We start from the raw sequence: 56,603 nt of genomic DNA on the forward strand, positions 1-56,603 counted from the left end.
GTTCAAGTCGATGGATGATTTTACGCCCGACGCACTCGTGCAACAGGTGGAACCGCTGCGCCGCTTGCTTGAGGCACGTACTAAGCTGGCCGATCTGCGCAACAAGATTGCAGGGAACGAGAAGCTAGAAGACCTACTGAATGATGTCCTCAATAACACCGAGCAGCTTAAGCAGCTTGGCGCAGAGCAGGAGGCTTGAGCATGTCAGCAGAAGCATTAGCCGTTGCTGCTCCGGTAGCTGAAAACGAAGGGTTTGACCTGCTTGATTCGATTGTTGAAAAAAGCAAGGTCGCCGGGTCGAAATCCGAGCATGCGCGTGCAAAGGATATTATTTCGGCGCTTGCACAAGAGGTTCTTCAGGGCAGTGTCGTTGTCTCAGAAAACCTTGGTCTAACGCTGGATACGCGCATTGCTGAAATCGATCGGATGCTCTCGGAGCAGCTGAGCGCCATCATGCATGCGAAAGAGTTTCAGCAGCTAGAGGGCAGTTGGCGCGGGTTGCAGTACCTGTGTCAGCAAACGTCCACCGGCGTAAATATGAAGATCAAGCTCTTCAATGCGCCGAAAAAAGACTTGGTGAAAGACTTCAAGTCTGCGATCGACTTTGACCAAAGTGCATTGTTCAAGAAGGTGTATGAAGAGGAATTCGGCACATTTGGTGGCGCGCCCTTCGGTGCTCTGATTGGCGATTTTCAAGTGGGCCGCCAGCCTGAAGATATGTACTTCATTGAGCAGATGTCGCATGTGGCGGCAGCAGCGCATGCGCCGTTTATTGCGGCGGCAAATGAAAGCATGTTCGGATTGGAGAGCTTTACCGACTTAGGTAAGCCGCGTGATCTCGCCAAGGTGTTTGACACCGTTGAGTACGCAAAATGGAAGTCGTTCCGCGATAGCGAAGACAGTCGTTATGTTGGGCTCACCATGCCACGCTTCTTGGGCCGTCTTCCTTACAACCCGATCGAAGGCATTACCGCAGAAACGTTCAATTTCGTTGAGGACGTAGAGGCGGCTGACCACAGCAAATTCCTGTGGTGCAACAGTGCTTACGCAATGGGCGCGCGGTTAACCCAGGCCTTCGAAAATTTTGGCTGGTGTGCGGCTATTCGGGGCGTTGAAGGTGGCGGTTTGGTGGAAGATCTGCCGACGCATACCTTCCGCACCGACGATGGTGAGGTGGCGCTGAAGTGCCCAACTGAGATTGCCATTACCGACCGCCGTGAAAAAGAGTTGAGCGATCTTGGCTTTATTCCGTTGGTGCACTGCAAGAACACCGACTATGCGGCCTTCTTTGGTGCGCAGTCTGCGCAGAAAGCGAAGAAGTACAACACCGATTCGGCCAATGCCAATGCGTTGTTATCGGCACAGCTGCAATACATGTTTGCAGTGTCGCGTATTGCGCACTACCTCAAAGCCATGATGCGGGAAAAGATCGGCAGCTTTGCATCGGCGGGCAATGTTGAAGAATTTTTGAATCGTTGGATTGCGCAATACGTTCTGTTGGATGACAACGCCACACAGGAGGCAAAAGCGCAATTTCCGCTGCGTGAGGCCTCTGTTCAAGTAGCCGAGGTTCCCGGTAAGCCAGGTGTATACCGCGCTGTAGCCTTTATTCGTCCACATTTTCAGTTGGATGAGCTCTCTGTATCGCTGCGCTTAGTTGCAGAGCTTCCAGCGGGAACGAAGAAGTAATCAGGGGATGTTGTAGCTGTCGAAGTAGTTGTTGAAGTTGAAGTACCTGTAGTTGCAATTGTGTTGTTCGTGGATCTTCCCCGGTAGCCCAAAGTGCTTCCGGATGGAGGGTCTTGCCCATCGCTGGGAACCCCCAGCACTCAATCTCACGGAAGAACGGAACTTAGGAGACCAGATATGCAGCACGCTTTTCTTACTATCGACACCATCAAGGGCGAATCGCACGACGATAAGCACCCAGAGTGGATTGAAATCCAAACTTTTTCGCAAGACCTTCTGCAGCCGCGCTCGGCAACGGCTTCCACCTCTGGTGGTGCAACCGCTGCACGCGTAAACCTGTCGCCGATCGAAATCACCAAGAATATTGATATTGCTTCCACCGCACTGAATCAGGCGGCTGCAAATGGCACCACCTTCCCGAAAGCCCGCATTGAATTCATGCGCGCTGATAAAGATGGTAATGCCATTAACTACTACCTTGTTGAGCTGATGAATGTGCTCGTTCATCGCGTCACCACCACGGTAGACAAGGAAGGCATGCCGATGGAAACGGTGCAGTTGAGCTTTGGTGCCATCAAGTGGACCTATCAGCAGCAGAAGCCGGAAGGCGGTGCTGGTGGTATGACGGTTGCGCAGTGGAGCGCCACCAAGAATATCCCGAACTACGTGGTCTAAGTGCAGTACGGCTGCGGCGGCACGGTACCGGTCATGCCGCCGCGGTTTTTATCCTGCGCGCCAGTGCTGCGATGTGGGCGGATCAACGTTAATGACTAATCGAAGTGGCCGCGATGATAAAAGGGTTCGAGCCTAGCTTGTTTGAAAAGCTATTTGACGATGCGCCTAAAAGCGCGACGCTAGGCCCTGTGTATAAAACGCTGTCGCTCGAGCATTACAAAGAATCCATCGCGCGTGACTTAGAGGGGTTATTAAATTCACGTGCAGCATTTCAAGAAGAAGACGTGCAGCAGTTTCCGAACTGCAAGCAGTCGCTTATGACCTACGGGCTAGCAGATTTTTCAGCGATGAGTCTTGCTAATGCGCAAGACCGCGCAGCCATTTGTCGGTCGCTTGAGCACGCTGTTTCGCGCCATGAGCGCCGCCTCAAGGAGGTCAGTGTGCAGTTGGATGCGGGAAATCAATTTGCAGGCGGGCTGCACTTCACCATTCGTGCTTTGCTTAATCTTGAGCCTGCGCAGGAGCCTGTCAGCTTTGATGCAATGCTGCAGCCTACGACGCTGCAGTATCAAGTAAGCCGCGCGCGGCGGATGTTGACCAGCTAATGCAAGACTTGCTTCCTTACTATGAGCGCGAGCTGGCCTATTTGCGCCGTTATGGGCAAGAGTTTGCTGAGCGCTATCCAAAAATCGCAGGGCGCTTGCAGCTGTCTTCCGAGGGGAGCCAAGACCCACACGTTGAGCGCCTAATTGAAGCGTTTTCGCTGCTGAGTGCACGTGTTTCCAAGCGTATCGAAGACGACTTCCCCGAGTTCACAGATACGTTACTTGATGTGCTCTACCCGCACTATTTGCGCCCGTTTCCGTCGTGTTCCATCGCATGTTTTGATATGGAAGGTGTTGCGGCAAGGCTCAGCGCGCCGGTGACTGTGCCGCGCGGAAGTCTTCTGCAAACGCGCCCTGTGCGCGGCGTTCCTTGTGAGTTTCGTACGGCCTATGATGTCGATTTGGCACCGATTCGTGTGCAATCGGCTGGCTATCAAGCAATTGCACAAACGCCGATGGCGGTATCTCTTCCGGCAGGCAGTGGTGGGCAGATTTCCATTGGGTTTGAACTTCTCTCCGACCAAGCCCATTTTTCCCAGTTGGAGCAAAAACCGTTACGGGTGTTTTTAGATGGTGAGCCATCCATTCGTGCCACGCTTCGCGATGCAATGTTGTTGGGGGTGAAGGCCGCTTACGTCGAGGTAGATGGAAGTGGCCGCTGGCGCAAGCTCAATGCCCTACCCATTGCACCGGTGGGCTTTAGTGATGCAGAGGCATTGATCGATTTCCCCGAGCGTTCGCATTCGGCGTATCGCCTGCTGACAGAGCTATTCGCATTTCCAGAAAAGTTTGGTTTTGTGGATTTTGATCTAAAGGAGCTTACGGCAGGTGCGCTCCGCTGCTTCACGGTGCATCTTATTTTGCGCTCAACGGGTGCGGAGCGCGGCAGCCTGCAGGTACTTGAAGAAATGGGGCCGCAGCATTTGCGGCTTGGTTGCACTCCAGTGGTCAACTTATTCAAGCTCAATGCTGACCCGATTCGCTTAACCCAGCGAACGGTGAATTATCCGGTGGTGGCAGACTCAAGGCGTGCGTATGCCTATGAAGTGCATTCCATAGATTCTGTGCATCGAATCCGCAAGACGCCTAATGGCGATGAGATTCATGCGTTTCAGCCGTTCCACTCATTGCATCACGGGGAAGATCCGGAGCGGTCTGGGCATTATTGGGTTGCGCGCCGCGATGACGACGTGGCACGGCAAAGCCCAGGGTTTGAAATGGAAATCAGCTTCGTTGACCTTGCATTTAACCCAGTCCAACCACAAACCGATGTGGTGAGCCTGGAAGTGACGTGCAGTAACCGTGATCTTCCGCATCAGTTACCGTTTGGTGCGCAATCGGGTGACCTCAGTATGGAGGGCGGCAGTCCTGCACGGCTTATCTCACTGTTACGTAAACCCACGCGGTCACAGCGTTTTCGGCGTGGCCGAGGCTCGCAGTGGCGGTTGATATCACACCTTTCATTGAATCAGCTCTCACTCACCGCAAGTGGGCTTCCTGCGCTGAAGGAAATGCTGCGTTTGTATGATCTATCGGGGAGCAGTGTTTCTGCGCGTCAAATCGACGGCATCGTGGCACTAGAGCAATGCCCAAGCACCGTCTGGATGCAGGGCGCGCACTTCTCATCTTTGGTGCGAGGAATTGAAATTCGCATCACGATCGATGTGGCTCATTTTGTCGGTACGGGTGTTGCGGTGTTTGCGCAAGTGCTGGACCATTTTTTTGCACTGTATGTGCATGCCAATAGCTTTACGCAGCTGGTGCTTCTATCCAGTGATAACGGTGAGGAGATTGTCCGATGCCAAGCGCGCAGCGGCGAATCGATCCTAGCGTAGCGCAGCAGCTGCTGACGCAGCCGCATCGTTTTCAGTTTTTCCAGGCCATGCGCATTCTGGAGCAGATCTTTCATCGTCAAGAATCATCGGTAGGGCAGGCGATTCCACAGCGCGTGCGGTTTCGTAACACGCTATCGCTTGGTTTTCCAGCCAGCGAGCTTGCTCCGGAAACCGAGGTCTATGCCGAAGGTGGGCAGCGTCTGCGCGAAGAACATGCAATCGATGCCGCACTGCAGGCGCGTGCAGTGCAGGCGGTTCATCTGACGCCTCAGTTTATGGGGTTCTTAGGGGTGTCTGGTGCGCTCCCTTTGCACTATACGGAAACACTGCAGCAACGTGAGCAGTACCAGCGTGATCGCACGGCGCGTGCATTTTTAGACATTTTTTCTACGCGCATGGTGTCGCTGCACTATGCCGCATGGAAGAAACATCGCTTAGCGCTGCAGTACGAGTTAGACCGACGGGAGCGGTTTTTGCCGCTGCTGCTAGCGCTTTCTGGCCTTGGGATGGAAGAGCTGCGTGATCGCTTGCAAGATGGGCATGGCGATGTATTTGATCAGGCGGTTGCCTATTACGCAGGTGCTGTTCGGCAGCGGCCTGTGTCGGCGGTTCTCATGCAGCGCATCCTGTCCGATTACTTTCAGGCCAAGATGCAGATCGAGCAGTTTGTGGGCGCGTGGTATCGCGTTCCAAAAACGCAAACAACACGGCTTGGTCAGGCCAATGCGGTACTAGGCGCAAGTGCGTTATCCGGTGAGCGCGTATGGCAACGCGATTTACGCCTGCGCATTCGTATTGGTCCGTTGAAACGAAGCCAGTTCGCACAATTTCTGCCGGGCGCAAGCGCCGCGTTGGCACTGGCCAAGTGGCTAACCCTGCTTACTGGGGTAACTTTAGAGTACGAGGTTCGGCTTTTGCTGCGTGCCGAAGACGTGCAGGGATGTTCGCTCAGTGAGGCGCAGGGTGTTCGGCTGGGGTGGGATAGCTACCTGTGCACAACGCCGCAGGAAACGCCGCGTGAAGATACGGTTTATGGCATTCACACATTGCATTGATTGCATACGCAAGGAGCAGTTGTTTTTTGTATGAGCATCAACTTGAAAACATTGATCAGCAAGTTAGACGATACCTGCCGTAAAGCGGCCGAGCGCGCGGCGAATCTGTGCATGACGCGTGGCAATTATGAGGTGGATCTCGAACACCTGTTTCTTGCACTTTTAGAGCAGCCGCAGTCTGATTTTGTGCTTATCGCGCGCCGTAGTGGTATTGATCCAGAAGCCCTTGCGCATGACCTGAGTCATGAGATCAATCAATTCAAAACAGGCAATACCCGCACACCGGTATTTTCCGTACACCTGCCAAAATTATTTGAGCATGCGTGGTTGATTGCTTCACTAGATTCTGAAACTACGCGCATTCGCAGCGGTCACTTGCTGCTCGCACTTTTAACTGAGCAGGACTTAGCGCAGCTGGCGTATCGGGGTTCTAAACTGTTTGCGCGCTTCAAGCGTGAAGCACTCAAGCACGATTTTGTGAAATTGACCGAAGGCTCGCAGGAGGCTGCCCAGTCTCTACGGTTTGCCGATGCGGGCGCTGCGCAAGAAGCGCAAGAAGACGGCGGGGTGCTATCTCCCGGTCTTTCTAAAACACCTGCCTTAGATCAGTTTACGAGCAACTTAACCCAGCGTGCGCGCGAAGGGAACATTGACCCTGTGATAGGGCGTGATACCGAGATCCGCCAGCTGATCGACATCCTACTGCGGCGCCGGCAGAACAACCCCATTCTTACGGGGGAAGCCGGTGTAGGTAAAACGGCGGTAGTTGAAGGCTTGGCGCAAATGATCGCCGCGCAAGACGTACCCGAAGTGCTGCAAGGCGTTGAGCTGCACGTACTGGATATGGGACTGCTGCAGGCCGGTGCTAGCGTGAAGGGTGAGTTTGAAAACCGCCTGAAGAACGTCATTGATGAGGTGAAAAAAAGCCCGCACCCCATCATTTTATTTATTGACGAAGCCCACACCATGATCGGCGCGGGGGGGAGTGCTGGGCAAAACGATGCGGCGAACTTACTCAAACCTGCACTTGCCCGAGGGGAGCTGCGCACGATTGCCGCAACCACATGGGGCGAGTACAAAAAATATTTTGAAAAAGATGCGGCCTTGGCGCGGCGCTTCCAAGTGGTAAAAGTGGAAGAACCCACCGAAGAGCTTGCCGCCGCCATGCTGCGCGGCATGGTGGGGCTGATGGAATCGCACTTTGGTATTCGCGTGCTTGATGAAGCGATTACCGAAGCGGTGCGTCTGTCGCATCGTTATATCAGCGGCCGCCAGCTACCGGATAAGGCCGTGAGTGTGTTGGATACGGCGTGTGCAAAAGTGGCGCTTGGCCAGAGTGCAACGCCTGCGATTATTGATGACACTCGTAAGTATCAGTTGCGTCTTCAGGCAGAAATTGAAGCCCTTCAGCGTGAGAGCGCAACGGGGAGCCAATCGCATTTGGAACGTTTGGCCGAACTGCATACCAAACAGCTCGAAGCGCAGGCCATACTGGCCAGCAACGAGAAGCGCTTGGTGCAAGAACGCTCATTGGCGGAAAGGATTTCAGCGCTACGTCAACAGCTAGAAATGCAGGAGCCGGAGCTTGAAGTCGTTGAGTCTTCGGCAGCCATTTCAAGCAAGCGTAGTAAAGCAGGGAAGCAGAAACACCCTGAACTATCGCCAGAGCAGCAAACGTTTGACGCGCTGCAAGCAGAACTGCGCACGCTGCAAGGCGAAACGCCTATGGTGCCGCTGCAGGTCGATGGCATGGTTGTGGCAGAGATCGTTTCGGCGTGGACAGGCGTTCCCCTTGGGCGCATGGTGAAGGACGAATTGCGCACTGTGCGCACCTTGACAGAAACCATTAAAGAGCGCGTCATTGGCCAAGATCACGCATTAGAAGCCATTGCACAGCGCGTGCGTACCGCCACCGCCAAGTTAGAAGACCCGAATAAACCGCGCGGCGTGTTCTTGTTTGCCGGCCCATCGGGCGTTGGCAAAACCGAAACCGCGCTTGCGCTTGCGGATATTTTGTACGGTGGTGAGCGCAAGCTCATTACCATCAATATGAGTGAGTACCAAGAAGCGCATAGTGTGTCGGGGTTGAAAGGTTCTCCACCCGGCTATGTTGGCTATGGCGAGGGTGGCGTACTGACTGAAGCCGTGCGCCGTAACCCGTATAGCGTGGTGTTGCTGGATGAGGTCGAAAAAGCCCACCCCGATGTGCTGGAAATGTTTTTCCAAGTCTTTGATAAGGGCGTGATGGACGACGCAGAAGGGCGTGAGATCGACTTTCGCAATACGCTGATCATCCTTACTTCAAATGTCGGTTCTGCACAGATCATGCAGGCGGCACTAAACAAGCCAGAAGCAGAGATTCCGAATGCTGACGTTCTTGCGGAGATGCTGCGTCCTGTGCTGGTACGGCACTTCAAGCCGGCTTTTTTAGGTCGGCTGAAGGTAGTGCCTTATTACCCCATTAGCGACACCGTGTTGGCGCAAATCATTGATCTCAAACTCAGTCGTATTCGTGCGCGCATTCAGGCCAACCACAAGGCGCGTTTTGAGTGGACAGAAAGCGTAGTGGATGCCGTACTGGCGCGCTGTACCGAGGTGGATTCGGGTGCCCGCAATGTCGACCATATTTTGAACGGAACGCTACTGCCAGAGGTGGCCGATAGCGTGCTTGCCGCAATGGCCGAAGGCAATGCCATTAGCGCCGTCAAAGTTAACGCCAATAAAAAAGGCGAATTCAAATACAACGTGCTTTAACAACAACAAAAGGAGCGAGAGCGATGGAATATTTTGGAGTAGAGCGCGCCCAGGTATTGGCGCATTGCAGCAGCGTCACACAAGGCCTTGAGCGTGAGCTGGATCATGTGCGCGGCTGGAACCGCCTGCAGCCAGAACATGTGCTTGATCTTTTAGAGTCTGCTATTCCTTCCGTGCGCCGCGAAGCGCGCGAGCTGGCGGTGCAGCTTGCCCGTGCACCGTGGCGGATTCATATGGAAACCGCAGCACTGGACCGCCCAAAACTAGCCAGCAATCTTCGCGAAGTGCAGATCGGTTCTGCAGGGCGCGACTATCGTCTGTGCATCAGCGAAGGTGCGCGCCTGCGTTTAGAAAACATTGTGCAAGTGGGTTAATTCACAACGCGAACAACGGCGGTATGTCACTGCGCTGCAGAGGTGATCATGGAAGGAATCAATAGCCTGCTGGCGCAGCTAGCAGGGCCGGTGCACGCGCAGCGCAGCCTGCGGCTGCATACGAGCTTAGGCGCTGAAGTACTTGTTGCAGAAACTCTGAGCGGTATTGAGCAGGTCGATGGGCTGGGCTTCCAGTGGGAGATCGGCGCGTTGTCTGTCGATGCCGGGCTCGACCTTGCTCCGCTAGTTGGCCAAGCGGCACTGCTACAACTGCAGCAGGCCGACGGCAGTTTGCGTCCTTTTCATGGGCGCATCACGTCGGCAGAGTGTGTGGGCAGCAATGGCGGCCTTGCCCGCTATCAGCTGCGCCTACAGCCGTGGCTAGCGTTTTTATCGCAGCGGGTAGATAGCTATGTCTTTCTTGATAAAACTGTTGTCGAGATCATTGAAGATATTTTTGCCGACTACGGCGCGCTTACACCCGCGTGGCGTTGGGCGGTTAAAGACGCCAGCCGTTTTGCCACGCGCAGCCTAACGACACAGTACCAAGAAACGGATCTCGCCTTTGTTCAGCGATTGCTGGCAGAGGAGGGGGTTTATACGTGGTTTGAGCACGAAGGTGAGGCCGAGGGCGCCAATTTTGGCCAGCACACACTGGTGCTGACCGACCACCATGCCGACATTAAAACGCTAGGCCGCGTGCGTTTTCATCGAGGCGATGCCACAGAACGCAGCGATACCGTGCAGCATTGGGAAGACGCGCACACATGGCGCGTGAGCCAACTGCAACGCAGCACATGGGACTATCGAAGCACGCGCCGCATGCAGGCCTCTGCGCAGGCGGGTGAAGGAGATGGTTTTGGCATTTGCGATACCGATACCTGCGGCCCCTATGGCTGGCAAACGGATGCGCGTGGCCAAGGGCGTGCGCAGCAGCATTTAGAAGCGCAGCGCGTCGAAGCGCATCTATTTGAAGGGCGCGGGCAGTGGCGCGCGCTCGCACCGGGGGCGCAGTTCACACTGGATCAACACCCACAGGTAGAGCGTGATACGCCGTTTATGTGCCTCTCGGTGCGTCACCAAGCGCGCAACAATTTGGAGGCTGATGTATTCGATGCGGTGGAGCAACTACTTGGCCCAGCCAGTGTTGCCCCGGCCACTCTTTCCGCACAGCTGGTCGGCTTGTCGAACACTGCCGCATTGGCAAGCCCAGCCACTACATTTTACGACAACCAATTTACCTGCCTGCCGTTAGCACGCGCCTACCGCCCACAGACCACGGATGCAGCGGGGCGCTATCTGCATCCGAAACCGCGCATTCAAGGTGCACTTAGCGCGATTGTGGTGAGCGACGGCGGCCCCATCCTTACCGATCGCGATCATCGCATCAAAGTGCAGTTTCCGTGGCAGCGCGGCGGTGATGCCAGTCATGCGCTAGCGCACCCCGGCGGTGACGATAACGCCCCGGCCAATCAAGACGCTTGGACGTGGGTGCGCGTACTCACGCCGTGGGCAGGTGACAACTGGGGCGGTGTGGTTTTGCCGCGCAAGGGGCAAGAAGTATTAGTGGCCTTTCTTGAAGGCGATATTGATCGCCCGGTGCTGGTGGGCGCGCAATACAACGGGCGCGGGCAGCAGGATGCGCAGCACAACCAAGTGGCTGGCGGGCGCGCCACGGCCACCGGCAACGCCGCCGCGTGGTTTGAAGGCAATCAACACGCTGCGGTGTATACCGGCATCAAAACCCAAGCATTGGCGCAAAGCCAAGATGGCAGCGGGGGGTATCAACAGTTACGTTTTGACGACACTCCCGAGCAAGGCCGCACCCAGCTTTCCACCACCCAAGAGAGCACAACGCTGACGCTGGGGCATCTTAAAGGCGGGCAAGACAACGTGCGCGAAGGCGAACGCGGCTATGGAGTGGAACTGGCCAGCCACGCCTATGGCGGCCTGCGCGCGGGGCAGGGGCTGCTACTCACCACCGAGCCCGGTAGCCCGCAACTGGCCATTCCCAGTGGCATGAGCCAACTGGAGCAGGCCAATAGCCTGCTGCAAACGCTGGCCGAAAGCGCCAAAACCCAGCGTGCCCAACTACCCGAAGACCCGGACGCATTGCCCGCCGATAAAGAACAGCAGCGCCTGCGCAATACCCTTGCCAGCACATGGCGCAGCGGTAAAACCGCCATCCCCGGCGGCGATGGGCAAACCCTTGGCTGGAGCGCCCCACATCTAGTGGGCAGCGGGCAGGCCGGTGTGCTGAGTCAAACACCTGCAGATCAAACTTGGATCTCAGGGACCGACACCGTGCTTACCGCCACCTCCATCAATTGGATGACGCAAGGCAGTCTCAGCATCAGTGCCGCCGACGGGCTGGTGCTTTATACCGTGGGCGGAAAAGCACCCAAAGACAGCCCCAACCAAGAACGCGGCATCGCCCTGCACGCCGCACAAAACAAAGTCAGTGCCCGCGCCCATAAAAACATCGCTCGTCTTGCGGCCAAAACCCAAGTGCGCGTGGCCAGCACCGAAGCCGATATTGAAATCAACGCCCCCAGCAAACACTTCCTCGCCACCGCAACTGGAGCCTACATCAAGATTGAAGGCGACAACATCGAACTGGGCGCACCGGGAACGATTGAGTTCAAGGCGGCGAGGAAAGAGTGGATGGGGGCGGCTTCGATGAGCGTGGAGAAACCGTTCCTACCGACGGGTGAATGGACGAATTGGATCGAAATCAGCCACCGTGATTTCGATGATGAGCCTTTTGCCGGGCAGGCCTACAAAATTTTCTTCGAAGATGGGACTGTGATTTCCGGGAAGTTGGATGACAACGGACAGGCCAGCCATGAAGGTGTGCCGAAAAATGCTAAGCGCGTTGAATACGAATTCCCGGAGCCTCTGGAAGATAAACCTTGGGAACCGTGGAAGAGCGTCATTGCAGCTGCGCGCAGAAAACTGGGTTAAGGATAGGCCATGGATTGGGACGAACTTGAAAATGCACTGGCTTGGTTTAAATCAGCGCCAGGGGAATGGGTATCTAGTGGCAAGCAGAAGCTCAGTGCGGCCGCACAGTGGATTTGGGAGGTGCTGCAAGGCGACTTCGCAGAAGAACAATCTACCGCGCAGGTCATTACGGGTACGGTGATATCCTTGATTCCGGGCGTCGATCAGCTCTGTGACGTGCGCGATCTGATTGCCAGTTGCCGAAAGGTCTATGAAGACACTACGAATAAGTGGGCTTGGGTGCTGCTGTGTGTGACCCTAATCGGCTGTATCCCGGAATTTGGCTCGTTGTTCAAAGGTTGCTTCAAGGTGCTGTCGGCCTATGGCCGTAAGGCGTTCGTGCACGCAGGTACGGGCGCTTTTGACTCGAATTTATGGAAGGTTAGTGCGCCCTTCGTCGAGTCTGGTATCCGTAAATTAAACGAATTTATGGCGCGTCCGGAAGTGCGCAAAGCGATCAAGGCGGCAAAGTGGTTCAATCCTTACAAAGAGCTGGCAAAACTGGTGCGTAAGCTCAGTGGCAGCCTGACGGCCAGCAAGCTAGTGGGGCAATTTGACAGGCTCATCGCCGTGTTCCGCGATTTTGCCGGCATGATCAAAAAATGGGGCACCTCCGCCATGGGCGAGGATGTTGTGCACCTGTTAGGCAAGGTCATGCACGTTCGCAATTTGGCTCACGCGAAGCTAGCTGAAGTTCTGGCGCCGGTGCAGAACTGGCTGAACCGTTTGGCCAAGCGGTTGGAGCTGGAAGCGGAGATGAAATATCCCGCGCACACAGACACACTCAACCCGCATCATTTCAGGCGCTTGAGCAACGATGCCGAAGAAGTTGGCAAGTTTGAGAAGAAGCGGCCCGCTTGGGTGGATAAGGGGAAAGGGAAGTTCAATGCCAGGCGCGCTGCGCCAAAGCAAAAAGCAGGCTTCCCAGATATCGGCGACTCCGCACCAAAACCCTTAAATGCCGCCTATGCCAGCTTTCACGGCACGATTAATGATGTGACGTACCCTCCAGGTACGGTGCTCTATCGCATTGTGGACCCCGCATCAGCCGATAATAGCCATTGCTGGATGACCAAGGCCGAGTTCGATAAGCTGCGTAGCAAGGCCGACTGGCGACGCAACTTCGCGGTCAAGGCCCATTGGAACGCCAATGGCGAATATGTCACCTACACCGTGCCGCCGGGAAAGCCATTGAAGGCATGGGAGGGGCAAGTAGCTTCGCAAAATTATCTGGATGCCAATAAAAAGCCTCTTTATTCACTGCAGGGCGGTGCGCGGCAGATCGTGCTCGATCCAAATCACCTCGACCCCAAACACATAAGCAAACGCCATTCTACAGGTTGGGGCTACAGCAACTTTGGCGAGGGTGTCGATCTGGTCGGCGTCCCCGTACTCACTAACCATTGGTATACCCCGGACAAGAAATAAGCCATGTCGACACCTTTGATACCTCAAGAAATCTATCTACTAGAACGCTACAGTAGCAAAGAGTATTTTTTGCCGGTACGCGATGGCTGGGAGGCCGTTGTGCGCCATGTGGAGCGTTGCTTGCAATTGTTCATGGAACAGCTACCACCGGATTACCGTAGCCGCAGGTTGCAGTTTCAGCCAGATATCGTCTGGGGGGAGCGCGTATTGCCGAACTTTCGTAGTACCCTCGATGACCTATTCAGCGCCTACATCCGAGTGACGCATGGCGACTTACAGATGCTGGGTGCGGCTTCTCAGGTCAGAAGCGACAACCGTGGTGCGGCCGAATTTTCGTCGGCATGGATGGATGAACCATCAGTGGCGCGTGTGATCCCGGACGCAGACCGGAAATACGATGAACTCTTGAGGGCTGCAATGGCGCATACCGGGAACATTGAGTTCACGATTCGAGCACAATGGGCGGCCACGGAACTCACGACGCGCTATCACGAAAGTCGCGGCCCGCTCAATCCGCCGGAACGCTGGCCACGTTATCGGCTCAATCCTGCCGTTCAGGTCAAGACGGGTGATCCTGTGCCGCAGACCGGCATTTACCTGCCGGATGTAGATCAGGGGTGCGCCACGCTGCTAATTAAGGACGACGAGGCCCTAGAAGCTGAGGTGCTGATCCGCATACATGAGAGTTTTGATGAGGATGGAGTCAAGTATGACGAGTACGCCCTCACCGAGCGGCGCCCCACCCACTGGACACTCGTCGAACGCGTACCCGGCGAGTTCGTGGATGACCCACTTGCTGACTTGCTTCAAGGGGATTCTGCGTCAGCTCGCATTGAGCGCGTACCCGCTGGTCAGCCTTGCCCACGCACGGGCTGGTGGTACACCCCAGCCAAATTGGACTCACGCCGTCGGTTTGTGGAAGGCGAGGTGTTTCCGGCAATCGAGAGCAGTGATTATGGTGCGACGTTTTGGTTGTGGTCGCAGGAGTAGGTTTAATTCAAGAATAGTCAGTCGCGCGGTGGCGGGAAGACAGACAGTTTCTGTCTCCGCGGGCTGCAGGAAACACTGCTTGATGGCCGCCTCAGGTGTGTGTTTATAAAAAACAAAACCCCGCTTGAGGGCGGGGTTTTAGAGTTTGCCACCTAAATGCATGGTGCCCAGGAGAGGACTCGAACCTCCACGGTTTTACCCGCTAGTACCTGAAACTAGTGCGTCTACCAATTCCGCCACCTGGGCCGGTGGTGAGCCGCGCATTTTCCGGATATTTGGCGTATTTGTCAACACTTTTTTACACGATGTACACTGAGCCATTCTTTCAACGGTGTTGGCTATGTCTGAAATCCAAGTGCCTGTGTCTTTTGGTGAGCTGCTCGACAAGATCGCCATCCTTCAGATCAAGTCTGAGCGCATGAGCGACCCGGCAAAGCTCGTTAATGTGCGTAACGAGCTCTCTGCGCTTGATGCAACATGGGCCGCGCATCCAGCCTCGCAGCAGGATATCGCTGCGCTACGTGCGGAGCTGAAGGCGGTTAACGAGCGCCTATGGGTGATCGAAGACGACATCCGTCTAAAGGAAAAAGCGCAGGCGTTTGACGACGGCTTTATTCAGCTGGCGCGCTCGGTGTATTTTCAAAACGATATCCGCGCGCGAGTGAAGAAAGACATCAACCTCGCGCTGGGTTCGGCGTATGTGGAAGAAAAGTCATATCAGGACTACGGCACCGGAACAGGGGCCTGATCAGCTGTTATCGGAACGGTAGCGTTCGAAGGCGGCGATGGCGTCGTCCACGGTGATGAGGTCCATCACGCCTTCGGCTTCGATCTTCGTACCCCATTTCATCGCGCTACCGGGCTTACCTCGGTATTTATGCGCCGCGTCGTCGTAGCGATCCACGCAGTAGCGGCGGTCGGAATACGGGCCGCTGCGATGCGGATTGGTCGCAGCATGTAGGCCCAATACCTTGGTGCCCATGGCGTTGGCGATGTGCATGGGGCCAGAGTCGGGTGTTACTAGTAGATCGGCGCGGGCAAGTAGGGCGGGGAGCTGCTTGAGTGTGTCTTTGCCGATGAGGTCGAGGGGCTGCGCGCGTGTACTCATGGCAGCCAGTATCGCGTCGCCGGTATGGCGCTCCAATTCACTACGCCCGCCGCACAGCACAATGCGCCAGCCCTGTGCAGTGGCGTGGTCGGCGAGGGCTGCATAGCGTTCGGCGCGCCAGTTGCGCAGGGCGTGGCTGGAGCAAGGGGAAATCATCAGCGTTTTGCGGCCATCGTCTGCCCATTGTGCGTGCGCCCAAGCGTGGGCGTCATCAGGAACGGGGAGATTCCAGATAACGCTCTCACGGGTCAGGCCAAGCGGCTCGCAGAAGCTGCCAATCGCGTCGAGCACGTGGATACCGGGGCGGTCAGGGATGCGTTCGTTAATGAAAAGGCCGTGGCCCTCTTTGCTGCGCGAGCGGTCGTAGCCAACGCGGCGCCGCGCTGGGATAAAAGCAGATAGCAGATTGGCGCGTGCCGATACCTGCAACTGTAAAAGCGCATCGAAGCGCTGACCCAACTCCCGGCGTAGTGCGCGCATGCCGGCAAGCCCAGTCTTTTTGTCGTATTCCACAAAGCGCACGCCGGGTAAGCCAGCCAGCAGGCGGTGCTCACCTTTACCAATCACCCAGGTAAGTTCAACGCCGGGGAAGCCCTGCTGCAAGGTATGGATCAGCGGCAATACATGAGTGACGTCGCCAAGTGCGGATAGGCGAAGCAGGCAAATGGAACGGGGGGGCTGGGAATTTTTCACGTGATTGCTACACTCAAAGGGATGACCGCTTTCGACGCCAACGAACACCTGACGCCGTTTCGAGATGAACGCGGTTACGGGGCGATTTTGTTCGACCGCACCCACTTACGGCAACCCGAGCCAGAATGGTTCGATCCCGCACATTGGGGAGATGCCGCTCAACGTGTGGGAAATGGCGGGCGCGGAGGGGCGTGGTTCGTTGAGTTTAATGAAGGTGATGCGTTTTTGCGTCATTACCTGCGTGGCGGCCTGATGGCAAGGTTTACCTACGACCGTCATCTATGGCAAGGCATCGATCGGGTGCGTAGCTTTGCCGAGTTCCGCTTGTTACGGCAATTGCGCGCAAAAAAACTACCGGTGCCGCTGCCGTTTGCAGCGTGGTATCGGCGCGAAGGGGTGCACTACCGCGCGGCGATCTTAATGCAACGTTTGCAGGGCGTGCGTGCATTGGCTGATCTGGCCACTGAGGGGAATGCGCCGTGGGAGCTGGCGGGGCAGCTGGTGGCCAAGTTTCATCGCGCTGGGCTGGATCATGCGGATCTCAATGCACATAACTTGTTGTTTGATGAAGAAAATCGAGGTTGGATGATCGACTTTGATCGTTCGCGCTTGCGGATACCCGCGACGGGCTGGCGTGAGGCAAACCTGCAACGTCTGCTGCGTTCATTGCAGAAGCTGCGTGGACCGCGAAGTCAGGAGCAGGTGAATGCAGAATTTGCGCAGTTACGCGCAGGCTACGACGCTGCGTGGAAGCTCGGCTACTAGCGCAAAGTAGGAAGAACGTCTGAAAAGGCGGTGGCCCCGCCGGCTGACCTCGGCGCCCGCATCAGTCGATACCGTTGCTGCCTTCCGGCCCTGGCGGAGTTTTCGACCTAGCGTCGCGAGGGGCCGACGGGGCCACCATAGATTTGAGCCGCCTAGTGTACATGGTTTCGCAAAATTTCACCTCGTTGACATTTGCAGATGGATTCGATCTAGGGCTTGGGGTAATTTCTTTTCTATGTCGCGCCGAAAGTTAGATGCCCGCCAATTCGCACCGGAGATCCTGCCGTATCTGCTGGTTAATTTATGCCAACGTGCCGCAGCACTGGGGGTTCCGCCGGTGCGCCTGTGTGCTGGGCTTGGGGTGGATTTGGCGGAGTTGAAGCGCGGCGTGCTGGTGTCCAATCGGCAGGCGTGGCGTATGATTCGCCGCGCACTGCAGCTAAGTGGCCGCGCAGATTTGGGGTTTGAGGTGGGCGTGGGTCAAGACCTCGCCAGCTTTGGTTTGCTTGGTCAAGTGATGGCGGTGGCCAGCACGTTAGACGAGGCGATTACGCTAGGGGTGCGGTTTCATCCAGCCGGTGGCGCGCTTTTGGATATTGAAGCGAGATCGGACAGCGCAGGAATCACAGTAGAGCTGCGGCCGCGTCTGCGTGACCCGCAAGTGGTGATGTTTTTGCTGGAAGAATTTTTAGCCAGTGTGTTGGAATTATTTCGGCGCGAATTGATGCAGCCGCTACGGCTGCAGGCGTTGGAGTTATCGTATCCGCCGCCTGCGCATAGCGAGCGCTATGCCCAGATTCTAGGCTGTATGCCGCAGTTTAATGCGGGGCGAAACGCGTTTTTTATCCATGCAACCGCGTTAAAGCAACCGCTTCCGAAATCGAACCCAGCCCTGTTTGAGACACTGAAAGACCAGCTTGAACAGCACGCTCGACAGGGGGTACTAGATACAGTGGCGGCGGTGAAGCGCCTGCTGGGGCGCGGCGCGGCGGCGCCGCAATCGGTGGCGCAGCTTGCACAGGCTTTGGATTTAAGTGCGCGCACACTGCGCAGACGCTTGGAAGAAGCCGATACATCGTTCCGCGCGCTGCATAACCAGGTGCGCGCAGAGCAAGCACAGGCGTTGTTAGAGCAGGGCGTGACGGTAGCCGAAGCAGGGCGTAGGCTGGGGTTTTCCGACATCCGCACGTTTCGCCGCGCGTTCAAACGCTGGCAGGGGCAAAGCCCAAGCGAAGTGCGCAAGCCCGGCTAAATTGGCCGCAAATAGCCCCTGTTTTTTCGCTGTTCTGCATGGTGCAGTGAGCACGCCGAAGGGGAAAGGGGGTTGTGTGGAAATTTTGAAGTCTGTCGCTGCAGTGCTGTTCTTAGCTGCGGCTGTTTCTGGTTGTGGCCCGCAAGATGCCGCTATGCCTTCTACAGCGCAGCAGGCGAGCGCGGTTGAGGTGGGGTTAGACCCCGCGCTAGAGCCGGTCTATCAGCGCAGCTGCTCTGTATGCCATAGCAATGCCGCAACGACGGGTGCGCCACTGGCGCGTGATCGGGGCGCATGGGCGCCGCGGATTGCCCAAGGGCGCGAGGTGCTACTGGATCACACGATCAACGGGTTTAACGGAATGCCACCGATGGGGGCCTGCGCCGACTGTACGGAAGAGCAATACGTTGCGCTGATCGAATACATGGCGAACGCCAAAATAAAGGACGAATGAGCATGCACGCGAGTCGGCGACAGTTATTGCAGAGCGTTGGCGCGTTAGGGCTACTCAGCCTACTAGGCAGGGGCGAAGCGAAAGGCTTCCGTGCGATGCCGTGGAAGAATTGGTCAGGCGCGCAGTCGTGCCTGCCTGCAGCGCGGGTTGCCCCTGCAAGTGAGGAGCAGCTTGCACAGTTTTTGCGGGCCGCAACAGGAGCCGTGCGCCCAGTAGGCAGCGGGCACTCGTTTAGCGCACTGGTTCCAACCGATGGCAGCGTGCTATCGCTCGGTAATTTGCGCGGCATGATCACGCATGATGCAAAGACATTGCAATCAGAGTGGTGGGCAGGGACGCCGATGTCGCAAATGGGCGCACCGCTAAAGCAGGCGGGGCTTGCGCTTCCCAATATGGCGGATATCGACTACCAAACGCTTGCAGGAGCGATTGCCACCTCCACGCATGGCACGGGGCCGCGTTTTGGCTCGTATTCGGATCAAGTAGTAGGGCTGCGCCTGCTCACCGCCAATGGCGATAGCATCGACTGCAGCGCCCAGCAGCATCCGGAAATTTTTGATGCGGCACGCTGCTCGCTGGGTGCATTAGGTGTGATTACACGGGTGCGTTTGCAAAATCGCCGCGCCTTCAAACTGCATCGCCGCGAGTGGGTGCAGCGGTTTGAAGAGCTGCTCGAGGACATGCCGCGCCTGCTGCGTGAGCACCAGCATTTCGAAATGAATGTGTTGCTGCACGCCGATACCGCCGTTGCCATGACGATGGACGAGACCAAGGATGCACGTGTCATTCCCAAAGAGCCGGGTGGCGATGTGGATAAAGTCGCGCTATTGCAGCGCGTGCATTTGGAATGGAAAAACTCGCCGCGCATCTATGCGGGGATGATCAATTTCTTGGTCAAACACGCGGTGTCTTTTCCGGAGGTGATCGACGATTCCTACAAAGTCTTCGCCAATGTACGCGATGTACGTTTTAACGAGATGGAGTACGAAGTTCCTGCTGAGGCCGGGCCTGCCTGTTTGCGGGAAATTATGGCAAAGGTGCGCAAGAACAAAGTGGATAGCTTTTTCCCGATTGAATATCGCTACGTCAAACGCGATAGCTCCATGCTCTCGATGTTTCAAGGGCGTGATACCTGCGCAATTTCGTTTCATCAGTTCTATCGAATGGATTATCACAATGTCTTTGCGCAGATCGAGCCCATTTTTTGGAAATACGATGGTCGCCCGCATTGGGGAAAATTGCATACATTGAACGCACGTTTGCTTGCGCCGCTGTATCCGCACTGGAAAGACTTTCTCGCGGTGCGTGAATCGCTCGATCCACAAGGAAAATTTTTGAACGCGCATCTGCGCTCTGTCTTGGGGGTTGCCTGATGGCTGGTGCGCAAGGGCCGCAATTCCCACATGATTTTATTTGGGGAGTGTCGGCCTCGGCGTTTCAGATCGAAGGCGCAACTGCGGAAGACGGGCGCGGCGTTTCCGTATGGGATACGTTTTGCCATAAGCAGGGAAGCATTGCGCGAGGTGAACATGCCGACGTTGCCTGTGATCATTATCATCGCTATCAAGAAGACGTTGATCTCATCGCGAATCTCGGTGTTGATAGCTATCGCTTCTCGATTGCATGGTCGCGCGTGCAGCCGGATGGGCAAGGCAAGCCCAATCAGGCGGGGCTCGATTTTTATTCGCGTCTAGTCGATGCGCTCTTGGCGCGCGGCATTCAACCAACCCCCACGCTATACCACTGGGATTTGCCGCAGGCATTGCAAGATCGCGGTGGCTGGCATCATCGTGACACCTGCGCGCGCTTTGCCGATTATGCGGCGATCATGGCCAAGCACTTAGGCGACCGTGTGCCGCGCTGGATCACCCATAACGAGACTTTTGAACATTCGGTGCTTGGTCACGCGCTAGGTGTGCATGCGCCAGGCGAAACAAATGGTCTAGGGATTTTTGACGTGGTGCATCATTTGTTGTTATCGCACGGCATGGCGGTGCAGGCGTTACGCACTCATATTCCTAAAACGGCGCAAGTGGGCATTGCACAAAGCATGCAGCGTGCACGGCCTGCTTCGTGGCGACTGCGCGACCGTCTAGCCGCGTGGATGCTCGATACCGTGCATGACCGCATGCACACCGACCCACTATTGCTTGGGCGCTACCCGCGCGGGCTGGCGCTGTTGCGGCAAGACCGTAGCGCCTTGCGCGAGGGTGACCTTGCGATGATCGCTCAGCCGATTGATTTTCTAGGCGTCAATTTCTACAACCCACAATACGTGCGCGCCACGTCGTTACACAGTGATGTGCCCATTGAAGAGGCTGACCCACCGCCACATTTTGAACGAACTGCGATGGGCTGGCCGGTGGACCCATCGGGGCTGCGCGAGGTGCTCCTTGGGCTGAAGCAGCGCTACGGCGACACACTTCCACCCATTGTCATTACTGAGAATGGCTCCGCGTTCCCCGATGAACTAGATGCACAGGGGCAGATTGAAGACCCGCGGCGCATTGCCTATATGCAGCAACATTTAGAAGTGCTGAAGCAAACGATGGCCGAAGGTGTGGATGTGCGGGGGTACTTTGTCTGGTCTATTTTGGATAATTTCGAATGGGCGGAAGGGTATCGAACGCGTTTTGGGTTGGTGCATGTGGATTTTGAAACTCAAAAGCGCACGCCCAAGGCCTCGTACCGCTGGTATCACAATTGGATTGCGGCGCAGCGATGAGTACGCAAGGAACGCGCGTGCAAGACGCTTTATCCGAACCGCAGCAGCGCGTGGGAAGACGCTTTGTTGCTAGCTATTCGCTCGCGTTTTTAGGGTTGTGGATGGCGTTCTTTGCGCCTATTCAAGTATTACTAGCGCAGCAGATGGAGCAGATTGCACCGCTGCACAAAGAGGCCGCACTTGGTTGGGTAACGGGTGCAGGGGCGCTGGTGGCGCTGCTTGCAAACCCGCTATGTGGCGCGTGGTCGGACCGCACCACGCTGCACTGGGGGCGGCGCAAGCCGTGGAGCCTCTTCGGAATGGCGTTAGGCGCATTGGCGCTGGTGCTTTTAGGTAAGCAAACTACGCTGGTGGGCGTCATCCTGTGGTGGTGCGTGGCGCAGTTTGCGCTTAATGCATTGCTGGCAGCGTTAATGGCCGAACTGCCAGATCAAGTGCCTGTTGCGCAGCGCGCTTCGTGCAGTGCGTGGACAGGTATCACGCAGCCCCTTGGCGTTGTGGTGGGAACACTACTGGTAACAGCTTGCGTAGTGGGAATCAGCCCGGGCTACGCTGCTGTGGCATTAGCGCTACTCGTTTGCGTGCTGCCCTTTTTGCTGCTGGTAGGAAATACCCACTTGCAGCCATCGCAGTTAGCGCCGTGGCGATGGCGCGCATTCTTGCAAGGTTTTTGGGTTCCTCCGCAGCAACACCCGGATTTTTTACGCGCATGGTGTATGCGCTTTTTAGTGCAATTAGGGTCGGCACTCGGCACGCTGTATCTACTGTACTTTTTGCGTGACGCGATTGGCTACGAACGCTTGTTCCCGGGCAAAACGTCGGAAGATGGGTTGATCATTTTGGTTGTGGTGTACACGGCAGGTGTGGTGGTAGGCGCGCTTTTAAGTGGCTATTGGTCGGATCGATCGGGGCGGCGCAAACGCAATATCGTTCTGGGTAGCGCAATGATGGCGCTGGCCGCGCTACTGCTGGGGCTGTGGCCAGATTGGACGGTGGCGATGCTGGCCGCAACCTTGCTTGGGCTTGGCTATGGTATCTACGTGGCCGTGGAGCAGGCGCTGATGTCACAGTTATTACCCGCAGCCAGCGCGCGCGGAAAAGATTTGGGTGTTCTTAATATCGCAAACTCGGCGCCGCAGGTGCTTGGCCCAGCCGTGGCGGCGGTGCTGGTGACGCGGCTGGGTGGCTACCCGGCACTGTATGTTGTCACTGCGCTTGTGACTTTGTTTGGCGGCTTACTGGCGTTGCGCGTGCGCAGCGTTTCGTAGAGGTGTATTGAAGATGAAACGTCGAAATTTTGTATTAGGTGCCGCAGGCTTAGGAGTCGCTGCGCTGTGGTGGGCAAAACCGAGTGACCACGGCGCGCCATATTTACCCTATTTTCGTGCACTGAACGAAGAGCTTAAGCGTAACGGGCCGATGGAGCCTGTGTTGGTGATTGATCTTGATCGCCTCGATCAAAACCTTGATCAGGTCATGCACACGCTTAATTCAGCCAATAAGCACTATCGCATTGTCGAAAAATCGCTGCCTTCGCCAAAACTGATTGACTACATTGCAAAGCGCTCTGGTTCGCATCGATTGATGTCATTCCACCAGCCGTTTCTCAACCATGATGCAGAAATTTTTCCGCATTTTGAAATTTTGATGGGCAAGCCTCTGCCTGTGCAGGCAGCGACGCGTTTCTACCAAGACTTAAAGGGTGAGTTCAACCCTACGAAGCAATTGCAATGGTTATTCGATACACCGCAGCGGTTGTTGGAGTATGTCGAGCTTGCCAAAGGACTTGGAACGACTCTATTGGCGAGTCTTGAGATCGATGTGGGCCTGCATCGCGGCGGTGCGCGCAACAATGCGGAACTCAAGGCCATGCTTGATGTAATCGCTGCGCACCCGCAATACCTAACGTTATCAGGGTTTATGGGCTACGACGCGCATGTGGGCATGGGTGTCCCGCCTATTTTAGGCAGCCCGCAAGAACTACTCGCGAAAGCGATGGTGCGCTACCAAGGCTTTGTCGATTTTGCCCGCAGTGAATATGCGGCACTGTGGCGTGATGGCCTCACACTCAATGCAGGCGGTAGCCCAAGCTATGCGCTGCACGCGGGTGAGGCTTTGAGTAACGATATTAGCGTGGGCACGGCGCTGCTCAAGCCCACCCATTACGATATTGAAACCCTAAAAGCGCACGTGCCCGCTGCGTTTATCGCCACACCTGTATTGAAGAAAGTAGGCCCCATTATGCTGCCTGCCATTGATCAACGCTCACGAATTTTTTCATGGTGGGACCCCAATCAGCGCGAAACCTATTTCACCTACGGTGGCTGGTGGCGCGCCGACTACGAATCCCCCAAGGGTTTGCAGTTCAACGCGCTGTTTGGCCACAGCGCCAACCAAGAAATTGTGAACGGCTCCCCTGCAACGGGGTTAAGCGTCGGCGATCAGGTGTTCTACCGCCCGCAAATCAGCGAATCGGTACTGCTGGAGTTTGGCGATCTCGTCATTTTGCGCGGCGGCAAAATTGTGGACCGCTGGCCGGTGTTTGTGGCATAGCCACTCTGTTTTCACTAGGGTGACATTGAAACCACGTAGGCATATGATTTCCACTTGGCGGATGAGAGGAGGCTTTCCATGCGCGCGTTGCTGATTGTATCGGTGTCTCTTTTACTTGCATCGGCAGTGGGTGGCGTCTCGGCACTTTGCCGAAAGAACACCAACTTTCCCTTGATTGATAAAGGGATGACGCTGGATGAAGTGACCAAGCTGATCGGCAAGCCAGTTAGTGCAGAAAGTGGACCGGAAGACTCTAAGGTTCTGTTTTACTGCCTCGCATCGTCGTTCCTAGATACAGACGGTAGCGACACGCGTGAATACTGGGTCCAGATGATGGGTGGCAAGGTCATTGGCTATGGCGAGCGCAATGACGCCGCTTCTATGCAGCGCGCCCAACGCCAGTACGCCGCAGCATGGGCCAGTGCGAATATGATCGTAAATAGTACAAATCAAGCTGCCGATAGGATGACCTACACGAGCGCACCTGTTGTAAAGACACAAGTTAATGTTCAGCAGAGTACGTTAGTCCAGCCTGTGGCGCCTGCGCCGGAAACTACCCAGCCAGCGAATGGTCAATCAATACCCGATTGGCGCAAATGGAAGCCGTTCTAGCCTTCAGGTGCATTGATTTTTACGTTTGGCAGGTGAGTTCATCCCCGATTTGCTGGACGGCCTCGTGGCCGGGCATATCCACACCTCCCGAGGTTAGCGACTCGTGCTGTGGTGGATTTTCCCGTGATGGGCTAGAGCAGAGGCGGCTGTTCGCCCAGTTCCTGAGGCTCGTCGCTGAAAGTGGTGGCCCCCGGTGCTCCAATCGCTTCAATGGGCTCGCCGTAGAGCGTGAAGTTCGGAATCCGCAGCGGCGGCACGAACCGGAGTTGCTCGTCGGTGTCCTTTTTCAACGCCTCTCTAAGCTCCATGAGGAGGCGACCGAGTACATTTTCGCCCATCAATGTTTCGCCGTCCTGCATGAGGATTGCGCCCCAGTACTCGTCCTTTCTCGACTGCTCAACGATGGGCTTTTCCTTGGTGGCGAGGAGCAGACGACCAAACTCCTTGTAGTGCTGTGCGAGCTTCACTCTCAAGCACCAGCGCATCACCTTGTGACGAACGTTATCCCAATCGCTTCGGGTGGCCCTTCTGTGGGGCTTCCCCTTCATCTTCGCGGTCATCGGGCTGTGTTGCGCAATGATCTCCCGTTGCACGTCGGGCAGGTCGGGGAATCGACATGCTTGGTAGAGCGCCTCACTTGTTGGAACCCTGAACCCGTTGATACGCAGGGGGAAGCCTGCGGCCATGTTGGACAAACCGCCGAAACTCTCCTTTGTCTTGTGAACCACCACAGATTCAGAGCGGAGATACTCGCGAAGGTTTTTGTTTGTCTCAGAAATCATCTGGCTTACCGAACACATTTTCAGCGGATGCGTATGTCTTTCTTGGAAGGAGGGGGTACCAGCTAAACGGGCCAGTTTTTGCATCGGGATCGCCCCACCAAAGCGCCAGCGGGCAATTGTTTGGACAGTTCCTGTAAGTCGCTATTAGCGATCCGAATCCTACTCCGAACATGCTGAAGCCGAGTGGGCGAAGCACGCTTTTTGGGTTTGCGATTTTGCCTCTGATCTTGACTCCCGCGATCAAGAACTCTTGTTCCAGCACCTGCCTCCCTTCCTCAGAAGAGAAGAACATTGTCTTTCCGCCGGGTTGTCTCAATTGGTGGGGATAGCGCTGCTCGCTGGCGACGTAGGCTTGGACTTCCGGTATGGCCGGAATACTCGAAGGCCACAGTACATCGGAGGTGTATTTCCAATACGCTTGATTCTGAACTTCAAGAATCCGCCAAAAGTTGACGGTTATGTCTTTCTTTGAGTCTGCAATAGCTTTCTTCAGGCGCTTGCTACTCAGGTAGTACTGCCCTCCAGTGTGGAAGGCGATCAAGATAATTTGCACTACCGCTTTCTTCGGGGCGTCGTTGGCGATCCACTTTTCAAGGTCGCTTGCGATTCGGTTGCCGGAGAAAAGAACATCATCAAGATAGATGAAATCGCCATTCGCCGATCCGCATTTTGCGATATCCAGATTGAATTGCGCCTTGAGACGCTCGCCAAGCAAGGCAGTCATATGCTTCTGACTTTGGCCGTCTTGTTGGATGCGAAGAAAATTAGACGCGGCCCAATAGGCGGCGGGATTACTTCCAACCAAGTTCGTGTGAGGTAAAAGCTCATCGAAGAACGTGACCACGTCCGAACTCTCGACGAAAGAGTGTCGGATCACATGATCGAATTCGCGCAAGAACGGAAGTTGTTGGTCTGGCGAGAATTGACTGGCCCAGCGGTCAACATGAGCAGGAGTAGGCGGCGGAATCTCGCCTTCCCTGTAGGTGCGGATGCTATGGGCAATCGAGGCTAGTAGATCGTTTCTCTCAGTCATCTTGCTGTCCCCCCCGGCAGCTTCGTTCACTTGGATTTCTTTGTCGCCTTTGGCTTGTCCAGCTTTTTCATTTCACGGTCAACTTTCTTGAGGCGCTTCTGGACGCCCTGGACGTCCTCCTCAATAGCGAGGTGCTCAGGCGCGGTGCCGCTGTTCTGAATCATCATGCGGCGCACTTCGCTACCTACGTCTTGTGCGGTGCGCTGTAGGCTGTTCAGCCCGCTGACGTTCTTGCTCTTGATTCGTGCTGCTGTCTGCGTCACGCGGAACAGGTTGCCGGCAAGCTCCTCCAACCCCATGAAGTCATACAAGGTCTTGCCTTGTGGCATCCCCTTGAGGGCTTGGAGATCGCGCAGGCTCATGTTGTACATGCCGCGAAAGCCGGCGTCCTTGAAGATGCCGAACTCGGTGGTTTGCAGTCCGCCATCCCGCGCAGCACCGGTCATGGTCTTTTCGGCGATCTTGAGGTCCTCGCGAGTTTCGAGGCGAGCGAGATCCGCAGATTCGACACGCTGTTGGATGAGGGTGTCTGCGATGGCGGCAAGCGCGGCCTTCGCTTCCGCGACCTCCTGTTTCTTCGAGTCGGCCGTCATGGACACCAGCAGGCACGCAAAGCGTGTGAGCCGATACGTCTTGACGATTTTCCCGCCTTCGATCACTTCTTCGCGGGTGAATGCTTCGGTCGGATCGAGCCCGAGGCGAGTGCAGGACCCCATCGCTTTGGTGATAACGCCTTGGAACGATTGCCAAGAGTCGTATCCAAGCCAGCCCATGAGCTGATGGGCGTACCAGAAGCGGGAATCGCCGCCGTCGTGAGCGCTATCCTCGAATGCCTGAAGCGAGAAGTTTGTCGTCATCGGTTTGCTGCCATATATGCTGAATGCATCATAGGACAGCGCCCAAGAACTTGCAGCGGCTGGGCAACAAAAAGGCCACCCTTCGGGAGGCCCTTTCACCCATCTAGCCCAGCGCATCAGGCGTAGCAGATGTTTTAGGAGGGTAGTTCCGGAACCACTTGGCCGGAGCCTCTAGCTATTGGATAACTGGCGGAGAGAGGGTCTGCCTAAGTAGCGTTTTTCCTAGTCCGTGCCGATTTTTCATTAAATGCTTAAAGCCGCTACGTGCCTACGTTGTAGAGATAATTAGTCCGCAAGCGTCCATTGCGTGCCGTCCGTGACTTTGGTAAAAAGTATGGGACAAAGTATGGGACAGAGGTTAGGCGGACGATGGCAAAGAAGCTGGAAAAGCTGGTGGCCAAGCACCTGTTGAAGCTGCCGCCAGCCATGCACAACGACGGCGCGGGGCTGTATCTGCTGGTGCGGGAGACCGGCTCGCGCGTTTGGATTTTTCGCTACCGCGACCGCGTGACCGGCAAGCTACGCGATAAGGGGCTGGGATCGCTCAATGACATCACGTTGGCCCAAGCCCGCGTGGAAGCCAACAAGCTGCGCACTGCACTGCAAACGGGCGTTGACCCCATTCAATCGCACCGTGAGGCCGTCCAAGCGGCCCGCGTGAAGCGCGCCAAAGAAAAGACCTTCGGCGACTGTTGCGCGGCCTATATCAAGGCGCACAGGCCGGGCTGGCGTAATGCCAAACACGCGCAACAATGGCGCAACACGTTGGACGCCTACGCCGCCGACCTGCTGCCGCTGCCCGTCAATGAAATTGACACCGACCTAGTGCTGAGTGTGCTGGAACCGATCTGGGCAACGAAAACAGAGACCGCGACGCGCGTCCGTCAACGTATTGAAAGCGTGCTGGACATGGCCAAGGCGCGCGGGCTGCGACGTGGCGAAAACCCGGCCCGTTGGCGTGGACACTTGCAAAACCTGCTGCCGGAGGTGGCGAAGGTGAAAACAGTCATACCACGCGCGGCATTGTCGTATGAGGATATGCCCGCGTTCTGGCAAGACCTGAGCAAGCGCAATACGCTGGCCAGTTTGTCCCTGCGGCTGCAAATCCTGACCGCGACGCGGCCCAGTGAAGCCGTCGGCGCGCGCTGGGAGGAAATCGACTTGAAGGCGAAGCTATGGACGATTCCGGGTGAGCGCATGAAGGCGGGCAAAGAACATCGAGTGCCGCTATCCGATGCGCTTGTCACCATGCTCGAGGCGATGCCGCACCGTGATGGTGCGCTCTTTCCGGGTGGTGGTCGCAATCCGACGTTGACCACCGACGCCGCGCAAAACCTTGTGAAGGCAATGCGGCCGGGGCTGACCGCGCACGGGTTCCGTTCCACGTTTCGCGACTGGACGGGCGACCAAACCGCCTACCCGCGTGACGTAGCGGAAATGGCGCTGGCCCATGCGATCAAAGACAAAACCGAAGCCGCCTACCGTCGGCGTGACATGCTCGAACGCCGCGCGCGCCTAATGCAGGATTGGGCGACGTACTGCACCCAAGGCCCGGCGCAATCTGGCACCGTGACACCGATCCGCAAGCAGGCGACCGCCTGACCGAACACCCGCACCTAGCCCGACGGGGCGAAAACGCCGTTCACCCTGCGGCGCTGGTGCGGGAACTTTTCAGGGGCGCGAGGGTGAGCGATATGGCGATTACGCCGCTACTCAATCTTTACGATGCACAGGGCGGTGTGGAAGGCGCTGGTCGCGCACTGTGCGCCGAGATTGCCGACCGACTTAGATACGGTGCGCTGGACAAGGAAGGCTTAGAGCTTGTTGTAAGTATGTTTGAGCGTGTTGCTGCTGGTGAAGATGCCAACGTGGTTCTACTTGTCACGCGCACGCACCGGCCCAAGAAGAGCGGGCGCGACCTCTGGATATGGCAACGGGTTTGCGAACTACTGGAAGAAAAAATGCGGCCCAGTGATGCGTATCGGGTTGTTGCCAGCGAGTTGGAGACATATGGCGAGCCCGTTGAAGCCAAAACTGTGAAGAACATCTTCCTGCGATACCAAGCTGGCGAGAGATGGCTAAACACCGAATATGGCGAGCCCATTGATGCCAAAGCCGTGAAGAAAAGTTTCCTGCGGTACTGGGATGACGCCAAGCCGAGGGGCGAATAGGCCCGAAAAGGTAGGGAGACTTACTCGGGCATATTCGAGGGTATGCAATCCATCCGTCCATAAGGATAGGAGTGGATTAAATGCAACCCGAAGCAATCCCGACTTATCGGCCGCTAGTCACGGCTTGCGCGGAACACGGCATTAGCCGATCCGTTGCGTTCGAGCTGGCCAAGTCTGGCCTGTTGGCGACGTTCACCATAGGCGCGAGGCGCTATGTCTATCTGGACAGTCTGCGCACCTTGCCGGAACGGCTGGCGGTTGAAGCCGCAAAGGCGGCCTGACATGACCGCACAAAAACAAAACCCGCACGGGCTAGGTGCGGGCTTGTGCAAGCTGTCGAGCGAGGCACAGGCCAAGCATAGCAAATCAACGGCCACAAAAGCGCAGCAAGCCCGCGTGTTGGCGTTGTTGCGTGAAACGCCATGCTCAACGGCTGAATTACGCAAGCACGGCATCTTTTGCCCTGCGCCGCGTGTTCTGGAGTTGCGCGCACAAGGGCATGTAATTCTGACCGCACGCGAAACCTACACCGACGAAAACGGCTATCACCACCGCAACGCTGGCCGCTATGTGCTGCTACGGGAGGCGGAAGCATGAACGTCAACCTGCAAAATTACGCCGCGATTTATCAGGCGGCAGGGTTTATTCCGCTGCCGATTCTGCCAAACAGCAAGCACCCGGCCTGCAAGGGCTGGCAGGCTGGCACCGCACCGGAGGCGTTCGCATCGCATCGCGGCAATATCGGGTTGACCTTTGGTGCTGGCCTTTTCGTGCTGGATGTTGACGTAAAGAACGAAGCCAATGGGTTGGCCACACTTGAAGGGTTAGAGGCCAAGTATGGTGAACTACCGGCGACACTGACCGCTGAGACTCCAAGCGGAGGGCGTCATATCGTTTTCAGGAAGCCCGAAGGCGTGATGCTACGCAATCGCGTAGGCGTTATGCCGGGGTTGGACGTGCGCGCGGTTGGCGGCTTCATCGTGGCCGAACCGTCAATGCTGGACGGCAAGAACTGGCACTGGAACGACTGGCAACCCGATACGGGCGAATTGCCGGAGATTGCCGACGCGCCACAATGGTTGCTTGCTGCTATTTCCAAGCCCGCACCAGAGGCCGCAGAACGCGCTGCAAGCGCCAATGCTGGCATTACCGACGCTTACACCACGCGCGCGCTGGAACGCGCCACAAGCGCCGTTCTAAGTGCTGCTGAGGGTGCGCGTAATGACGTACTCAACGCCGCCGCCTACGGGCTTGCACGGCTGGCCGCTGCTGGGCGGTTAGATTGGGGTCAGTGTGATCATGTATTGACCCGTGCCGCGCGTGCTGCTGGGCTTGATGATGGCGAGATTGCAGCCACACTCGCCAGCGCCTACGCGGCTGGAGTGGCTTCACCGAATCATGAAGGTGAGCCGGACACGGGCGAGGAAGCGGAACCGTTGCTGCTGCCGGTATCGGTTGGCGACGTGCTAACCAATCCAAGCCAGCCGCCGCGTTTCGTGTGGGGCCGGTATCTGCCGCGTGGTGTGGTGGCGCTGCTGGGCGCGCATGGTGGCACTGGCAAGAGCACCATTGCGCTAATGCTGGCGGTTGCCGTGGCCAGCGGGCAGGAATTGTTCGGCATTGAAACCGAACGCTGCCGCGTGCTGTTTGCGAGCTTCGAGGATGGCGGGGCAATCGTTCGCCACCGGCTCGAGACAATCTGCAAGGAATGGTTCATTGAACCGGCAGAGCTTGAAGGGCATTTGGTCATCGTGGACGGCACCGAATCGCCGGAGTTGTTCACCACCACCGCGCGCGATGTGGGGAGCGTAACGCCAACCTATACCCAGTTGGAGGCGATGGCCGAAGGGGCTGGGCTGGTGATCGTGGACAACGCCAGCGACACATTCGGAGGTGATGAAATCAACCGGCGGCAGGTGCGCGCGTTCATGCGTTCACTGGGGCGCATTGCCAAAGCGAATGATGCTGCTGTGCTGCTGTTGGCGCATGTGGACAAAAACACCAGCCGGGCAGGTAAGGCGACCAATGGCGAGGGCTATAGCGGCTCAACGGCATGGCATAACAGCGCGCGTTCGCGGTTGTTCATGGTGCGCGATGAATCGGGCGAGCTGAAGCTATCGCACCAGAAAACGAACTTCGGGAAGGTTCACCCGCCGCTGCTGCTGGATTGGCCAGAGGATGGCTTGCCGCAGTTGTCCCATGCGCAACCTGGCCCTGCTGCTGCCGATTCTGGTCTGCTGGCTGAGTTGGACACGCGCGCGCTGTTGGCACTGATTGCCGAGTTTTCCGAACGCGGCGAACACGTCACCACCGCCACCACCAGCCGCACCCATGCGGCCAAGCTGCTGGCCAGTGAGCCAACCTTCCCAAGGAGCCGAAAGCCTGCCGAGGTGTTTACCTTGCTACGCGAGGCGGAAAGGCGGGGCCACCTTGCCCGCGTGAATGTCACGATGGAAAACCGCAAGCAAAAAGAAGTTTGGGAAGTCACCGCCGAAGGTCGGGCGTTTGCTTGGCTTGCGCCGACTGCGCCGACTGCGCCGACTTCACAAGTGGATGCACTAGGCGCACTGGACGCAGAGAAGTGCGCCGACTGCGCCGACTTCGAAGCGGGGGTTATAGGGGGAAAAGAGAGCGCACAAGTCAGCGCAGAGGTGAGCGCACCTACAAGCAAGAAACCCGGCAAGACGAAGGCCAAACATTCCAAATCGCCAGCCTGAAACTGCAACACCAATCCCGACGTGAGTCGGCATATCCCAAAGAAGGAAACAACACAATGGAACACAAAACCAATGGCACCGATCCAGATCCAGATACCGACGCAACGCCTTGGCTTATGTCGGCAGATGATTGGGCCAATCAGCCGCCGCCTACGTGCGCACAGGAGGCCGCAGAGCTTGCGCGCGATGCTTCCAGCTACTTGGATAGCGGGAACTATGAAAGCGCCGCATGGCGGCTTGCAGATGCCTTAACGTTGATTGCCAAAAAGTGTGTACCTGCTGCCGCTGGTATTGGCACCTACACCGGCAGGGGCGCAAGGTTGGACGTTGATCCAGCCCAAGGGTTCAAGCGATAAGGCTAACCGCTGCCGCTGGTGCCGGGGGGCGTCTAAATAATTCCAATCGATCAGCGCCGGAAACCGCGCCGGGTTCCCATTTAGAGATTTTTCCCTATAAAAAGAAAGGGGTAATATGACGAAATCAAGAGAACAACACGGTGGCAAGCGTGCGGGCGCTGGACGCAAGCCGGTTCCGCCGGTATCAGTTGAGGGTGCGCCGGATATGCTGGCCTTGTTGCAGGACATTGCACTAGGGAAGGTGGACGCGAGTCCTAATCAGGTAAAGGCGGCTATTGCGGCGATTCGGTACACGCATGAACCCGTGAGCCCAGCGAAGAAGAAACAGCCTGCGGAAGATTCCGACGATCCGTTTGGCTTGTCGCTGAGGTGGCCGTTCGGCGAGGCTGAGGCGGAATAGCGCTGGCGAATCTGAGGTGTGGGCCGTGGTGGACTAACTCTCGAGGGTGACCCGCGCCCAAGGTATGGGACAAAGTATGGGACGGGGTCATACGGGAAACAAAAACCCCGCAAAAACGCGGGGTTAGTGGTGGTGTCTGGCGGAGAGAGGGGGATTCGAACCCCCGAAGCGCGGTTTAGACGCTTACACACTTTCCAGGCGTGCTCCTTCAACCACTCGGACACCTCTCCGGAACCGCGCATTCTAGCCGGGTCTGTGGCGCTGCACAACAAAAATTTGTCGTGAAGTTACGGGAGGGTAAAGCAGAAAAGCGGGTGGTCATGCCACAATGGCGGCATGTCTTATCTCGTGCTTGCCCGTAAGTGGCGCCCCAAGCGTTTTGCCGAACTCGTTGGCCAAGAGCACGTTGTGCGTGCGCTCACCAATGCCTTGGAAACCGGGCGCGTGCACCACGCCTTCTTGTTCACCGGTACCCGAGGGGTGGGTAAAACCACCATTGCGCGCATTTTTGCCAAGAGCCTGAACTGCGAGCGTGGCACCGGCGCTGACCCTTGCGGCGAGTGCGAAACCTGCCAAGCCATTGACGCCGGGCGCTATATCGATCTCTTAGAAATCGACGCCGCCTCCAATACGGGTGTGGACAACGTCCGTGAGTTGATCGAAAACGCCCAATACATGCCGTCACGCGGGCGTTATAAGGTCTATCTAATCGACGAAGTGCACATGCTCTCGAAAGCAGCGTTCAACGCGCTGCTGAAGACGCTAGAAGAACCGCCGGAGCACGTCAAATTCCTGTTTGCCACTACCGACCCGGAAAAGCTACTGGTAACAGTGCTCAGCCGCTGCCTGCAGTTCAATTTGAAGCGTTTGGATGAAGCGCAGATTCGCGGGCAAATCAGCAAAATTTTGAATGCTGAAGGGATCGAGGCCGATGACGATGCAATCGCGCAGCTGGCTAAGGCAGCCGACGGCAGCCTGCGCGACGGTCTTTCATTGCTCGATCAGGCCATCGCCTATGCGGGCGGCAAGCTCGATGGCGCGGTTGTGGCTTCGATGCTGGGTACGGTGGACCGCACTCGCATTCAAGCCCTGCTTGCGGCACTGGCCGATGTTGACGGCGCGCGCCTGCTGAACGAGGCGGCACAGTTGGCCGAATTTTCGCCCGATTGGGCCAGCATTTTGGACGCGTTCGCGTTGGCGCTGCACCGCATCCAAGTCAAGCAGCTGGTGCCCGATATGGACGTGGGGAGCGATGCGATTGACGTTGAAGCGCTCGCTGCGGCATTGCGTCCGGAACTTGTGCAGCTTTGGTATCAAATGGCGCTCAATGGCCGCCGTGATTTGGCCTATGCACCGAGCCCGCGTAGCGGGTTTGAAATGACACTGCTGCGGATGCTGGCCTTCCGCCCGGAAGCAGCGGCGCAGCGAACAATGCCAACGCAAGCAGCCGCGCAAGCCAGTGCACCGCAAGCTCCTCCGCAAGCAGTACAGCAGGTGCGCAATGAGGCCGCGGCGCGCGCACGCGCGGTGTTTGAAGAAAGTAACGCGGCCGCGCCTTCGCGCCCAGCCCCAACGCCCCCAACATCCGTTGCGGCCCCGCCACCAACGCCTGTTACAGCGGTTCCAACATCCGCGCCCATCTTGGCACCAACACCGGTGGCGAGTGGGTTGCTGGTCACAGACTCTGAGCACTGGCTGGAACTGGTGGCAGCCAGTGGGTTGAAAGGGCCAGCAAAATTATTGGCCGACAATTCAGGCTTTATTGCGCATAGTGAGGGCGTACTGCGTCTGTCACTGACACCCGAGCAAGAACATCTAAAGTCACCGAGTTTGGTGCTTCAGCTGTGCGATGCCATCGGCCAGCAGCTTGCTGGCCAGGTGCAGATTCGGTTCGAAATTGGCCAGTCGCGCGGCGAAACCGCCAGTGGGCGGCAGGCGCGTGAACGTGTTGCGAAGCAGTCTGGTGCGGAGTCTGGATTTATCGCCGAACCTGCCGTGCAGCGGCTGATGCAACAGCACAGCGCGCAGCTTGTGCCCGATTCAATACGCCCCCTAGACAACGAACGCTAGGCGGCTTCCCTTTTTCAAATTGCAATAACGGACATAGAAATATGCGTGGAAATATCGCCCAACTGATGCAGCAAGCGCAGAAGATGCAAGAGAACGTGCAGCGCGCACAAGAAGAAGTCGCTGCGCTGGAAGCCACTGGCAATGCCGGCGGTGGAATGGTGAGCGTCACCCTTGGTGGCCGCATGGATTGCCGCAAGGTGCGCATTGACCCGGCCGCGCTTGCCGATCCGGAGATGGCGGAAGATTTGATCGCTGCTGCGTTCAATGATGCGGTCAATAAAATCAACGCGGCTTCGCAGGAAAAAATGGCCGGTGCCACCGCAGGGATGCAGCTTCCACCCGGATTCAAGATGCCGTTTTAATGGCATCACTGCTTGAACAATTGATCGACGCGCTGCGCGTATTGCCTGGAGTTGGGCAAAAGTCGGCGCAGCGAATGGCCTATCACTTGCTGGAACGGCAGCGTGATGGCGGCTTGCGGCTATCCGATGCGCTGGCGCAGGCGATGGAGCATATTCGCCACTGTAGCCGCTGTCGTGACTTTAGCGAAACCGAGGTATGCCCCACTTGTTCAAGCAGTGCGCGGGATACCCAACTGCTATGCGCGGTAGAAACTCCGGCAGATCGGTTGGCAATTGAGCAGGCCACCGGCTATCGCGGGCTGTATTTTGTGCTGCAAGGGCGGCTAAGCCCTTTAGATGGCATTGGCCCACGTGAGCTCGGTCTTGACCTGCTCGCGCAGCGCCTAGAAGAGGGCGAGGTGCGCGAGTTGATTATCGCCACCAACCCCACAGTAGAAGGCGAAGCCACCGCGCATTATCTTGCACAGCTGGCGCGCGCACGCGGTATTTCTCCCAGCCGACTGGCGCACGGCGTGCCGCTGGGTGGCGAGCTGGAATATGTGGATCGCGGTACTCTGCAGCATGCCTTCGGTAGCCGAATCGAAATCCTTTAACGCATCAAGGAGCGCGCTATGAGCGAGACCATTTTCCACAAGATCATCAATCGGGAAATTCCCGCCGATGTGGTGTATGAAGACGAGCACCTCATCGCGTTTCGTGACATCGCGCCACAGGCGCCCGTGCACGTACTGTTCGTTCCGAAGCAAACCTTCCCCACACTCAATGATGTGCCAGAGGAAGAGGCTATTGTAGTAGGGCGGCTAGCGACAGCGGCGGCGCGCTATGCCAAGGCGCAAGGGTTTGCCGAAAGCGGCTACCGGATTGTGATGAATTGCAATGAAGACGGCGGGCAGACGGTGTTCCAAATTCACCTGCACCTACTGGCTGGTGCCCCGCTGGGGCGCTTCGGTACGGAACTTGGCTGAAATTGGCCGGAATTTACGTTAGCACTTAAGAATGCGTAATCTACGCAGACTGAGGCGGCCGTGGCGAGCGAAACTAATCCATCTGCTGACGCAACATGGCCCACGTTGGGGCGATATTTAATCTCGAAAGGCGTGCTGCTTCCAGTGGGCGCGCTGCTGGCGCTGGTGTTGATATCGCGCTTGTTACCCACCTGGGAGCTGGTTCCGATGGCATCGTCGGAGCTACTCACAGGCTACCTGATGCTGGAAATGGTCACGGTGGTGGTGTCGCTATTGGTGGTGGTGACGGCCTTTTATTCGTTTGAAGAAGAACGTAGCCCACTAGCCAACACCTTGGTGCTGACCTTCATCCTTGCGTGTAATAGCGATTTTCTGCACACGCTGGCGTACAACGATGTGCCCACGGCTGCTTTCTTTTGGGTCTGTAGCCGCACCATTGTATTGCTGGGGTTTGCCTTGCTGCTGCGTGAAAAACGCCTGCCAGGTGGGCGCTTGTTCTGGCTGCTGCTGGGGCTTGCGGGGAGCGTGCTGCTGGCTTTGTTCGGTGGCCGCTATTTCGCAGTGTGGTGGCCGTTTTTTGTGCCGGGTGAGGGGGCAACGGCACTCAAAGCTGTGGCAGATTACCTGCTCAGCGTAGGCTATCTGGCGGTGGCGCTGCTGCTTGCGCGCAAAGCACTGGCGGCGCAGAAATATGAACTGTTGAATTTAGCCAGAGCCAGCTTCGTAATGGCTGTTGCCGGGCTTGCGGTGACGCGCTTTAACGGCACGGGTGAATGGACGGTTGTACTTGGGCATCTGCTCAAAGTGCTCGCCTTTTTACTGGTGTTTCGTGCCACTGTTTTGGTGGCACTGCGGCAGCCGTATTGGCGCTTACGCGCTTCGCAACAGCAAATCGCGCAGGCCGAACAGGAATACCGTTCTCTGGTAGAAAACTTGCCAGTCGGTGTGCTGCGTATGGATGCGGAACTGCGGCTGCACCATGTAGGAAGCATGGTCGAACGCAGTCTTGGGAAGCCAAAACAGTCCATGCTGGGGCAAGTAATCACCGATGTCCTACCTCCTGAAGTGACACAAGTGGTTTTGCCTGCCCTGCAGCGTGTATTGCTTGGCGAAGCGGTGGATTTGGATTATCACTTTATTTCCAAGCAGCAGGGGCCGTTATACCGGCACTTCATCGCGGTGCCGGAGCGCACGCTGGATGGGCAGGTGCAGGGGGCGCTTGCCATCTTGCTAGATACCACCGAGCGCGAGTTGATCCATAGCGCATTGCAAGATGCGCTGCACGAAACAGGGGAGATGAAGGCTGCACTGGATGCGCACGCGATTGTGGCGCTTACCGACCGCCGTGGCGTGATTACCCAAGTGAACGATAAGTTCTGCCAGATTTCCAAATACGCACGTGAGGAGCTGTTGGGGCAAACCCACGCGGTGATCAATTCCGGGCACCATCCCAAAGCGTTTTGGAAAGAGATGTGGGCCACAATTGGCCGTGGTCACGTGTGGAATGGGGAGATCTGCAACCGCGCTAAAGACGGCTCGTTGTACTGGGTGCAAACCACCATCGTGCCGAGGCTGGATGCGGCCGGACAACCGCTGCAATACATCGCCATTCGTGCTGATATCACAAAGCGCAAATTAGCCGAACAAGAAGCGCAGCGGTTGGCCAATTACGATGTGTTGACCGGGCTTCCCAACCGCCGGCTGCTGCAAGACCGCCTGCAGCAAACGGTTACGCGTGGTGAGCGCGAAGGGTTTTACAGCGCGCTGCTGATTTTGGACTTAGACCACTTCAAAGACATCAACGATACCTTGGGGCATGACCAAGGCGACGCGTTGCTGCAGCAGGTGGCCGTGCGGCTTGGGCATGCTGTACGGCAAAGCGATACTGTGGCGCGGCTTGGGGGCGATGAATTTGTCGTGTTGCTGTGTGATTTAGGAAATACATTAGGAAGTGCGGGTGGGCACGCGGCAGACCTGGCAGAAAAAATTCGGGAATCACTGGCGGCGCCCTATGTGCTGGGAGGCGAGCAAGTGATCAGTACGCCGAGTATTGGCGTGGTGATGCTGCGTGTGGACGATCCAGTGCCGCCAGATGAGCTAGTGAAGCGTGCGGATATGGCGCTGTATAAGGCCAAGGCGGAGGGGCGCAATGCGGTGTGCTTCTTTGATCCGGCGCTACAGACGGGCGTTAATGAGCGCGCTGCGCTGCTGCGTGATCTGCGCCAAGCTGTGGAGCTGCAGCAGTTCCAAGTGTATTACCAGCCCATCATGGATCAGTCGCGAAAGGTGAATGGGGTGGAGGCGCTGCTGCGCTGGCCACATCCTGAGCGCGGAATGGTGTCACCTGCTGAATTTATTCCAGTCGCAGAACAAGCAAATTTGATTGTGCCTATAGGTCAATGGGTGCTGGAAACAGCATGTGCACAAATTAAGGCTTGGGAGCACGATCCAGTGCGCTCGCAGTGGACGGTGGCGGTGAATGTCAGTGCGAGGCAGGTGCTGGATGAGAGGTTCGTAGAGCAAGTTGAGGTTGTTCTGGCACTCAGCCAGGTGAACCCACGTAACCTGCGTTTGGAGTTAACCGAAAGCCTGCTGCAGGTGGATTTGAAGGGCACGATTGAGAAAATGCGGACGCTGCAGCGCTTGGGTATTCGTTTCTCGTTAGACGATTTCGGTACCGGCTATTCTTCATTGAGCTATCTCAAGCGCTTGCCATTGGATCAGTTCAAAATCGACCAGTCCTTTGTGCGTAATGTGTTGGAGAACACAGAAGACGCTGCGATTGTGCGGATGATTCTTGCGCTTGGTGAAACACTGAACATGCCGGTAGTGGCGGAAGGTGTGGAAACCGAAGCGCAGTTCCAGTTCCTGCGTTCGCACGGTTGTCAGAAATTCCAAGGCTATTTGTTTAGTAAGCCTGTGCCCGTTTCAGAGTTGCCCGCAGGCTAAGGCCGGTGCTGGTTTAAGTCATGCACAAGGGCATGGTCTTGGTGCTGCGCATAGCGTGCAGCAGAGAGGCGTTGCGCCAATGTGCTAAGCGGCTGGCCAGCACGAGGAACATCGGCAGCAACGCGCTTGGCCCAGACCAGCGCCGGTTCGTGTAGATAACGGCCACGCCCCAGTTTGCGATAGCGCGCTTCTAGCCGGTGCCAAGCGCGCAGTAGTGGGTCGCGTTCGCGTTCGCCGCGAGCGATTAGCCACGCCATCCAGCCCAAGGTCAGTATGGCGGTGAGTGCGAATAGCAGGGCTAAGGCGGTGCCGCCGTATTGATCAAGGCCGAGTGGTTTGAGCAGGCTCAGCTGGCGCTGTGCGTTGAAGCCTAAGAAGAAATCATTCCAGCTCCGGCGTAACCAATCACCGGCGTTGAACATGGGAATCAGGCCGTCAAAATTGCCGATGCGCCCCGGCTGGCGGTCGGCAATCGTGTCGTACACGCGTTCTGGAGCAACGGCTGCGGTGGGGTCAAAGCGTACCCAGCCCTGCTGCGGTAGCCAAAGTTCGGCCCATGCATGGGCGTCGGATTTGCGTACCAACCAGTAATTGCCAATGGGGTTTTTGTATGCGCCTGCATAACCGGTGACCACGCGCGCGGGAATGCCTGCAGCGCGCATCAGTACAACGAAGGCGGAGCTAAAGTGTTCGCAATAGCCTTGCTTGCGGTCGAATAAAAAATCGTCCACTTCATCGCGCTTGGCTAGCGGCACATCGAGGGTGTAGGCGAAATCGCGGTGGATCATTTCCAGTGCGCGCATGGCAATTGCAGTATCGCTACGGCCGTTGCTGTCTTGCCCCGCTTCTCGCCGCCATTGCTTGCCCATCGCCACGCTGCGCGGGTTGTAGCCTATGGGAAGAGCCAAGGCGCGTTGGCGCAGCGCAAGCGGAAGCGCTGCTTCAGTGCGCAGCGGTGGCGCCGAGTGCAAGTGCCAGCGCGATACGCTGTACTGCGGCTGTTCGGCGGTTAATGTGTAGTCGCGGCTGAGCTGCGCACCTTCTGGTGCGGCGGTGGGCAAGTCCAGCGCAATCAGTTGGCGATCTTCGCTAGGTTCCAAATCTAGCTGGTAGTCCCAGCCCGCACTGGAGGGCTGAAACGGTGCGGCAGGAAGGCGTTGCAGGCCGTGTGCCTGCCGCCAAGTGCGGCCATCAAAATCCCATAACGTTGGCCCGCGCCAATACATTTGCTCGGGGCTGGGCGTAGCGCCAAAAAATTGCACGCGCGCGGCGGGTGAGTCATCACGCAGCAGTTCGTTCATGCTGCCTGGCGACATCGTATCGGAAAGCCCAACTGTGGCCACGCTACGGTGCGGCAGCCCCCATAGTGGTGAGGCCAAACGCGGGAACAGCCAAAACGCCACCAACGCCAGTGGTAGCCCAAGCGCAAATAGGCCCAATACGCGACGTGTCGTGGCCCACGTGGGGTGGGTCGTGGGCGTGGGTACTTCGCCCTCGTCTGCGGCTAGTTGCTGCAAAGCGAGCAGGGTCAGCAAAATTGCGAGTAGGCCAAGAATGAGGCTGATTGGGCCTTGGTCGAGCAGGAATGTGGCGAATGGCGCAAATAGTGCGAACCCCAACAGGCTACGGCCATCGCGCAGGCTGAAGGTTTCCGCAGGCTTAAGCGCGATCATGGCGGCCAAAACCGCGCAGGCGGTATCGCGGCCAATACCGGGTAGCACGGTGACGGCCGCAATGGGTGCGAGGATGGCCAATAGCAGGCGTAGCGCGGAAGGCGGCGGGGTTTTCCACGAAAGTGCCAATACGCCCACGGCTAACACACCAAAACCGAGGCCTAGCGTCAGCGGTTGCTGCAGCAGTAGCGGCAATAGGCAGATGGCCGCCGCCAGCCGCACCTGTAGCCGCGTGCTGGCAAACATGGCGGGCGAAGTGGGTTTAGTCGCCATGCTGTTCATTCCGCGGAAGTAGGGCCAGCGCACGCAGGCATTGGTGGCGATGCACATCGCCGGCGTCGGTAGCGGTGCGTGGCTGTGTGGGGAGCTGCAGCGCATAGCGCCGCCCTTGGCGCTCGGCATCGTCCACCCAGCGCGCTAATCGGCTGATGCGCTGCTCGTAGGGCAGGCCCGCTGTGTGCTGCCAGTCCAGTAATAGTTCGCCACGCTGCTGTTGTTCGTAATCGCGCACCAGCAAGCTGTTGTGTCGCGCGGAGGCCTTCCACGCCACCGTGCGCGGTGAATCACCGTGACGGTAATCGCGAAGGTGGTGCAGGCTGTCGCCTGCGCGATGCAGTTGGGGCTGGCCCTCGCCGCCAGCCGGAACGGGAAGCGGCGGTGCTTGCACTTCGGGTGCGGGATACACCAGAAGCGTTTGCTGCGGCCAGATGTAAGCCCACGCATGCGCCAGCCCAAGCGGTTGTACGGTGGAAAGCTGTAAGCGCGGCAGTGGCAGCACGCCGCGGTGCAGGGTAGGGATGTGCAGCTCGCAGGTGCTTCCGCTAGGCTGAATGCTGGTGTGTGTGTGGCGCTGTTGATAGGCCAGCTGCAGCCCGTTGCGAATGCGGGTGTCAGCGGCTTCTAAAGCAATTTTGAGGCGCAAATCGGTGCCTGCCGGAACGGGCTCGGCGGCGATGGCGAGAATGCGCAGCCCGGAGAGTTGTAAATGCGCGGCAATTAAGCTGGCCAGCGCTGCGCCGGAGAGCAATAGCGCGAGCAGTATGGCCGGGTTGTTATTGAAATTAAGCGCGCCCAGCAGCATCGCGGCAAGGAGAAAAGCAAAGAACATTCCGGTGCGCGTAGGCAGCACGTAAATGCGATGACGATCAAGCAATACAGGCAGCACCTCGGGTGCGCGTGGGCGCACCCAAGATTGCAGGCGCTGGCGAAACTGCGCGAACACGTCAATCCACGGCAACGGCGTGCAGGATCTCTTTCGTCAGGCGGCTACTAACGCCGTCGGCTTCGGCCACAAGCCGGTGTTCGGCCACGGCGGGGAAGAGTGTCTGCACGTCTTCAGGAATTACGTGATTGCGGCCCAGCAGCAGCGCATGCGCGCGTGCGGCGCGCAGAAGAGCAAGCCCCGCGCGTGGTGATAGACCAACGCGCACACCCGGCTGCTTGCGGCTACGCGCGATCAGTGCCTGCACGTAATCCAGTAGCGCGTCGCTGGTGCGTGTTTGCTGCACCTGCTGGCGCAGCGCCAAAATGCGCGGCGCATCGAGCAGCGGCTGCGCTTGTGCAATTAGGTTGCGGCGGTCGGCCCCAGCCAGTAACGCGCGTTCGGCAACGTCATCGGGGTACCCCAAAGCAAGCCGTAGCAAAAAACGGTCCAGCTGCGAGTCTGGCAACGGATACGTGCCGGAAAGATCCACCGGGTTTTGCGTCGCAATTACCAAGAATGGATTGGGAAGGGCGCGGGTTTGGCCATCGATGCTGACTTGATGCTCGGCCATCGCTTCCAGCAGTGCGCTTTGTGTGCGCGGTGGCGCGCGGTTGATTTCATCGGCCAGCAAAATATGGGTGAATACCGGGCCGGGATGAAATTCAAAACGCTGCTGTTGGGCGTCGTAAATGGAAACGCCCAAAATATCGGAGGGCAGTAGGTCTGAAGTGAATTGCACGCGCGAGAACCCAAGCCCAAGTGTTGCGGCCATCGCGTGTGCAAGCGTGGTTTTGCCAAGCCCAGGCAGGTCTTCAATCAATAAATGCCCATCGGCAAGCAGGGCCACAAAGGCAAGCCGCACCTGCAGTGTTTTCCCCAAGATGAGGCTGTTGACCTGCTTTTGAGCGTCGTTAAGCGCGCTAAGAAGTGTCGAAGGTTCGAGAGTTGTCATAGTGTTAGGGAAGTTGGAATCCGGCCTGCCGCAGCAGGTGTGCCGTTGCAATGAGAGGAAGCCCGATCAACGCGGTAGGGTCTTGATTATGGATGGCTTCAAATAGCGTGATACCAAGGCCTTCCGATTTGAAACTGCCCGCGCAGTCTAGCGGCTGTTCGGCATCGACATAGCGCTCAATTTCAGCGGTTGAAAGTGAGCGAAATTGCACTTGCGTGGTGTCGATCGCGTTAAAGCATTGGCCGTCTGCATGAGTAAGGCAAAGTGCGGTATGAAATTGCACTGTGCGGCCTGACATCGACTGTAGTTGCGCAAGCGCGTTTCTGCGCGTTTCTGGTTTGCCTAGTGCGCGGCCTGATAGTTCGGCAACTTGATCGGAGCCTAATACCCAAGCGTCAGTTTGTTCGCGATGCGCAACTGCCTGTGCTTTGGCTTGTGCAAGACGAGTAGCGAGCGCAATCGGTGTTTCATCCGTAAGCGCAGCTTCGTCCACCTCTGGGCGCGCCGTTGTAAACGGCAGATGCAGGCGCTGCAGAAGTTCGCTGCGATAGCGCGAGGTAGAGGCAAGAATAAGCTGAGGCATTTAGACCGCCCCGCTGCGTGCGTGCTGCAGTTGTTGCAGCTGCTGCTCAAGACGGCCACCCGCTTCAACCAGCCCGTGACGCACGTTTTCAAGCTGCGGAAGGCTGGCCGATAGTGCGTTGTCTTGCAGCCACAGACGCTGTCGCAGCAAGTCTTGCATCGCCGCTTGCACAGGGTTGGTGTGGTCACCCGCGATTGCCTCAATTTCGCCGCGTGCAGCGCGCAGACGGGCTTCCAGCGCATCGGCGGCATCGAGTATTTGGCGAATGGCCTGCTGGCGCAGCGTAGCGCTTCGGCGTAGGCGCAGCACCTGCCAAAGGCCGCCGCCTAAAAGAATCAAAACGATCAAGATGAGTGCACTATTCATCGGCTCAGTCTGTAGGAGACCGCGATTAGGTGCAAACAACTTTAAGCAAACGTATCCAGCAGTGAGCCGATGGTGGCATTGCCGTTTTTGATCACAAGTGCATTGGCCTTAAACGCATACGACGCGGAAAGCGATTCCACGATGTTGCGTTCCAGCGATACGCCTTCGGTAGTTGAACGCGTGACTTGTGCTTGAACGCCGCCTTGTCCGGGGGCTTCGCTAAGCGCCACGCCTTGCGAGTGGAACCCTTGCGTGCCAAGGTTGGCGATATTGTGCGCAGCGCTATCAAGCCGCATTTGTGCGGCGTGCATTCCAGAGGGTGCGATGGACGACAGCGTGCTCATGGTGATGATCATATCGGCAAGTGACGTGTTAACTTGAGATTCTCGTCACAGATACGCCTTTTAGTTGGGGCTGTGGCGATTTGACGGCAAAGCGCGATTTGCGTAACATTCTCCGACTTATGTCCGAACAGCCAACAAGCCGAGTTCCAGACGTTGTGGATGCTTGGCGCATGGTTGCCGCGCGGCGCGAGTTCGAAGGTCGAATTCCGCTGGCTGCGATGACCCGGTTAAGCGACGGCCTGTTAGATTGCGAAGGTGAGGCCCGTTACGAGCTGGTCTTTGGCACCGATGCGCTCAAACTGCCGTTTGCGGAGCTTCGAATCGAGGCAGAATTGCCGCTGGAATGCCAGCGCAGCCTGCGTCGCTTCTTGCTGCCGGTACGGCTGGTGCAGCGCTTGGGGTTGATCCGCGATGAGGCGGATGAAGCCGCGCTTCCTCCGGACTATGAGCCTTTACTGGTGGCGGCAGACGGCATGCTGCGTCCGTCGGATCTGGTAGAGGATGAGTTAATTCTGGCGCTGCCGGTTGTTCCGATGTCGCCAGATGCCGACGTGGTGGAGCGCGATTTCGTGCCTACCGCCGAGGAAACTGCCCGCGCTAACCCGTTTGCGGCGCTGGCGGGCTGGAAGAAAGAATAAGTGCGACAATAGTCGCGTCGAGCGCTACATACGTTTTCTTTGGAGTTGTTCCCATGGCCGTTCAGAAGTCCCGTGTTTCCCCCTCCCGCCGTGGCATGCGCCGCATGCACGACGCCCTGTCTGCCAAGCAGCTGGCTACCGATCCGACCAGCGGTGAGACCCACCTGCGTCACCACGTGACCGCCGACGGTTTCTACCGTGGCAAGCAGGTCATCGTGCCGAAGACCAAGATCGTTGACGAAGAGTGAGCCTAGGCCGTAAGGCCTGCGGTATCCTCTGTTGATCACGCCCGGCCGTGCTTTTAGCGCGGCCGTTGGCGTTTCTACGCGTAAAAAGCCGCTAGCAGCGTGCTAGTGCACGCGTTTTTTCCGCTGGGTTTGGGTAGATCTAGCCAGATCGGCTAACCTAGCCGGATTGTCCGTAGGAGTTGCTGTTCGTATGAGCCAGACCGAAAGCCGTATCTATTCGCGTATCGCGGGGACCGGTAGCTACCTGCCGGAACAGGTACTCAGTAATGATGACTTGGTGCGCCGTGGGGTGGATACCAGCGACGAGTGGATTACCAGTCGTACCGGCATTCGGCAGCGCCATGTAGCGGCGGAAGGTGAATACACCAGTGATCTTGGCTATCAGGCGGCGCTGCGTGCGCTGGAAGCGGCCGGTGTTGAGGCTTCCGAGATCGACCTGATCGTAATGGGCACCACCACGCCCGATCTCATTTTTCCTTCCACGGCCACCATCGTTCAGCACAAACTAGGAATCGCGGGCTGTATGGCGTTCGACGTCAATGCCGCCTGTTCGGGCTTTATCTATGCGCTCACCGTGGCCGACAAGTTCGTGCGTAGTGGCGCCGCCAAGACTGCCCTAGTAATTGGTGCGGAAACCCTGACCCGCATGCTGGATTGGAACGACCGTAATACCTGCGTGTTGTTTGGTGATGGCGCGGGCGCAGTCGTGCTCAAAGCCGATACCGAAACCGGCATCCTCAGCACCCATGCGCATGCCGATGGCAGTAAGCGCGAGCTGCTGTGGTGCGACTCTGGCGTTTCGGCGGGGTTCAAGCCTGAAAAAGCCAACGTCGGTGCCGTGGTGCAGATGGTGGGCAATGAGGTCTTTAAGTACGCGGTAAAAGCGTTGGATGCGGTTGTCGATGAGGCGCTGGAAGCTAATGGGCTTACCAAGGAAGCACTGGACTGGCTGGTGCCGCATCAGGCCAATCTGCGCATTATCGAAGCCACTGCGAAACGGCTGAATATGCCGATGGAGCAGGTGATTTTGACCGTGGGCAAGCACGGCAATACATCATCGGGTTCGGTGCCGCTGGCGCTGGATGAAGCAGTGCGTTCTGGGCGCGTGCAGCGCGGCCAGCTGATTCTGCTTGAAGCCTTCGGCGGCGGTTTTGCTTGGGGTTCCGCACTGGTGCGTTATTAACCAGTAACCATACGGTAAAGTACAGACGTATTAGAGCTTTTGCTCGTATCATGCCCGCCCCGTCAGCGTTTCTGGCGGGTTACTCTATTGGGCTTGAAGACGTATTGAGTGTGGGCGAAGTGTCGATTTCAAATCTAGCAATCGTGTTTCCCGGCCAAGGGTCGCAGTCGGTGGGAATGCTGGCCGAACTGGCGCAGCTGCATCCAACGATCAAGGCGGCCTTTGACGAGGCTTCGGAAGGCGCTGGCGCGGATCTTTGGGCGCTGTCGCAGGCGGGGCCCGAAGAAATGTTGAATCGCACCGAATATACCCAGCCCGCACTGCTGGCGGCGGGTGTAGCGGCATGGCGGTTGTGGCAGGCCCAAGGTGGCGCGCAGCCCGCACTTCTGGCGGGCCATAGCCTAGGCGAATACACCGCATTGGTGGCCGCTGGGGCGCTGTCGCTGAAAGATGGTGCACATTTGGTGCGCATCCGCGGCCAGTTGATGCAAGACGCGGCGCCTGCGGGCACCGGCGCGATGGCGGCTGTACTGGGCGCAGAAGATGCGCTGGTGGAAGCCGTGTGTGCGGAGGCCTCCGGCGCGCAGGTGGTGGTACCGGCCAATTACAACTCGCCGGGCCAAATTGTGATTGGCGGCGATGCGGCGGCGGTCGATAAAGCGCTGGCGTTGCTGCAGGAAAAAGGCGTGCGCAAGGCAGTCAAACTTGCGGTGAGCGTGCCCTCGCACACCCCCCTGATGCGCGAAGCGGCGAACCGCCTCGCGGGCACCATGGCCGGGCTGGAGTGGCGTTTGCCCCAGCTGCCGGTGGTGCAGAACGTGGATGCGCAGGTGCACCACACTGTTGAAGCCATCCAAGACGCCTTGGTGCGCCAGCTCTATCTGCCGGTGCAGTGGACGCGTTGCGTGCATGCCTTAGTGGCCGGTGGCGCGAGCCGCATCGGTGAATGCGGCCCGGGCAAGGTGCTGACGGGGTTAGTGAAGCGTATTGATAAATCACTCGACGCGCGCGCGTTGGGCACGCCAGCCGAGTTGGCTGGCGCTATTGAGGAATGGAACGCATGAGCGAGCAAGTATTGAAGGGTGAAATCGCGTTGGTGACTGGCGCTTCGCGTGGCATTGGCGCGGCGATTGCCGACCAGTTGGCGGCGCTGGGGGCTACCGTAATCGGTACTGCTACCTCGGACGCTGGTGCGCAGGCCATTGGTGCGCGTCTTGCGGCACAGGGCGGCCATGGCCGCCGTCTGAATGTGAATGAAGCCGGTGCCATTGAAGCGCTGATCGACGCGATCGGCACCGAATTTGGCGGTGTTTCCATTCTCGTCAACAATGCCGGCATCACCCGCGACAATCTGCTGATGCGGATGAAAGATGAAGATTGGCAGGCTATTTTGGATACCAATCTGACCTCGGTGTACCGCGCCAGCAAGGCGGTAATGCGCGGCATGATGAAAGCGCGTAAGGGCCGAATCATCAATATCGCTTCGGTGATTGGCGTGACCGGTAACGCGGGCCAAGCCAACTACGCGGCGGCCAAGGCCGGGATTATTGCGTTCAGCAAGTCGCTGGCCAAGGAAATTGGCTCGCGCGGGATCACCGTGAATGTGGTGGCCCCTGGCTTCATCGAAACCGATATGACCGCCGACCTGCCGGAAGCCGCCAAAGAGGCGATGCTGGGCCAGATCGCGCTGGGCCGCTTGGGTGGCCCTGCCGATATTGCGAACGCGGTGGCCTTTTTGGCCGGGCCGTCGGCCAGCTACATTACCGGCGAGACTCTGCACGTCAACGGTGGCATGTATATGCCGTAACCGGCGGCAATTTTTCGCGCGTCATGCAGAATTAGCTGCATGGCCGCTTTTTTCCCTTAAACTACGCTATTACGGCCTAACCAGCCCCATGAGGAGCAAAGAAACATGAGCAATATCGAAGAGCGCGTCAAGAAGATTGTTGTTGAACAGCTGGGCGTCAAGGAAGAAGACGTCACCACCAGTGCGTCGTTTGTGGACGACCTGGGTGCTGACTCGCTCGACACCGTGGAACTGGTGATGGCGCTGGAAGAAGAGTTCGAGTGCGAAATTCCGGACGAAGACGCCGAGAAGATCAGCACCGTGCAGGCGGCGATCGACTACATCAAGGCCCACGTTAAGGCCTAATGCGTCTGCGTGCGGCGCATGGCGTAAGCCAAGCGTTGCCAACGACACTGCGCGGCGCTTGAAGCATTCAGCACGCGCAGACAGCGAGGGCCGCAGTTTGCGGCCCTTGTCATAAGACAAGCGATAAAGCGTTAAGCGTTGGAGGATAGGGAAATGAGTAAGCGTCGCGTCGTTGTGACTGGGATGGGCATTATCTCGCCGCTCGGTCTAGACTTGGCCAGCAATTGGGACGGCATCTGTAACGGCCGCTCCGGTATTACTCCAGTTGAAGGCTTTGATGCCTCTACCTATCCCACCCGCATTGCGGGCGAAATTCGCGGCTTTGACGTCACCCAGTGGGTGAACCCCAAAGACGCAAAGAAAATGGATCACTTCATCCATTACGGCATGGCGGCTTGTCTCATGGCCAAAGACGATGCCGGGCTTGAAGTGACTGAAGCCAATGCCGAGCGCATTGGTTCGCTGGTGGGTGCAGGTATCGGCGGCATTTGGGGCATTGAAGAAACCGCCGTGAAGCTGCACGAGGGCGGGGTGCGTAAGATCAGCCCGTTCTATATTCCCTCTACCATCATCAATATGATGCCTGGCCAATTATCGTTGGCGATTGGCATCAAAGGGCCGACGTTCTCTGCGGTATCGGCCTGTGCCACGTCAAACCACAGCATCGGTATGGCGATGCGCATGATCCAGTACGGCGATGCCGACGTGATGTTTGCCGGTGGCGCTGAGCGTGGCAGTTCGCCTACGGCCATGGGCGGCTTCTGCGCGATGAAGGCGATGAGCACGCGCAATGATGACCCCACCCGTGCTTCGCGGCCGTGGGATAAAGAACGTGACGGCTTTGTGCTGGGCGACGGTGCCGGTATTTTGGTGCTGGAAGAATACGAACACGCCAAGGCGCGCGGCGCACGCATCTACTGCGAACTGGTGGGCTTTGGTGCCACCTCAGACGCCTACCACATGACTGCGCCAAGCGAGAACGGCGAAGGCCCGGCGCGCTGCATGGCGATGGCGTTTAAGGATGCAGGTATTAACGCAAGTGACGTGGGCTATCTCAATGCGCACGGCACCAGCACACCGCTGGGTGATCTGGCGGAAACGCTGGCGATCAAGCGCGCGCTGGGCGATCACGCCTACAAAACTATGGTTAGCTCCACCAAGTCGATGACCGGGCACCTGCTGGGTGCAGCTGGCGGCGTGGAAGCGATTTATTCCATCAAAGCGCTGGAAACCGGCATCATTCCACCTACGATCAATCTGGAAAATCCAAGCGAAGGCTGCGATTTGGACTATGTGCCGAACGTTGCGCGTGATGCCAAGGTGGATGTCGTGGTGTCGAACGGTTTCGGCTTCGGTGGCACCAATGGCACGTTGGTGTTCAAGCGGATTTAATGTGCCTTGATCCACACGCGTGCGCTTGCGGCTGGCATCGATCTTCTAAACCTGCACCGGCTCGACCCGGCGCGTTATCCGGTGCTGCTGGAGTCAAGCAGTAGCGGTGCGCTGGGGCGCTGGGACATGCTGCTGGCGCATTCGGGAGAGGGCTTTGCACTGCACCGCGATGGCGTGGTGCGGAGTCTGCAAGGAGAGGTCTTGGCTGGCACGTTTTTTGACGTGCTCGATGCGCAGTGGCGCAGCTTGCAACAAGCAAAGATGCACGATGCAGCGCTGCCATTTCGCGGCGGCTGGGCGCTGTATTTTGGGTACGAAGCCGCGCAACAGATCGAGCCGGTTTTACATTTGCCACAAGCCGAAGGCAGTCTGCCCGTGGCCGTTGCGCTGCGTTGCCCTGCTGCGCTGCTGCAGGAACGCATTAGTGGCGATTGTGTGGCGGTAAGTGAGGCCGGTGTTGCGCCGCAGTGGTTGGCGCAGATCGAGGCTGACTGTGCAAGTACAAAGACAATGGCCCCGCCTCCACTTTGGCAGGCACCTGTGCATATTGAAGAAGATGCGCCACAGCGCTATCTCGCAAGTGTTGAGCGTGCGTTGGCGTATCTGCTGGAGGGCGATGTCTTTCAAGCGAATTTGTCGCGCGGCTGGGAGGCACGCTTTGCTGAACCGCTTTCTCCCGCGACGTTATTTCAGCGCTTGCGTGAAAATAACCCAGCCCCTTTTGCAGGCATCTTTCACAGCCTATGGGGAAGCGTCGTAAGCGCATCGCCCGAACGCTTGCTGTCCGTGCACGACGGAGTTGCGCAAACCCGCCCAATAGCAGGCACGCGTCCGCGTTTTACGGGTGATGATGACGCGGCACGTATTCGTGAGTTGGTTGGCAACCCCAAAGAACGCGCCGAGCATGTAATGCTGATCGACTTGGAACGCAACGATCTTGGCCGCGTGTGTCGGCCTGGCAGCGTGCGGGTGGATGAGCTGATGACGGTAGAAAGCTATGCCCATGTTCACCATATCGTGAGCAATGTGCGTGGCGAACTGCGCGCGGATGTTACGCCGGGGCAGGCGATCGCCGCGCTGTTCCCGGGGGGCACCATTACCGGCTGCCCGAAGGTGCGCTGCATGCAAATCATCGCCGAACTTGAAGGCGTGGGGCGTGGTGCCTATACCGGGTCTATGGGGTGGCTAAACCGCGACGGAGATATGGACCTGAACATCTTGATCCGTAGTGCGGAAATAGAAGCGCAAACATTGCGTTTCCGCACGGGCGCGGGCATCGTGATCGATTCCGACCCGCAGCGCGAGTTGGAAGAAACCCGCGCCAAAGCGCGCGGTATGCTGCGCGCGCTGGGGGCAGAGTGAGTCCTTCGGCACACGCCTTGTTTGCAGGGGAGGGGCGCATAGAACGCCTATCTCCTGCTAACCGTGGCTTTGCCTATGGCGATGGCCTATTCGAAACCATGCGTGTGTATCAAGGAACACTGCCGCTGTGGCCGCAGCACTTGGCGCGTTTGCGCGTTGGCGCGCAGCGGCTCGGGGTCACGCTGCCTGATGCTGCGTTCATGCAGGCACAGATTGCGGCCATGCTGGAAGGCGTGGGCGCGGCGGTGCTCAAACTGCTGGTGACGCGCGGTGATGGTGGTCGCGGTTATGCGCCAGCCGCCGATGCCACACCGGTATGGGCGCTGTCGCTGCATCCGCTGCCTGTGGTGCAAACCGATTTGCGGCTGCATCACTGTGAAATAACACTCGCGCATCAGCCTACGCTGGCCGGTATCAAGCACTGCAATCGGCTGGAACACGTATTGGCGCGGGCTGAAGTGGTACGCGCCGGAATGGACGAAGGGGTGCTCTGCGATAGCGATGGGCGCCTCATCAGCGCCACCGCAGCGAATGTGCTGGTGCGTCGCGCTGGGCGCTGGTTCACCCCGCCGGTTGAACGCTGCGGCGTGGCCGGTGTACTGCGCGGCTGGCTACTGGCGCAAGGGTTGCTGGAAGTAGCGGATTTATCGTTTGAAGACGTCAAAAATGCCGACGCGCTCGCCCTGTGCAACGCGGTGCGCGGTATTCTGAGCGTCTCTTCTTTCGAAGCGTGCCGTTGGCACGCGCACCGAGAAACCGCCGAGCTTTCTATGCCGCTGATGCACGCCTATCCCATGTTTGTTCCCTCCGAGGTCTCGCCATGAAGCGCGTCCTGCTAATTTTGTTGGCACTGTGCGTGCTAGTCGGAGGCTGGTATTGGCAGCGCTATCAGCAGTTTGCCGATACACCGCTAACGGGGATTTCGGCCGATGCCAGCTTGGTTGTGGCGCGCGGCGATAATCTTGGCAAAGTGCTGCAAACATTAAAGGCCCAGAACATCCAAACCGGCGACCGTCTGCTGTGGCAGTTATTGGCAAAGCAAACGGGCGCGGCAGGGAAATTACAGGTGGGTGAATACGCACTTGCGGTGGATACCTCACCACGCACGCTGCTGATCGCCATGCGCGATGGCAAAGTGGTGCGGCGTAAGTTCACCATTGTGGAAGGCTGGAACATCCGTGATCTGCGCGCTGCGCTGCGTAAAGTGCCGCTGCTTAAGCACACCACCGAGCAACTGTCTGATGCCGAACTGATGGCGGCTTTGGGCCACGCTGGGCAACACCCCGAAGGGCGCTTCCTGCCGGAAACTTACGCATGGGTGCGTGGTGATTCCGACCTTGACCTACTCAAGCGTGCCTACGCGGCGATGGAAAAAGCACTGGCTGCGGCTTGGGCCAAGCGTGCGGAAGACCTGCCGCTGCAAAATGAAGACGCTCTGCTCACACTGGCATCAATCGTAGAAAAAGAAACCGGCGTAGCCGATGAGCGCCCGCAAATTGCCGGGGTGTTTGAGCGGCGTTTGAATATAGGCATGCGTCTGCAAACCGATCCCACCGTGGTGTATGGCCTAGGCTCGCGCTATACCGGCAATATCCGCAAAGTGGACCTCACCACGGATACGCCCTACAACACCTATACGCGTGCAGGCCTTCCACCCACACCTATCGCCATGCCCGGTAATGCCGCGCTGCTGGCGGCGGCGCAGCCCGCCAAGGGCGATGCGCTGTATTTTGTTGCGGTTGGAGATGGCAGTGGCCGCCATGTATTTTCCAAGTCTTTGGACGAGCACAATGGCGCAGTGCGTGCGTATTTGCAGCGCTATCGCGCGCAGCGCAGTGCCCAGCGCGAAGGGGTAGCAAACCAGTGAGTGCAGGGCTACAGCGGCAGCCGCGGTTGATCACCTTAGAAGGCGGCGAAGGCGCAGGCAAAAGCACGGTGCTACACGCGCTGCGTGACGCTTTGCTTCAAGAGGGCTGCGAAGTGGTGTGTACCCGCGAGCCGGGCGGCACGCCGTTTGCCGAACGCATTCGCGGCCTGCTATTGGAGGCGGGCGATGAACCCGTGCACGAACGCTGCGAGCTGCTCTTGATGTTTGCCGCACGCGCGCAGCATGTGCAGCAGAAAATTTTGCCTGCCTTGGCACGTGGTGCATGGGTAATTAGCGATCGCTTTACCGATTCAAGCTATGCCTATCAAGGCGCAGCGCGCAGCATGGATATGGGGTTTATTGCCGAGCTGGAACGGCGCGCGGTGGGCATTGAGCCGGGCCTAACTCTACTGCTCGATATTGATGTGACCCATGCACGCCAACGCACACGCGGACGCGATTTGCTTAACGGGCAATCCCCTGACCGAATCGAGCGTGAGCGCGACGATTTTTTTGAACGCGTGCGTGCAGGGTTCTTGGTGCGTGCGCAGCAGCACCCGGAGCGGATTCGCCTAGTTGACGCAGGTGCAGATCAAGCAACCGTTGCTGCAGCTGCACTGGCTGCCCTGACGCACTACCGCAAAGGCATGAAATGAGCCTGCTTCCGCCACTCAGCCCTTGGCAGCAGCGCGCCTACGAGCAGGCATGCGGCACCATGCGCGCTGGATATTTTGGCCATGCCACCTTGATTGTGGGGCCGGAGCATATTGGCAAACGCCTGTTTGCCGAGCATCTGGCGAGGCGTGTGCTGTGCCTGTCGCCGCTGGCCGATGGTGAAGCATGCGGAACCTGTAAAAGCTGCCATCTATTTGCTTCGCGCGCGCAGATGGAGCCGCTGGAAGTGCGTCCGGATGGCGCGCCTTCGCATCCGTGGGGGCATAGTGCGCACCCAGATCTTCTGTTTGTTGGTTATGAGAACAACACAAAAACCGGCAAGCCGCGCAGTGAGTTGGTGATCGAGCAAATTCGCGGTATTTCCGACAAGCTGGGGCTCACCTCGCAATTGGGTGGTGCGCAGGTGGTGATTGTGGACCCCACCGATGCGATCAATTGGAACGCCTTCAACGCGTTGCTCAAAACATTAGAAGAGCCGCAGCCCGGCCGCTACCTGTGGCTGCTGGCTTCCAATCTGGCGCGATTGCCCGCCACGATCCGCAGCCGCTGTCAGCGTTTGGAACTGCGCCTGCCGCCGCGTGATGAGGCATTGCAGTGGCTGCAGACACGCGGGCACCAGGTCAGTTTGGCAGAAGAAGCACTGGACGCCGCACGCGGCCACCCTGGTTTGGCCGATGCGTGGATCACCGGCGATGGCCTTGCATTGCGCCGCGATGTGCAGAAAGACGCACAAGCCCTGCAGCGCGGGCAGGCGGAGGCTTTGGAAGTGGCGCAGCGCTGGGCCGCAGACGGGCGTGCCCCCGAACGGCTACGACATTTGGCAGAATTAGTACTGCAGCAGGCTTCGGGCTTGACCGACGCCGGTGCAGCCCGCACCCTAGCGGAACGTTTCGACGCCGCCAATCGTGCACGTGGCTTACTCAGTACGACGGTACGTGCGGATTTAGCGATAATGGAAGCGCTGCTGGGGTGGCGTGCGAAATAAAACAGCGAGCAACATAGAGCGGATAAAGGAACAGGGAATGAGTGCAGGAGCAGGTGCGGCGCGGCAAGGTATTTTGTCGCTGTCGATCAAAGATAAAGCGGCGCTGTATAACGCCTATATGCCTTTCATTCGTCAGGGTGGAATTTTCGTGCCGACCACGCGCCGTTACTTCATCGGCGACGAAGTGTTCCTGCTCTTGGTGCTGCCTGACTCTTCTGAACGGTTGCCGGTAGCGGGTAAAGTGGTGTGGATCACCCCCACAGGTGCGCAGGGCAATCGTACGGCGGGCATTGGCGTGCAGTTTGCTGAAACCGCCGAAGGTGAGGCGGTGCGCAGTAAGATCGAAACGACCCTGGCCGGCACGCTCAATGCCGACCAGCCGACACAGACGATGTAAGGCTCCGCCGGGTTATTCCGGCGGCGTCTGCAAAATAACCGCGTCCCAACCCGGGCGCGGCGCAAAGCGTTCGCCGTGGCGGGCTTGAAGTAGCTTCAAACGAGCAAGCAAGGCATCAACGCCGGTGGCGCGAATGTGTTGAATCGGGCCGCCGCGGAATGGCGCAAAGCCGGTGCCGAAAATGACCCCCGCGTCGAGCAGGTCGGCATCGCTCACCACGCCTGCATGCAGACAGGCAACGGCTTCATTGAGTAGCGGCAGAATTAGCCGATCTTGCAGATCCTCGGGCGCGTTGTAACCCGCAGGCAGCTCGGGTTTCACCGCCTTGCCGTTTTCCCAGCGGTAAATGCCTTGGCCGTCTTTTTTACCGCGCTTGCCCGCTTCCACCGTGGCCAGCGCCGCCGGAACTTCAAGGCCAAGGAACGGTGCCAGCTCTTTGCCAACGCTGGCGGCAACGTCTAGGCCAACCGTGTCCAATAGTTCAATCGGCCCCATCGGCATGCCAAACGCCACCGCTGCTTTGTCGATGGCCGGGCCGGGGATGCCTTCTGCATACGCCTTGGCGGCTTCGAGCATGTAAGGAAAGAGCACGCGGTTGACCAAGAAACCGGGCGTACCTGCCACCGGCACGGGGAACTTACCCAGTGCTTTGCAAAACGCGGCCAAACGGCGTTCGGTTTCAGGCGCCATCGCGTCGTGATGAATGATCTCCACCAAAGGCATCTGCGCCACCGGGTTGAAGTAGTGCAGGCCTGCAAATTGAGCGGGGCGGGCGATATGGCCGCGCAGCTCGTCAAGTGGGATTGACGAGGTATTGGTTGTCAGCAGCGCGTCTGCCTTGAGCTTGGGCTCTACCGTGTTGTAGAGATCGCGCTTGGCGTCGGGGTTTTCGATGATCGCTTCAATCACAAGGTCGGCATTGGCAACGCCGTCGCCGTTGAGATCAGACTTCAGTCGGTTCGCCACTTCGGGGCGCTTGCTGGGGTCTTTGACCTTCTTTTCGAATAGAACCTGCGCGCGCTGCAACGCGCCGTCAATAAAGCGCTGCTCGCGGTCTTGCAGGGTGACATCGAAGCCTTTGTAGGCGGCAAATGCGGCAATATCGCCGCCCATCACGCCTGCACCCACGACGTGCACACGCTGGATGCCTGCATCACCCTTGCCTAGCGCCTTCATGCGCTCGGTGAGGAAGAAAATGCGGATCAGGTTGCGCGCGGTACTGCTGCCCGCCAGTTTGACCACGGCGCGACGCTCGGCAGCAAGGCGGGCGGAAATGCCTTGCCCGCCGCTACGCTGCCAGGTGGAGATCAGCGCATAGGGCGCAGGGTAGTGGTCTTTCTTGGCCTTGCG

General features: G+C 57.8%; 56 protein-coding genes, 2 tRNA genes and 1 other RNA gene (1 of these 59 running past the window's edge). 45 read left to right on the forward strand and 14 right to left on the reverse strand.

Translation table 11 applies throughout. The features are described 5' to 3' along the window. The 11 genes from KUL77_RS07695 to KUL77_RS07745 all read left to right on the forward strand — a co-directional run. The coding region (locus KUL77_RS07695; RefSeq protein WP_297145329.1) for a type VI secretion system contractile sheath small subunit at positions 1 to 199 on the forward strand (199 nt) is incomplete at its 5' end. Positions 200 to 201: 2 nt separating this feature from the next. Next, positions 202 to 1,689 carry a type VI secretion system contractile sheath large subunit gene (gene tssC, locus KUL77_RS07700; RefSeq protein ID WP_297145332.1) on the forward strand — a complete coding sequence of 496 codons (1,488 nt, stop codon included), beginning with the start codon at positions 202 to 204 and terminating at the stop codon, positions 1,687 to 1,689. A 177-nt stretch (positions 1,690 to 1,866) separates the two neighbouring features. Beyond that, a complete protein-coding gene (locus KUL77_RS07705) occupies positions 1,867 to 2,364 on the forward strand; it encodes a type VI secretion system tube protein Hcp (RefSeq protein ID WP_297145335.1) in 498 nt (165 codons plus the stop codon). A gap of 113 nt (positions 2,365 to 2,477) precedes the next feature. Continuing rightward, positions 2,478 to 2,969 carry a type VI secretion system baseplate subunit TssE gene (gene tssE, locus KUL77_RS07710; protein ID WP_297145338.1) on the forward strand — a complete coding sequence of 164 codons (492 nt, stop codon included), beginning with the start codon at positions 2,478 to 2,480 and terminating at the stop codon, positions 2,967 to 2,969. Beyond that, the gene (gene tssF / locus KUL77_RS07715; RefSeq protein WP_297145341.1) at positions 2,969 to 4,804 is read left to right on the forward strand and encodes a type VI secretion system baseplate subunit TssF; all 1,836 of its coding nucleotides are present in this window, start codon (positions 2,969 to 2,971) and stop codon (positions 4,802 to 4,804) included. The genes tssE and tssF overlap by 1 nt, the downstream gene beginning before the upstream one ends. Further along, the gene (gene tssG / locus KUL77_RS07720; RefSeq protein WP_297145344.1) at positions 4,768 to 5,859 is read left to right on the forward strand and encodes a type VI secretion system baseplate subunit TssG; all 1,092 of its coding nucleotides are present in this window, start codon (positions 4,768 to 4,770) and stop codon (positions 5,857 to 5,859) included. Before tssF ends, tssG begins: the two co-directional genes overlap by 37 nt. A 30-nt stretch (positions 5,860 to 5,889) precedes the next feature. After that, a complete protein-coding gene (gene tssH, locus KUL77_RS07725) occupies positions 5,890 to 8,613 on the forward strand; it encodes a type VI secretion system ATPase TssH (RefSeq protein WP_297145348.1) in 2,724 nt (907 codons plus the stop codon). 23 nt (positions 8,614 to 8,636) lie between these two features. Beyond that, positions 8,637 to 8,987: a hypothetical protein gene (locus KUL77_RS07730; protein WP_297145352.1), complete on the forward strand. Its 351-nt coding sequence runs from the start codon at positions 8,637 to 8,639 to the stop codon at positions 8,985 to 8,987. Between the two features lie 48 nt (positions 8,988 to 9,035). Then, positions 9,036 to 11,951: a type VI secretion system Vgr family protein gene (locus tag KUL77_RS07735; RefSeq protein ID WP_297145355.1), complete on the forward strand. Its 2,916-nt coding sequence runs from the start codon at positions 9,036 to 9,038 to the stop codon at positions 11,949 to 11,951. A gap of 120 nt (positions 11,952 to 12,071) precedes the next feature. Continuing rightward, positions 12,072 to 13,418 (forward strand): hypothetical protein, encoded by a 1,347-nt coding sequence (locus KUL77_RS07740; RefSeq protein WP_297145358.1) that lies wholly within the window; start codon positions 12,072 to 12,074, stop codon positions 13,416 to 13,418. Positions 13,419 to 13,421: 3 nt separating this feature from the next. After that, positions 13,422 to 14,408 carry a hypothetical protein gene (locus KUL77_RS07745; protein ID WP_297145359.1) on the forward strand — a complete coding sequence of 329 codons (987 nt, stop codon included), beginning with the start codon at positions 13,422 to 13,424 and terminating at the stop codon, positions 14,406 to 14,408. A gap of 161 nt (positions 14,409 to 14,569) precedes the next feature. On the opposite strand, the gene KUL77_RS07750 is transcribed toward KUL77_RS07745, so the two are convergent. Next, a tRNA-Leu gene (locus KUL77_RS07750) sits at positions 14,570 to 14,654 on the reverse strand. A gap of 94 nt (positions 14,655 to 14,748) precedes the next feature. On the opposite strand from KUL77_RS07750, the gene KUL77_RS07755 reads away from it, so the two are divergent. Further along, positions 14,749 to 15,156, forward strand: a complete 408-nt coding sequence (locus KUL77_RS07755) for a DUF6165 family protein (protein WP_297145362.1) — start codon at positions 14,749 to 14,751, stop codon at positions 15,154 to 15,156. Here the strand turns inward: KUL77_RS07755 and KUL77_RS07760 are convergent, their stop codons facing one another. Then, entirely contained in the window at positions 15,157 to 16,209 is a 1,053-nt protein-coding gene (locus tag KUL77_RS07760) for a glycosyltransferase family 9 protein (RefSeq protein ID WP_297145365.1), read from the reverse strand. Between the two features lie 21 nt (positions 16,210 to 16,230). Here KUL77_RS07760 and KUL77_RS07765 point away from each other — a divergent pair, with 21 nt between their 5' ends. Then, positions 16,231 to 16,974, forward strand: coding sequence for a 3-deoxy-D-manno-octulosonic acid kinase (locus KUL77_RS07765; RefSeq protein WP_297145368.1), 744 nt, complete (start codon positions 16,231 to 16,233; stop codon positions 16,972 to 16,974). A 33-nt stretch (positions 16,975 to 17,007) separates the two neighbouring features. Here KUL77_RS07765 and ffs read toward each other — a convergent pair. After that, positions 17,008 to 17,104: signal recognition particle sRNA small type (gene ffs, locus KUL77_RS07770), an RNA gene on the reverse strand. Positions 17,105 to 17,209: 105 nt separating this feature from the next. Between ffs and KUL77_RS07775 the strand changes: the two genes are divergently transcribed. From KUL77_RS07775 to KUL77_RS07805, 7 genes are all read left to right on the forward strand, one after another. Next, positions 17,210 to 18,226, forward strand: coding sequence for an AraC family transcriptional regulator (locus KUL77_RS07775; RefSeq protein WP_297145370.1), 1,017 nt, complete (start codon positions 17,210 to 17,212; stop codon positions 18,224 to 18,226). Between the two features lie 76 nt (positions 18,227 to 18,302). Continuing rightward, positions 18,303 to 18,680, forward strand: a complete 378-nt coding sequence (locus KUL77_RS07780; protein ID WP_297145372.1) for a c-type cytochrome — start codon at positions 18,303 to 18,305, stop codon at positions 18,678 to 18,680. Next, on the forward strand, positions 18,677 to 20,053 hold the full coding sequence (locus tag KUL77_RS07785) for a D-arabinono-1,4-lactone oxidase (protein ID WP_297145375.1): 1,377 nt from the start codon (positions 18,677 to 18,679) through the stop codon (positions 20,051 to 20,053). Before KUL77_RS07780 ends, KUL77_RS07785 begins: the two co-directional genes overlap by 4 nt. Further along, the gene (locus KUL77_RS07790) at positions 20,053 to 21,405 is read left to right on the forward strand and encodes a GH1 family beta-glucosidase (protein WP_297145378.1); all 1,353 of its coding nucleotides are present in this window, start codon (positions 20,053 to 20,055) and stop codon (positions 21,403 to 21,405) included. Before KUL77_RS07785 ends, KUL77_RS07790 begins: the two co-directional genes overlap by 1 nt. Continuing rightward, the gene (locus KUL77_RS07795; protein ID WP_297145380.1) at positions 21,402 to 22,673 is read left to right on the forward strand and encodes an MFS transporter; all 1,272 of its coding nucleotides are present in this window, start codon (positions 21,402 to 21,404) and stop codon (positions 22,671 to 22,673) included. Before KUL77_RS07790 ends, KUL77_RS07795 begins: the two co-directional genes overlap by 4 nt. Positions 22,674 to 22,686: 13 nt before the next feature. Next, positions 22,687 to 23,958, forward strand: coding sequence for a DSD1 family PLP-dependent enzyme (locus tag KUL77_RS07800; RefSeq protein WP_297145381.1), 1,272 nt, complete (start codon positions 22,687 to 22,689; stop codon positions 23,956 to 23,958). Between the two features lie 78 nt (positions 23,959 to 24,036). Beyond that, positions 24,037 to 24,570 (forward strand): hypothetical protein, encoded by a 534-nt coding sequence (locus KUL77_RS07805; RefSeq protein ID WP_297145384.1) that lies wholly within the window; start codon positions 24,037 to 24,039, stop codon positions 24,568 to 24,570. Between the two features lie 131 nt (positions 24,571 to 24,701). Here KUL77_RS07805 and KUL77_RS07810 read toward each other — a convergent pair whose 3' ends face one another. From KUL77_RS07810 to KUL77_RS07820, 3 genes are read right to left on the reverse strand one after another with little or no spacing between them, the layout of a single operon-like run. Next, entirely contained in the window at positions 24,702 to 25,352 is a 651-nt protein-coding gene (locus KUL77_RS07810; protein WP_297145387.1) for an NADAR family protein, read from the reverse strand. Further along, the gene (locus tag KUL77_RS07815; RefSeq protein WP_297145390.1) at positions 25,342 to 26,415 is read right to left on the reverse strand and encodes a hypothetical protein; all 1,074 of its coding nucleotides are present in this window, start codon (positions 26,413 to 26,415) and stop codon (positions 25,342 to 25,344) included. Before KUL77_RS07815 ends, KUL77_RS07810 begins: the two co-directional genes overlap by 11 nt. Continuing rightward, positions 26,412 to 27,242, reverse strand: a complete 831-nt coding sequence (locus KUL77_RS07820) for a hypothetical protein (RefSeq protein WP_297145393.1) — start codon at positions 27,240 to 27,242, stop codon at positions 26,412 to 26,414. The genes KUL77_RS07815 and KUL77_RS07820 overlap by 4 nt, the downstream gene beginning before the upstream one ends. A gap of 369 nt (positions 27,243 to 27,611) precedes the next feature. Between KUL77_RS07820 and KUL77_RS07825 the strand changes: the two genes are divergently transcribed. The 7 genes from KUL77_RS07825 to KUL77_RS07855 all read left to right on the forward strand — a co-directional run bounded on the left by KUL77_RS07825 (position 27,612) and on the right by KUL77_RS07855 (position 32,886). After that, a complete protein-coding gene (locus tag KUL77_RS07825; RefSeq protein WP_297145395.1) occupies positions 27,612 to 28,844 on the forward strand; it encodes an integrase arm-type DNA-binding domain-containing protein in 1,233 nt (410 codons plus the stop codon). Between the two features lie 83 nt (positions 28,845 to 28,927). Then, positions 28,928 to 29,413: a hypothetical protein gene (locus KUL77_RS07830; protein WP_297145398.1), complete on the forward strand. Its 486-nt coding sequence runs from the start codon at positions 28,928 to 28,930 to the stop codon at positions 29,411 to 29,413. Between the two features lie 80 nt (positions 29,414 to 29,493). Then, a complete protein-coding gene (locus KUL77_RS07835) occupies positions 29,494 to 29,694 on the forward strand; it encodes a hypothetical protein (protein ID WP_297145401.1) in 201 nt (66 codons plus the stop codon). A gap of 1 nt (position 29,695) precedes the next feature. Continuing rightward, positions 29,696 to 30,010 (forward strand): helix-turn-helix domain-containing protein, encoded by a 315-nt coding sequence (locus tag KUL77_RS07840; RefSeq protein WP_297145402.1) that lies wholly within the window; start codon positions 29,696 to 29,698, stop codon positions 30,008 to 30,010. Next, positions 30,007 to 32,130 (forward strand): AAA family ATPase, encoded by a 2,124-nt coding sequence (locus KUL77_RS07845; RefSeq protein ID WP_297145404.1) that lies wholly within the window; start codon positions 30,007 to 30,009, stop codon positions 32,128 to 32,130. Before KUL77_RS07840 ends, KUL77_RS07845 begins: the two co-directional genes overlap by 4 nt. A 56-nt stretch (positions 32,131 to 32,186) precedes the next feature. Continuing rightward, positions 32,187 to 32,486 (forward strand): hypothetical protein, encoded by a 300-nt coding sequence (locus KUL77_RS07850; protein WP_297145407.1) that lies wholly within the window; start codon positions 32,187 to 32,189, stop codon positions 32,484 to 32,486. A 115-nt stretch (positions 32,487 to 32,601) separates the two neighbouring features. Continuing rightward, complete coding sequence (locus KUL77_RS07855) at positions 32,602 to 32,886, forward strand: hypothetical protein (RefSeq protein WP_297145409.1); 285 nt, start codon at positions 32,602 to 32,604, stop codon at positions 32,884 to 32,886. Positions 32,887 to 33,023: 137 nt separating this feature from the next. On the opposite strand, the gene KUL77_RS07860 is transcribed toward KUL77_RS07855, so the two are convergent. Next, positions 33,024 to 33,116 (reverse strand) — tRNA-Ser (locus KUL77_RS07860). A 106-nt stretch (positions 33,117 to 33,222) separates the two neighbouring features. Between KUL77_RS07860 and dnaX the strand changes: the two genes are divergently transcribed. From dnaX to KUL77_RS07885, 5 genes are read left to right on the forward strand one after another with little or no spacing between them, the layout of a single operon-like run. Beyond that, entirely contained in the window at positions 33,223 to 34,956 is a 1,734-nt protein-coding gene (gene dnaX, locus KUL77_RS07865; RefSeq protein ID WP_297145411.1) for a DNA polymerase III subunit gamma/tau, read from the forward strand. A gap of 41 nt (positions 34,957 to 34,997) precedes the next feature. Continuing rightward, positions 34,998 to 35,318 carry a YbaB/EbfC family nucleoid-associated protein gene (locus tag KUL77_RS07870; protein ID WP_297145413.1) on the forward strand — a complete coding sequence of 107 codons (321 nt, stop codon included), beginning with the start codon at positions 34,998 to 35,000 and terminating at the stop codon, positions 35,316 to 35,318. Then, positions 35,318 to 35,911 (forward strand): recombination mediator RecR, encoded by a 594-nt coding sequence (recR, locus tag KUL77_RS07875; RefSeq protein ID WP_297145416.1) that lies wholly within the window; start codon positions 35,318 to 35,320, stop codon positions 35,909 to 35,911. Before KUL77_RS07870 ends, recR begins: the two co-directional genes overlap by 1 nt. 18 nt (positions 35,912 to 35,929) lie before the next feature. Beyond that, positions 35,930 to 36,283, forward strand: a complete 354-nt coding sequence (locus KUL77_RS07880; RefSeq protein ID WP_297145418.1) for a histidine triad nucleotide-binding protein — start codon at positions 35,930 to 35,932, stop codon at positions 36,281 to 36,283. A 60-nt stretch (positions 36,284 to 36,343) separates the two neighbouring features. Further along, entirely contained in the window at positions 36,344 to 39,232 is a 2,889-nt protein-coding gene (locus KUL77_RS07885; protein WP_297145421.1) for an EAL domain-containing protein, read from the forward strand. Here KUL77_RS07885 and KUL77_RS07890 read toward each other — a convergent pair. From KUL77_RS07890 to KUL77_RS07915, 6 genes are read right to left on the reverse strand one after another with little or no spacing between them, the layout of a single operon-like run. Then, complete coding sequence (locus tag KUL77_RS07890) at positions 39,229 to 41,178, reverse strand: DUF3488 and transglutaminase-like domain-containing protein (RefSeq protein WP_297145424.1); 1,950 nt, start codon at positions 41,176 to 41,178, stop codon at positions 39,229 to 39,231. The genes KUL77_RS07885 and KUL77_RS07890 overlap by 4 nt on opposite strands. Continuing rightward, complete coding sequence (locus KUL77_RS07895) at positions 41,168 to 42,133, reverse strand: DUF58 domain-containing protein (protein ID WP_297145473.1); 966 nt, start codon at positions 42,131 to 42,133, stop codon at positions 41,168 to 41,170. Before KUL77_RS07895 ends, KUL77_RS07890 begins: the two co-directional genes overlap by 11 nt. Then, a complete protein-coding gene (locus KUL77_RS07900) occupies positions 42,129 to 43,061 on the reverse strand; it encodes an AAA family ATPase (protein ID WP_297145427.1) in 933 nt (310 codons plus the stop codon). Before KUL77_RS07900 ends, KUL77_RS07895 begins: the two co-directional genes overlap by 5 nt. Positions 43,062 to 43,065: 4 nt before the next feature. After that, a complete protein-coding gene (locus KUL77_RS07905; protein ID WP_297145430.1) occupies positions 43,066 to 43,644 on the reverse strand; it encodes a Maf family protein in 579 nt (192 codons plus the stop codon). Further along, on the reverse strand, positions 43,645 to 44,010 hold the full coding sequence (locus KUL77_RS07910; RefSeq protein WP_297145433.1) for a hypothetical protein: 366 nt from the start codon (positions 44,008 to 44,010) through the stop codon (positions 43,645 to 43,647). It lies immediately after the preceding gene. A 41-nt stretch (positions 44,011 to 44,051) separates the two neighbouring features. Then, positions 44,052 to 44,354, reverse strand: coding sequence for a hypothetical protein (locus KUL77_RS07915; protein WP_297145436.1), 303 nt, complete (start codon positions 44,352 to 44,354; stop codon positions 44,052 to 44,054). A 119-nt stretch (positions 44,355 to 44,473) separates the two neighbouring features. Between KUL77_RS07915 and KUL77_RS07920 the strand changes: the two genes are divergently transcribed. The 13 genes from KUL77_RS07920 to KUL77_RS07980 all read left to right on the forward strand — a co-directional run bounded on the left by KUL77_RS07920 (position 44,474) and on the right by KUL77_RS07980 (position 55,253). Then, complete coding sequence (locus KUL77_RS07920; protein ID WP_297145438.1) at positions 44,474 to 44,992, forward strand: YceD family protein; 519 nt, start codon at positions 44,474 to 44,476, stop codon at positions 44,990 to 44,992. Positions 44,993 to 45,045: 53 nt separating this feature from the next. Then, entirely contained in the window at positions 45,046 to 45,240 is a 195-nt protein-coding gene (rpmF, locus tag KUL77_RS07925; RefSeq protein WP_297145441.1) for a 50S ribosomal protein L32, read from the forward strand. A 190-nt stretch (positions 45,241 to 45,430) separates the two neighbouring features. Further along, positions 45,431 to 46,423 (forward strand): beta-ketoacyl-ACP synthase III, encoded by a 993-nt coding sequence (locus tag KUL77_RS07930; protein ID WP_297145443.1) that lies wholly within the window; start codon positions 45,431 to 45,433, stop codon positions 46,421 to 46,423. 119 nt (positions 46,424 to 46,542) lie between these two features. Continuing rightward, complete coding sequence (fabD, locus tag KUL77_RS07935) at positions 46,543 to 47,487, forward strand: ACP S-malonyltransferase (protein ID WP_297145475.1); 945 nt, start codon at positions 46,543 to 46,545, stop codon at positions 47,485 to 47,487. Continuing rightward, positions 47,484 to 48,230 (forward strand): 3-oxoacyl-ACP reductase FabG, encoded by a 747-nt coding sequence (gene fabG / locus KUL77_RS07940; RefSeq protein WP_297145446.1) that lies wholly within the window; start codon positions 47,484 to 47,486, stop codon positions 48,228 to 48,230. Before fabD ends, fabG begins: the two co-directional genes overlap by 4 nt. A 105-nt stretch (positions 48,231 to 48,335) precedes the next feature. After that, positions 48,336 to 48,575 carry an acyl carrier protein gene (acpP, locus tag KUL77_RS07945; RefSeq protein WP_297145448.1) on the forward strand — a complete coding sequence of 80 codons (240 nt, stop codon included), beginning with the start codon at positions 48,336 to 48,338 and terminating at the stop codon, positions 48,573 to 48,575. A 153-nt stretch (positions 48,576 to 48,728) separates the two neighbouring features. Beyond that, on the forward strand, positions 48,729 to 49,967 hold the full coding sequence (gene fabF, locus KUL77_RS07950) for a beta-ketoacyl-ACP synthase II (protein ID WP_297145451.1): 1,239 nt from the start codon (positions 48,729 to 48,731) through the stop codon (positions 49,965 to 49,967). Positions 49,968 to 49,973: 6 nt separating this feature from the next. Further along, on the forward strand, positions 49,974 to 51,329 hold the full coding sequence (locus KUL77_RS07955; protein ID WP_297145453.1) for an aminodeoxychorismate synthase component I: 1,356 nt from the start codon (positions 49,974 to 49,976) through the stop codon (positions 51,327 to 51,329). Continuing rightward, positions 51,326 to 52,153, forward strand: coding sequence for an aminodeoxychorismate lyase (gene pabC / locus KUL77_RS07960; protein ID WP_297145455.1), 828 nt, complete (start codon positions 51,326 to 51,328; stop codon positions 52,151 to 52,153). Before KUL77_RS07955 ends, pabC begins: the two co-directional genes overlap by 4 nt. Then, entirely contained in the window at positions 52,150 to 53,196 is a 1,047-nt protein-coding gene (gene mltG, locus KUL77_RS07965) for an endolytic transglycosylase MltG (RefSeq protein WP_297145458.1), read from the forward strand. The genes pabC and mltG overlap by 4 nt, the downstream gene beginning before the upstream one ends. After that, entirely contained in the window at positions 53,193 to 53,852 is a 660-nt protein-coding gene (gene tmk / locus KUL77_RS07970) for a dTMP kinase (RefSeq protein ID WP_297145461.1), read from the forward strand. Before mltG ends, tmk begins: the two co-directional genes overlap by 4 nt. Beyond that, the gene (locus KUL77_RS07975) at positions 53,849 to 54,856 is read left to right on the forward strand and encodes a DNA polymerase III subunit delta' (protein ID WP_297145462.1); all 1,008 of its coding nucleotides are present in this window, start codon (positions 53,849 to 53,851) and stop codon (positions 54,854 to 54,856) included. Before tmk ends, KUL77_RS07975 begins: the two co-directional genes overlap by 4 nt. A gap of 37 nt (positions 54,857 to 54,893) precedes the next feature. Further along, positions 54,894 to 55,253: a PilZ domain-containing protein gene (locus tag KUL77_RS07980; protein ID WP_297145463.1), complete on the forward strand. Its 360-nt coding sequence runs from the start codon at positions 54,894 to 54,896 to the stop codon at positions 55,251 to 55,253. Between the two features lie 12 nt (positions 55,254 to 55,265). Here the strand turns inward: KUL77_RS07980 and KUL77_RS07985 are convergent, their stop codons facing one another. Further along, positions 55,266 to 56,603: the 3' portion of a 3-hydroxyacyl-CoA dehydrogenase NAD-binding domain-containing protein gene (locus tag KUL77_RS07985; protein ID WP_297145479.1), read on the reverse strand. It continues 738 nt past the right edge of the window; the window shows 1,338 of its 2,076 coding nt (coding positions 739-2,076); the start codon falls outside the window, past its right edge; its stop codon occupies positions 55,266 to 55,268.

The organism is Thermomonas sp. (assembly GCF_019104945.1).
Taxonomy (GTDB): Bacteria; Pseudomonadota; Gammaproteobacteria; order Xanthomonadales; family Xanthomonadaceae; genus Thermomonas.

Bases quoted from the DNA above. Each gene is read 5' to 3' on its own strand.
- KUL77_RS07795 (WP_297145380.1), top strand. From the start codon at position 21,402: ATGAGTACGCAAGGAACGCGCGTGCAAGACGCTTTATCCGAACCGCAG.
- rpmF (WP_297145441.1), top strand. From the start codon at position 45,046: ATGGCCGTTCAGAAGTCCCGTGTTTCCCCCTCCCGCCGTGGCATGCGC.
- KUL77_RS07805 (WP_297145384.1), top strand. From the start codon at position 24,037: ATGCGCGCGTTGCTGATTGTATCGGTGTCTCTTTTACTTGCATCGGCA.
- KUL77_RS07855 (WP_297145409.1), top strand. From the start codon at position 32,602: ATGACGAAATCAAGAGAACAACACGGTGGCAAGCGTGCGGGCGCTGGA.
- tssF (WP_297145341.1), top strand. From the start codon at position 2,969: ATGCAAGACTTGCTTCCTTACTATGAGCGCGAGCTGGCCTATTTGCGC.
- KUL77_RS07870 (WP_297145413.1), top strand. From the start codon at position 34,998: ATGCGTGGAAATATCGCCCAACTGATGCAGCAAGCGCAGAAGATGCAA.
- KUL77_RS07880 (WP_297145418.1), top strand. From the start codon at position 35,930: ATGAGCGAGACCATTTTCCACAAGATCATCAATCGGGAAATTCCCGCC.
- acpP (WP_297145448.1), top strand. From the start codon at position 48,336: ATGAGCAATATCGAAGAGCGCGTCAAGAAGATTGTTGTTGAACAGCTG.
- KUL77_RS07850 (WP_297145407.1), top strand. From the start codon at position 32,187: ATGGAACACAAAACCAATGGCACCGATCCAGATCCAGATACCGACGCA.
- KUL77_RS07975 (WP_297145462.1), top strand. From the start codon at position 53,849: ATGAGCCTGCTTCCGCCACTCAGCCCTTGGCAGCAGCGCGCCTACGAG.
- KUL77_RS07980 (WP_297145463.1), top strand. From the start codon at position 54,894: ATGAGTGCAGGAGCAGGTGCGGCGCGGCAAGGTATTTTGTCGCTGTCG.
- KUL77_RS07800 (WP_297145381.1), top strand. From the start codon at position 22,687: ATGAAACGTCGAAATTTTGTATTAGGTGCCGCAGGCTTAGGAGTCGCT.
- dnaX (WP_297145411.1), top strand. From the start codon at position 33,223: ATGTCTTATCTCGTGCTTGCCCGTAAGTGGCGCCCCAAGCGTTTTGCC.
- KUL77_RS07765 (WP_297145368.1), top strand. From the start codon at position 16,231: ATGACCGCTTTCGACGCCAACGAACACCTGACGCCGTTTCGAGATGAA.
- KUL77_RS07745 (WP_297145359.1), top strand. From the start codon at position 13,422: ATGTCGACACCTTTGATACCTCAAGAAATCTATCTACTAGAACGCTAC.
- tssG (WP_297145344.1), top strand. From the start codon at position 4,768: ATGCCAAGCGCGCAGCGGCGAATCGATCCTAGCGTAGCGCAGCAGCTG.
- tssC (WP_297145332.1), top strand. From the start codon at position 202: ATGTCAGCAGAAGCATTAGCCGTTGCTGCTCCGGTAGCTGAAAACGAA.
- KUL77_RS07825 (WP_297145395.1), top strand. From the start codon at position 27,612: ATGGCAAAGAAGCTGGAAAAGCTGGTGGCCAAGCACCTGTTGAAGCTG.
- fabG (WP_297145446.1), top strand. From the start codon at position 47,484: ATGAGCGAGCAAGTATTGAAGGGTGAAATCGCGTTGGTGACTGGCGCT.
- KUL77_RS07845 (WP_297145404.1), top strand. From the start codon at position 30,007: ATGAACGTCAACCTGCAAAATTACGCCGCGATTTATCAGGCGGCAGGG.
- KUL77_RS07840 (WP_297145402.1), top strand. From the start codon at position 29,696: ATGACCGCACAAAAACAAAACCCGCACGGGCTAGGTGCGGGCTTGTGC.
- tssH (WP_297145348.1), top strand. From the start codon at position 5,890: ATGAGCATCAACTTGAAAACATTGATCAGCAAGTTAGACGATACCTGC.
- KUL77_RS07915 (WP_297145436.1), bottom strand. From the start codon at position 44,354: ATGAGCACGCTGTCGTCCATCGCACCCTCTGGAATGCACGCCGCACAA.
- KUL77_RS07910 (WP_297145433.1), bottom strand. From the start codon at position 44,010: ATGAATAGTGCACTCATCTTGATCGTTTTGATTCTTTTAGGCGGCGGC.
- KUL77_RS07730 (WP_297145352.1), top strand. From the start codon at position 8,637: ATGGAATATTTTGGAGTAGAGCGCGCCCAGGTATTGGCGCATTGCAGC.
- mltG (WP_297145458.1), top strand. From the start codon at position 52,150: ATGAAGCGCGTCCTGCTAATTTTGTTGGCACTGTGCGTGCTAGTCGGA.
- KUL77_RS07785 (WP_297145375.1), top strand. From the start codon at position 18,677: ATGAGCATGCACGCGAGTCGGCGACAGTTATTGCAGAGCGTTGGCGCG.
- KUL77_RS07835 (WP_297145401.1), top strand. From the start codon at position 29,494: ATGCAACCCGAAGCAATCCCGACTTATCGGCCGCTAGTCACGGCTTGC.
- fabF (WP_297145451.1), top strand. From the start codon at position 48,729: ATGAGTAAGCGTCGCGTCGTTGTGACTGGGATGGGCATTATCTCGCCG.
- KUL77_RS07820 (WP_297145393.1), bottom strand. From the start codon at position 27,242: ATGACGACAAACTTCTCGCTTCAGGCATTCGAGGATAGCGCTCACGAC.
- KUL77_RS07900 (WP_297145427.1), bottom strand. From the start codon at position 43,061: ATGACAACTCTCGAACCTTCGACACTTCTTAGCGCGCTTAACGACGCT.
- tssE (WP_297145338.1), top strand. From the start codon at position 2,478: ATGATAAAAGGGTTCGAGCCTAGCTTGTTTGAAAAGCTATTTGACGAT.
- KUL77_RS07735 (WP_297145355.1), top strand. From the start codon at position 9,036: ATGGAAGGAATCAATAGCCTGCTGGCGCAGCTAGCAGGGCCGGTGCAC.
- KUL77_RS07755 (WP_297145362.1), top strand. From the start codon at position 14,749: ATGTCTGAAATCCAAGTGCCTGTGTCTTTTGGTGAGCTGCTCGACAAG.
- recR (WP_297145416.1), top strand. From the start codon at position 35,318: ATGGCATCACTGCTTGAACAATTGATCGACGCGCTGCGCGTATTGCCT.
- KUL77_RS07705 (WP_297145335.1), top strand. From the start codon at position 1,867: ATGCAGCACGCTTTTCTTACTATCGACACCATCAAGGGCGAATCGCAC.
- KUL77_RS07920 (WP_297145438.1), top strand. From the start codon at position 44,474: ATGTCCGAACAGCCAACAAGCCGAGTTCCAGACGTTGTGGATGCTTGG.
- KUL77_RS07890 (WP_297145424.1), bottom strand. From the start codon at position 41,178: ATGGCGACTAAACCCACTTCGCCCGCCATGTTTGCCAGCACGCGGCTA.
- KUL77_RS07775 (WP_297145370.1), top strand. From the start codon at position 17,210: ATGTCGCGCCGAAAGTTAGATGCCCGCCAATTCGCACCGGAGATCCTG.
- KUL77_RS07905 (WP_297145430.1), bottom strand. From the start codon at position 43,644: ATGCCTCAGCTTATTCTTGCCTCTACCTCGCGCTATCGCAGCGAACTT.
- KUL77_RS07810 (WP_297145387.1), bottom strand. From the start codon at position 25,352: ATGATTTCTGAGACAAACAAAAACCTTCGCGAGTATCTCCGCTCTGAA.
- KUL77_RS07930 (WP_297145443.1), top strand. From the start codon at position 45,431: ATGAGCCAGACCGAAAGCCGTATCTATTCGCGTATCGCGGGGACCGGT.
- KUL77_RS07790 (WP_297145378.1), top strand. From the start codon at position 20,053: ATGGCTGGTGCGCAAGGGCCGCAATTCCCACATGATTTTATTTGGGGA.